Origin of the sequence: Leptolyngbya boryana PCC 6306 (genome assembly GCF_000353285.1) — a bacterium.
GTDB lineage: Bacteria > Cyanobacteriota > Cyanobacteriia > Leptolyngbyales > Leptolyngbyaceae > Leptolyngbya > Leptolyngbya boryana.
Map to the genome: position 1 here is coordinate 6,018,668 of NZ_KB731324.1, position 57,671 is coordinate 6,076,338.

At 46.8% G+C, this 57,671-nt stretch carries 34 protein-coding genes and 1 pseudogene (2 of these 35 running past the window's edge); 14 read left to right on the forward strand and 21 right to left on the reverse strand.

Annotation, left to right across the window (positions count from 1 at the left end; genetic code table 11):
* From LEPBO_RS43075 to LEPBO_RS38715, 5 genes are all read left to right on the forward strand, one after another.
* Nucleotides 1-652, forward strand: partial view of a tetratricopeptide repeat protein gene (locus LEPBO_RS43075; protein ID WP_017291314.1) — the end only. The gene continues 1,520 nt to the left of window position 1, outside the view; 652 of the gene's 2,172 nt are visible here — the last part of the coding sequence; the start codon falls outside the window, past its left edge; it ends in the stop codon at nt 650-652.
* Between the two features lie 174 nt (nt 653-826).
* Nucleotides 827-985, forward strand: a complete 159-nt coding sequence (locus LEPBO_RS0130070) for a PCP reductase family protein (RefSeq protein WP_017291315.1) — start codon at nt 827-829, stop codon at nt 983-985.
* An 89-nt stretch (nt 986-1,074) separates the two neighbouring features.
* Entirely contained in the window at nt 1,075-1,971 is an 897-nt protein-coding gene (locus LEPBO_RS41310) for a hypothetical protein (protein ID WP_017291316.1), read from the forward strand.
* 203 nt (nt 1,972-2,174) lie between these two features.
* A complete protein-coding gene (gene clpB / locus LEPBO_RS0130080) occupies nt 2,175-4,799 on the forward strand; it encodes an ATP-dependent chaperone ClpB (RefSeq protein ID WP_017291317.1) in 2,625 nt (874 codons plus the stop codon).
* A 91-nt stretch (nt 4,800-4,890) separates the two neighbouring features.
* Nucleotides 4,891-5,133 carry a hypothetical protein gene (locus LEPBO_RS38715; RefSeq protein ID WP_017291318.1) on the forward strand — a complete coding sequence of 81 codons (243 nt, stop codon included), beginning with the start codon at nt 4,891-4,893 and terminating at the stop codon, nt 5,131-5,133.
* Nucleotides 5,134-5,170: 37 nt separating this feature from the next.
* On the opposite strand, the gene LEPBO_RS0130090 is transcribed toward LEPBO_RS38715, so the two are convergent.
* Together LEPBO_RS0130090 and LEPBO_RS38720 are read right to left on the reverse strand one after the other, a co-directional pair.
* Complete coding sequence (locus LEPBO_RS0130090; protein WP_017291319.1) at nt 5,171-6,022, reverse strand: cyanophycinase; 852 nt, start codon at nt 6,020-6,022, stop codon at nt 5,171-5,173.
* Between the two features lie 88 nt (nt 6,023-6,110).
* A complete protein-coding gene (locus LEPBO_RS38720; RefSeq protein ID WP_017291320.1) occupies nt 6,111-6,380 on the reverse strand; it encodes a hypothetical protein in 270 nt (89 codons plus the stop codon).
* 144 nt (nt 6,381-6,524) lie between these two features.
* Here LEPBO_RS38720 and LEPBO_RS0130100 point away from each other — a divergent pair, with 144 nt between their 5' ends.
* From LEPBO_RS0130100 to LEPBO_RS0130115, 4 genes are all read left to right on the forward strand, one after another.
* Nucleotides 6,525-8,432 (forward strand): acetate--CoA ligase family protein, encoded by a 1,908-nt coding sequence (locus LEPBO_RS0130100; protein ID WP_017291321.1) that lies wholly within the window; start codon nt 6,525-6,527, stop codon nt 8,430-8,432.
* A gap of 239 nt (nt 8,433-8,671) precedes the next feature.
* Nucleotides 8,672-9,493 (forward strand): peptidylprolyl isomerase, encoded by an 822-nt coding sequence (locus LEPBO_RS38725; protein ID WP_017291322.1) that lies wholly within the window; start codon nt 8,672-8,674, stop codon nt 9,491-9,493.
* A 220-nt stretch (nt 9,494-9,713) separates the two neighbouring features.
* The gene (locus LEPBO_RS0130110) at nt 9,714-27,908 is read left to right on the forward strand and encodes a DUF4347 domain-containing protein (protein ID WP_017291323.1); all 18,195 of its coding nucleotides are present in this window, start codon (nt 9,714-9,716) and stop codon (nt 27,906-27,908) included.
* Nucleotides 27,909-27,987: 79 nt separating this feature from the next.
* On the forward strand, nt 27,988-29,154 hold the full coding sequence (locus LEPBO_RS0130115) for an Lpg1974 family pore-forming outer membrane protein (protein ID WP_017291324.1): 1,167 nt from the start codon (nt 27,988-27,990) through the stop codon (nt 29,152-29,154).
* Here the strand turns inward: LEPBO_RS0130115 and LEPBO_RS40475 are convergent.
* Together LEPBO_RS40475 and pyk are read right to left on the reverse strand one after the other, a co-directional pair.
* On the reverse strand, nt 29,143-30,312 hold the full coding sequence (locus LEPBO_RS40475) for an ATP-binding response regulator (protein WP_017291325.1): 1,170 nt from the start codon (nt 30,310-30,312) through the stop codon (nt 29,143-29,145). The genes LEPBO_RS0130115 and LEPBO_RS40475 overlap by 12 nt on opposite strands.
* Nucleotides 30,313-30,672: 360 nt before the next feature.
* Nucleotides 30,673-32,454: a pyruvate kinase gene (pyk, locus tag LEPBO_RS0130125; RefSeq protein ID WP_017291326.1), complete on the reverse strand. Its 1,782-nt coding sequence runs from the start codon at nt 32,452-32,454 to the stop codon at nt 30,673-30,675.
* 411 nt (nt 32,455-32,865) lie between these two features.
* On the opposite strand from pyk, the gene LEPBO_RS0130130 reads away from it, so the two are divergent.
* Nucleotides 32,866-35,130 carry an amylo-alpha-1,6-glucosidase gene (locus tag LEPBO_RS0130130; protein WP_017291327.1) on the forward strand — a complete coding sequence of 755 codons (2,265 nt, stop codon included), beginning with the start codon at nt 32,866-32,868 and terminating at the stop codon, nt 35,128-35,130.
* Nucleotides 35,131-35,251: 121 nt separating this feature from the next.
* Here the strand turns inward: LEPBO_RS0130130 and LEPBO_RS0130135 are convergent, their stop codons facing one another.
* Together LEPBO_RS0130135 and glyS are read right to left on the reverse strand one after the other, a co-directional pair.
* On the reverse strand, nt 35,252-36,544 hold the full coding sequence (locus tag LEPBO_RS0130135; protein WP_017291328.1) for an FAD-dependent oxidoreductase: 1,293 nt from the start codon (nt 36,542-36,544) through the stop codon (nt 35,252-35,254).
* Between the two features lie 70 nt (nt 36,545-36,614).
* Nucleotides 36,615-38,753, reverse strand: coding sequence for a glycine--tRNA ligase subunit beta (gene glyS, locus LEPBO_RS0130140; RefSeq protein ID WP_017291329.1), 2,139 nt, complete (start codon nt 38,751-38,753; stop codon nt 36,615-36,617).
* 204 nt (nt 38,754-38,957) lie between these two features.
* Here glyS and LEPBO_RS0130145 point away from each other — a divergent pair, with 204 nt between their 5' ends.
* Nucleotides 38,958-40,019 carry an ATP-dependent 6-phosphofructokinase gene (locus LEPBO_RS0130145; RefSeq protein ID WP_017291330.1) on the forward strand — a complete coding sequence of 354 codons (1,062 nt, stop codon included), beginning with the start codon at nt 38,958-38,960 and terminating at the stop codon, nt 40,017-40,019.
* Nucleotides 40,020-40,021: 2 nt separating this feature from the next.
* On the opposite strand, the gene LEPBO_RS0130150 is transcribed toward LEPBO_RS0130145, so the two are convergent.
* The 7 genes from LEPBO_RS0130150 to hppD all read right to left on the reverse strand — a co-directional run bounded on the left by LEPBO_RS0130150 (nt 40,022) and on the right by hppD (nt 47,644).
* Nucleotides 40,022-40,360 carry a DUF4342 domain-containing protein gene (locus tag LEPBO_RS0130150; protein WP_017291331.1) on the reverse strand — a complete coding sequence of 113 codons (339 nt, stop codon included), beginning with the start codon at nt 40,358-40,360 and terminating at the stop codon, nt 40,022-40,024.
* A 101-nt stretch (nt 40,361-40,461) separates the two neighbouring features.
* Nucleotides 40,462-41,292, reverse strand: coding sequence for a DUF6920 family protein (locus LEPBO_RS0130155; RefSeq protein WP_017291332.1), 831 nt, complete (start codon nt 41,290-41,292; stop codon nt 40,462-40,464).
* A gap of 75 nt (nt 41,293-41,367) precedes the next feature.
* Nucleotides 41,368-42,768: an MBOAT family O-acyltransferase gene (locus LEPBO_RS0130160; RefSeq protein ID WP_017291333.1), complete on the reverse strand. Its 1,401-nt coding sequence runs from the start codon at nt 42,766-42,768 to the stop codon at nt 41,368-41,370.
* 29 nt (nt 42,769-42,797) lie between these two features.
* The gene (locus LEPBO_RS0130165) at nt 42,798-43,931 is read right to left on the reverse strand and encodes an SGNH/GDSL hydrolase family protein (protein WP_081614778.1); all 1,134 of its coding nucleotides are present in this window, start codon (nt 43,929-43,931) and stop codon (nt 42,798-42,800) included.
* 281 nt (nt 43,932-44,212) lie between these two features.
* Nucleotides 44,213-45,874 (reverse strand): asparagine synthetase B family protein, encoded by a 1,662-nt coding sequence (locus tag LEPBO_RS0130170; RefSeq protein ID WP_017291335.1) that lies wholly within the window; start codon nt 45,872-45,874, stop codon nt 44,213-44,215.
* A complete protein-coding gene (locus LEPBO_RS0130175) occupies nt 45,874-46,494 on the reverse strand; it encodes a hypothetical protein (RefSeq protein ID WP_017291336.1) in 621 nt (206 codons plus the stop codon). The genes LEPBO_RS0130170 and LEPBO_RS0130175 overlap by 1 nt, the downstream gene beginning before the upstream one ends.
* 61 nt (nt 46,495-46,555) lie before the next feature.
* On the reverse strand, nt 46,556-47,644 hold the full coding sequence (hppD, locus tag LEPBO_RS0130180) for a 4-hydroxyphenylpyruvate dioxygenase (protein WP_017291337.1): 1,089 nt from the start codon (nt 47,642-47,644) through the stop codon (nt 46,556-46,558).
* Nucleotides 47,645-47,959: 315 nt separating this feature from the next.
* On the opposite strand from hppD, the gene LEPBO_RS0130185 reads away from it, so the two are divergent.
* A complete protein-coding gene (locus LEPBO_RS0130185; RefSeq protein ID WP_017291338.1) occupies nt 47,960-48,634 on the forward strand; it encodes a hypothetical protein in 675 nt (224 codons plus the stop codon).
* A 75-nt stretch (nt 48,635-48,709) separates the two neighbouring features.
* Here LEPBO_RS0130185 and LEPBO_RS38735 read toward each other — a convergent pair whose 3' ends face one another.
* The 3 genes from LEPBO_RS38735 to LEPBO_RS0130200 all read right to left on the reverse strand — a co-directional run bounded on the left by LEPBO_RS38735 (nt 48,710) and on the right by LEPBO_RS0130200 (nt 51,247).
* On the reverse strand, nt 48,710-49,165 hold the full coding sequence (locus LEPBO_RS38735) for a hypothetical protein (RefSeq protein WP_017291339.1): 456 nt from the start codon (nt 49,163-49,165) through the stop codon (nt 48,710-48,712).
* An 18-nt stretch (nt 49,166-49,183) separates the two neighbouring features.
* A complete protein-coding gene (locus LEPBO_RS0130195) occupies nt 49,184-49,963 on the reverse strand; it encodes a YoaK family protein (protein WP_017291340.1) in 780 nt (259 codons plus the stop codon).
* Between the two features lie 204 nt (nt 49,964-50,167).
* A complete protein-coding gene (locus tag LEPBO_RS0130200; RefSeq protein WP_144056297.1) occupies nt 50,168-51,247 on the reverse strand; it encodes an MFS transporter in 1,080 nt (359 codons plus the stop codon).
* A 261-nt stretch (nt 51,248-51,508) separates the two neighbouring features.
* On the opposite strand from LEPBO_RS0130200, the gene ndhN reads away from it, so the two are divergent.
* Nucleotides 51,509-51,982, forward strand: coding sequence for an NAD(P)H-quinone oxidoreductase subunit N (gene ndhN / locus LEPBO_RS41315; RefSeq protein WP_071596195.1), 474 nt, complete (start codon nt 51,509-51,511; stop codon nt 51,980-51,982).
* A 124-nt stretch (nt 51,983-52,106) separates the two neighbouring features.
* Here the strand turns inward: ndhN and LEPBO_RS44130 are convergent.
* The 4 genes and pseudogenes from LEPBO_RS44130 to cbiD form a co-directional block, all read right to left on the reverse strand.
* A pseudogene (locus LEPBO_RS44130) lies at nt 52,107-52,559 on the reverse strand (DUF3122 domain-containing protein); the annotation flags it as partial.
* A 108-nt stretch (nt 52,560-52,667) separates the two neighbouring features.
* Entirely contained in the window at nt 52,668-53,564 is an 897-nt protein-coding gene (locus LEPBO_RS0130210; RefSeq protein ID WP_017291343.1) for an aspartoacylase, read from the reverse strand.
* A gap of 104 nt (nt 53,565-53,668) precedes the next feature.
* Complete coding sequence (gene guaA, locus LEPBO_RS0130215) at nt 53,669-55,294, reverse strand: glutamine-hydrolyzing GMP synthase (protein WP_316429013.1); 1,626 nt, start codon at nt 55,292-55,294, stop codon at nt 53,669-53,671.
* A gap of 102 nt (nt 55,295-55,396) precedes the next feature.
* On the reverse strand, nt 55,397-56,476 hold the full coding sequence (gene cbiD / locus LEPBO_RS0130220; RefSeq protein ID WP_017291345.1) for a cobalt-precorrin-5B (C(1))-methyltransferase CbiD: 1,080 nt from the start codon (nt 56,474-56,476) through the stop codon (nt 55,397-55,399).
* 160 nt (nt 56,477-56,636) lie between these two features.
* Here cbiD and LEPBO_RS0130225 point away from each other — a divergent pair, with 160 nt between their 5' ends.
* Complete coding sequence (locus LEPBO_RS0130225) at nt 56,637-57,374, forward strand: hypothetical protein (protein WP_144056298.1); 738 nt, start codon at nt 56,637-56,639, stop codon at nt 57,372-57,374.
* 9 nt (nt 57,375-57,383) lie between these two features.
* On the opposite strand, the gene LEPBO_RS0130230 is transcribed toward LEPBO_RS0130225, so the two are convergent.
* Nucleotides 57,384-57,671 carry the 3' portion of a class I SAM-dependent methyltransferase gene (locus tag LEPBO_RS0130230; protein WP_017291347.1) on the reverse strand. 372 nt of this gene lie beyond the right edge of the window, so 288 of the gene's 660 nt are visible here — the last part of the coding sequence; the start codon falls outside the window, past its right edge; the stop codon is at nt 57,384-57,386.

Consider the following 57,671-nt stretch of genomic DNA (forward strand, 5'->3'; position numbering starts at 1 on the left):
CCTCAACAATCTCGCATTGCTCTACCAAACACAAGGACGATTGAGTGAGGCGGAACCCCTCTATCTCCAAGCTCTCCAAATGACACAACGACTCTTTGAGGGCGACCATCCCGATGTGGCAAGGAGCCTCAACAATCTCGCATTGCTCTACCAAACACAAGGACGATTGAGTGAGGCGGAACCCCTCTATCTCCAAGCTCTCGATATGCGAAAACGCCTCTTTGAGGGCGACCATCCCGATGTGGCAAGGAGCCTCAACAATCTCGCATTGCTCTACAAAGCACAAGGACAATTGAGTGAGGCGGAACCCCTCTATCTCCAAGCTCTCGATATGCGAAAACGCCTCTTTGAGGGCGACCATCCCGATGTGGCAAAGAGCCTCAACAATCTCGCAGGACTCTACAAAGCACAAGGAAAGCTAGAGCAAGCTGAAATCTACTACCAGCAAGCCCTCCAACTCTGCGAGAAATTCTTAGGAGCCAATCACCCCGACACCCAAATCGTCCGCAACAATCTCGCCTACCTTCGCCAGCAACAGCAATCCATCCCCCCGACAACTTCCTCACGCTCTGCCTTCCGTCGCCTCTTGCGTCCCCTGCGCCGATTCATTCGCTTTCTGCTGGGTTGCTTTGGGATTCGATCGACTCGGTAGAGGGAGTGGGGAGTGGGGGAGTGGGGAGATGGGGAGATGGGGGAACGGATTAGGTGGGGGAATGGGTTTGGAGATTTTGGAGGGGTTTGATTGCAAATCGGCTTCCCTACAGATTCAACGGATAAAATAGGAACACACAATTGAGACACAACCCAGGTGTGAGGACTCTGAACGATGGAATGGACAGCCGAAGCAGAAGCAAAACTCAAAGAAATCCCCTTCTTCGTGCGACCCGCAGCCCGCAAGAAAATCGAAAAACTTGCTCAAGAAATGGGAGCAACTCAAATTACCGTCGAAATCTACGATCGAGCTAAACAACAGTTCGGCAACTAAGCTCGATCGTCGAACTACACCGAAGTATAAAGTGATTCTTAGACTCTGCGGGGTATACTCACTCAGCAATCTAATCACAAAGCACATCCATGCCCACAAGAATAGCTGTACTCTCCAAATTGAGCGGACTAATTGCATTCAGTTTCGGTTTACTAGCCTGTGGGCAACCCAACACTGCAAGTTTATCTAGCACTCCTATCCAGCCCGCTTCCGCATCTCCTCAAAAGCCATCCTCGCAACCCCAACAAGCCGAGGCATCCTCAAGCCAAGCAAACCCCTCGCCGACTCAACCCAGTGCAGAGGCGATTTATACAGAGTTTGAACGGCTCACCCAAAAAGCCTGTAAACAGCAGGAGAAAGTGGTCGGGAATATGCGCTACACCCTTTGCAGCATGACTGACACCCAGGGAGTCACCCGCATTGTTTCTGCCTCTTCATCTCTAAAGAACGAAGGCGATGGCGCGGGGTATTGGCTAAATGAGCAGGGCGATATTTACGCAATTCGGTACTTCCATTCTGACGAAATCGTCGTTCTGCTCCCAGAAGACAAAAAGACGATCGTTGAACTTGTCGGAAACCGACAAATCAATGTCATCACCGATGAAGCTCGCTGGAATCAGTTAGAACTCGGTGCGAGAGATCAGTTAATGACAATTTCTGAACAGTTTGATCCAGACGCAAGTCAACCATCAGGCACTTCAAAGCCACAATCTATGGAGCAAACCGCCCTTCAGCACCTCAATACTCCTGGATCTGTCAAAGCAACGATCGAGAAAACCGCGATCGTCGAAAACACTGCTCTCATTCAATGGCAACAAGGCGAAGCAGGCGGCATGATGCTGTTGAGAAAAGAGAACGAAACTTGGAAAGTTCTCACATCGGGCGGCGGTGCAATGAGTCTAAGAGACTTATCAGAGTACGATGTCCCTCGCGCCACAGCAGAATCCCTGCTGACTCAAATCGATCCAAACTGGCGAAAATACTAAAGAATAGGGGGTAGAAAATAGGAAGAGCGACTAAGGAAACACTTCCCTACTCCCCACTCCCCACTTCACCTATCAGGCTCGAAACAAAGTCGAACCAAACACTTCGGCTATTTCTATCGCCAAAGGACGGTACTCCGATCTCTCCAGATTCCATCCCTTCTCTACAATAGCGATAGCACGATCGACATAGAAGGGGGAACACGATGCAGCCGACCAACTCAGAAAAATTTACCGAAAAAGTCTGGGAAGCAATCATCCGAACTCAAGAGATTGTAAAACAGGCGCAACAACAGCAGATCGAGACGGAGCATCTGATGAAAGCTCTGCTCGAACAAGATGGCTTAGCAATCAGCATCTTCAACAAACTCGCTGTCCCCGTCGATCGAGTGCGCGATCGTACCGATGATTTTATTCGTCGTCAGCCCAAAGTTTCTGGAAGTGGAACCTCGGTATACTGGGGACGCAGCGCCGATGCCTTGCTCGATCGGGCTGAAGAATATCGCAAGCAATTCGAGGACAGCTTTATCTCGATCGAACATCTTTTGCTAGGTTACGCCCAAGATAGTCGGTTCGGAAAAGCATTGCTGTCAGAATTTAGAATCGATGAAGCAAAATTAAGAAACGCGATCGAACAAGTTCGGGGAAATCAAAAAGTGACCGACCAGACTCCTGAAAACAAATACGAATCCCTAGAAAAATACGGGCGTGATTTGACCCAGTATGCTCGCGAAGGGAAACTCGATCCGGTCATTGGACGAGACGACGAAATCCGACGCACGATCCAGATCTTGTCCCGTCGCACCAAAAACAATCCGGTTTTGATCGGTGAACCCGGTGTTGGTAAAACCGCGATCGCTGAAGGTCTTGCTCAGCGAATTCTCAGTGGAGATGTCCCGCAATCCCTAAAAGACCGCAAACTGATCGCCCTAGATATGGGCGCACTGATTGCAGGTGCAAAATACCGAGGCGAATTTGAGGAACGCTTGAAAGCCGTTCTCAAAGAAGTCACCGATTCTCGTGGCAACATCATTCTGTTTATCGACGAAATTCATACCGTGGTTGGTGCAGGTGCAACTCAAGGCGCGATGGATGCCGGAAACCTGCTGAAGCCGATGCTGGCACGAGGCGAGTTGCGCTGTATCGGTGCAACGACCTTAGACGAATATCGCAAATACATCGAGAAAGATGCAGCCTTAGAGCGGCGCTTCCAGCAAGTCTTCGTCGATCAGCCGAGTGTTGAAGACACGATCTCGATTCTGCGCGGACTAAAAGAGCGGTACGAAGTTCACCACGGGGTGAAAATCTCCGACTCTGCGTTAGTTGCTGCTGCAACCCTTTCGACTCGATATATCAGCGATCGCTTCCTTCCCGACAAAGCGATCGACCTCGTAGACGAAGCGGCTGCCAAACTCAAAATGGAGATTACGTCGAAGCCAGAAGAACTCGATGAAGTCGATCGTAAAGTTCTCCAGCTTGAGATGGAACGACTTTCGTTGCAGAAAGAGAACGATGCAGGATCTCGCGATCGCTTAGAACGATTAGAGCGTGAACTTGCCGATTTCAAAGAAGATCAGTCCAAGTTAAATGCTCAATGGCAAGCCGAGAAAAGCGTCATCACAGATCTTCAGAAGCTCAAAGAAGAAATCGATCGAGTCAACCTTGAAATCCAGCAAGCCGAACGCGATTACGATCTCAACCGCGCGGCTGAACTGAAGTACGGCAAGCTCAACGAACTCAATCGTAAAGTTGAAGAAACGGAATCCCAACTGTCTCAAACTCAGAAATCGGGAGCGACGCTGCTCCGTGAAGAAGTTCTTGAATCAGACATTGCTGAAATCATTTCCAAATGGACGGGTATCCCCGTTAGTAAACTCGTTGAATCTGAAATGCAAAAGCTCTTGCAGCTTGACGATGTTTTACATCAGCGCGTGATTGGACAAGACGAAGCGGTGACGGCAGTTTCCGATGCAATTCAGCGATCGAGAGCCGGACTTTCTGATCCAAATCGTCCAACGGCTAGCTTCATTTTCTTAGGACCAACAGGAGTTGGTAAAACTGAGCTTGCAAAAGCACTCGCTGCTTTCTTATTCGACACCGAAGAAGCAATGGTTCGGATCGACATGTCCGAATACATGGAGAAGCATTCTGTTTCTCGCTTAATTGGTGCGCCTCCTGGATATGTCGGCTATGAAGAAGGCGGACAACTCACGGAAGCGGTTCGTCGTCGTCCTTACTCGGTGATTCTGTTTGATGAAATCGAGAAAGCCCATCCCGATGTCTTCAATGTGATGCTGCAAATTCTCGATGATGGTCGCGTGACAGACTCCCAAGGTCGCACCGTAGACTTCAAGAACACAATTATCATCATGACCTCGAACATCGGTTCGCAGTACATCTTTGAATACGGTGGTGATGACGATCGCTATGAGGAAATGCGATCGAGAGTGATGGAAGCAATGCGATCGAACTTCCGTCCTGAGTTCTTGAACCGGATTGATGAGATCATCATCTTCCACAGTCTGCAAAAGGCTCAACTCCGCGAGATCGTCAAGATTCAAACGCATCGCTTAGAAAGTCGCTTAGCAGAGCGGAAGATGTCCCTGAAGCTCTCCGATGCAGCACTCGATTTCTTAGCAGAAGTAGGCTTTGATCCAGTTTACGGAGCACGTCCACTGAAGCGGGCAATTCAGCGGGAGTTGGAAACAACGATCGCCAAAGAAATTCTACGCAGCAACTTCACTGAAGGCGATACTATCTTCGTCGATGTCGGTGAAACGGAGCGCTTAGAATTCAAACGCTTGCCTTCTGAAGTGTTGACCACGCAATAGGCAATGAAGGGGTGAGACTTCTCTCACCCCTTCATTGCTTTAGAAGCAAATGAAATTCAAATTGAGGCATCGTTGACCGAAAAAAGCCATCATGCAAGCAGCCGTCCGAATCAGAGCCAAAGTGCTACCTGGAAACAGAATTGAGATTGAAGTTCCTGACGGTTCTGTTGGAGCAGAGGTTGAAGTCATGGTTGTCTTTCCTGAAACGATTCCAATTGGATTTGATCAGCGCGATCGTAGCTATCACCTCTTTTTGATCTTCAGACGTGAGAGACGAACTCACGAGATTTGTGGCTTTTATTCTAAGTGTTTTGGTAAAAACCAATGCTTCTAGAATGCCCGTCTGCCCAAATCAAACCCTGAAGAATCAACTAGAGAATCGGCGATCGCTGTTCCAAATCGAACTTATACCCGTGTGGCAAAATATGCAACTTTGCACCACACAGCGCTAAAGCTTCGTCATGCAACAGTTCAGCCATATTGTTGTGCGTGACCGTTGATTCATCCACGATCGTTACTGCACCTTCACCAATGACTTCTAAGATTTTGCCATTGATTGAGATCGCAGTATTCTCATCAATCCCAAAGCCTAAGCTAGCAGGCTGCTGTGCTAAAGCAGAAAGTAATCGTCCCAGTCGTCCGCGTTGTGCGAAATGCTGATCAATAATCACATTCGGCAAAAAGCCCATGCCCCGATCCATGCGAGCGACCTCGCGTCGAGGATTCGTTTCGCCTTCACCCTCGACAATCATCATATCGGGCATCATCGCTGCACCTGCACTCGTTCCAGCAATTACAATGCCTTCAGAAAAGCGCCTGTGCAAAACAGCTTCTAGCTCTGTATCTTTCAAGCATTCTGTAATTCGAGCTTGGTTTCCCCCCGTGAAGAACACCCCGGTCGATTGAGAGATAGCTTCGATCGCTCTTGGATCACTCGCATCCTCACGCTTGCCCGTATCGACAACCTGAACGTCTTTTGCGCCTAATCGCTCAAAAATGTCAATGTACTGCGCGCCAACTTCACCTGGTAAGCCCGTCGCAACCGTCATCACAACAATATGCGCATCAAGTCCACCTGATCGCCGCACAAATTCCCGCAGAATCTTACACTCTCCCTCTTTATCCTCGGCTCCACCAATAATGACAAGTTCACCATGCGTCTCAGGTAAAGCGACATTCTCTTGAGGGTCATCCTGAGCAGGCGTTTCAATCTGACTTACCATAACCATCTCCAATATAAGAGTTTGATGTTACTGAACCATATTTGGTTATCACTCCATCACAACCGAACGGTAGATTTCGATACAAAAATTAGAGCGCCCGCGAATCTTTCGATCGTCGTCGATAGCTTTCAAGTAGCAACATCCAACCCAGACGAAACTGATTAAAGCTCTTGACTTCAGGCTGAATTAAATCAGTCAAAAACGCCTTTGCTCTTTCTAAAGGAAGATGGCGAGGTTTGCCTTTGTAAACAATCTGGTACTCGTTGTCATATTCACCATCGCCATAGCCGGAAATTAAGTGCAGGTGAAATGCTTCTTCCGCTAAGGTATGAACTTCTTCACGTAAATTAGTATCCATAATGTCAGTCTTTACTTGATTTAGTCTGAGTTGTAATACAGGTCAGAATCTTTTGACACCTAGCTTGAGTTTTACTCTTTGGGATAGACGCAGCTTACGCTTCGATTTCTGTAGAGTCTCAAGGTACAAATATCTTGTGAAATTATGGTTGTCGATCGCATCTCCGAACTCAACCGCGTCAATGCGAGAAAAACTGATGCGTTTGATATTTTTAATATTCGTGCTTACGTTGGTGCAAATCCCTATTTGTCGATGGCTGCCATCGTGTTCGATTTTACGCTGACGAAAAATCAGAATGCGCTGCCCGTCGAGCAGTATGCCAAGATTGTGAGCGATCGCTATCCTGATTTCCGAGAAAAAACGTTTACTTCTCATGCTGATCTGTTTGCCCAGACCGTCGCGAAAGTGAGTGCACTGGAGATGGATCTGCATTTGCAGCACTGGAGTGTCACGGCTTATCCACAGTTCGATCGTATTGCAGTCGAAACGCTACATGCTCGAACCAGTCGAGAACTGATCTTTTCAGTTTGGGATTGGTTTGAAGCGATGACTCAAGGACAAGACTTTGCGATCGCAGATCACATCGAAGTGTTGCAGGCGCAGTTTCGGCGATCGGTGTATGGTGGCCCTACGGTTTATGCTTTACTCAAATCGGCTAGAGAGCTAGGCATTCCCACTTTCTATCTGTGGGATGAAGGGTTGATGCAGTATGGCTACGGGCGAAAGCAAGTCAGAGGCATTGCCACAACTTTCGAGCGGGATAGTCATCTCGATTCAGACTTCACGACACGCAAAGATGACTGCAAAGCGTTCTTGCAAACCTTAGGATTTCCTGTGCCAAAAGGTCGGATTGTTTCGAGCTTCAATGAAGCACTCAACGCAGTTGATCGCATCGGTTATCCAGTCGCGGTAAAGCCTGTGGTCGGACATAAAGGCATCGGCGTGACAGCAAATATCCAATCCGATGAAGATCTAGAAGCCGCATTCGATCGAGCAGTAGAAGCTGTTGAACCAGAACAATCGATTCGGATCATTATTGAACAGAGTATTGAAGGCGATGATTTTCGATTGTTGTGTGTGGATGGAAAGTTCATTGCTGCGACGAAGCGCGAACCTGCTTCGGTAGTCGGAGATGGAATGTCTACGATCGAGGAATTGATCAACCGAGCGAATCGCTCTCCTGAACGCAGCGATACCCCAACTTCGCCGATGGGTAAGATTCATGTCGATGACGCGATGCACCGCTATCTAGCTGAGCAGGATTTATCAATTGAGACAGTACTAGAGCGCGATCGCACAATCTTCTTGCGCAAAGTCGCGAATCTCTCTGCTGGTGGACTGAGCATTGATGCAACACCGAACATTCATCCCGATAACATTGTGCTAGCTCAGGATGTCGCTCAACATTTTCGCTTGACTTGCCTCGGCATTGATATCATGACCCGCGATCTCAGCCGCTCTTGGAAAGAAGGAAACTTTGCCATCATTGAGATCAATGCGGCTCCTGGAATTTTTATGCACTTAAAACCTGCGATCGGCAATCGAGTCGATGTGACTTCTCATATTTTGAAAACCTTCTTTCACTCAAGTGCAGAAGCTCGAATTCCGATCATCACCTTCAATCGCGTTACTCTTTCAGATTTGCAAACTGCGATCGCTTACATTCTTCGACATTATCCACATTGGACAATTGGAGCCGCTTGCCAAGATGGTATTTTGATCAATCACTCTGAAAAGCCACTGCATCCAGACTACAACACCAACATTCAGAATCTACTGAGAAATCCTAAGTTAGATTTACTGATTACTGAATATCCTGAATCCATTCTCGATCGCTCTGGCATGTTTTATGAAAAGAGCAATCTTGTTGTGCTGAATGATCCAACAGAGATCGAAATGATGTTGGCAAAAAATATTTTTGAAGATGCAAAAGTTGTGATTAAGCAAGGCAGTAAAGTTTCAACTCAATATCAAGGATTGATTGAACAATATGCTTTAAGTGAATCGTTCGATCAGGTTTACCTAGAAGCAATCGCGGCAATGATCTTGTAAAACTGATGCCTTTGAAGAGACAGATATCGGTTCTCTAGAGAATTCTTCTGAATTAAGTAATTTTACTGGGTGATTCTTGTGGAATTTATGTGTTAATTGGCACGTAAAAGAAGCAAGCTGGTAAGTTAGTGTGCTTACTAAATTTACTGGTTTGCATGAGCGACGTTGCCCCGTTTAACTAGTGTGTCCCTACTTTTAGAGGGTCACAACTGGTTATATTACTTCTCAGGAATTACCCAATGTCAGACTTTGAGCAAATCTCCCTGTTGACGATCGACAACCAATCCCTTTCTCTTGGCACGGTACTTCAGTACTTTCAACTCTCTGGAAAACTGATGCCTTGGATTAGAGACATTCTTGAACAGCATATTGTTTTTCAAACGATTCAATCTCGCAACGACTTGAATATTCTTGAATCTGAGGTAGATCAAGCAGTCATTAATTTCCGAATCAACAATCAATTGTCTGATGCAGATGTCTTTGAGCAATGGTTGATCAATCAAGGCATCGACTTCGCAGTATTGAGAAGTCGGTTTGTGATTGGGCTGAAAGTGGACAAGCTGAAAGCATTGATCGCAGAGCCAAATTTGCAGGCATTGTTTGATCAGCAGAAGCTCGCATTGGATCAGGTCGAACTTTATTACATGATCGCTTCGAGCCAAGAGATTGCTGAAGAAATTCAGCGCAAAATCGAACAAGAAGGTGGTTTTGAGAAAGTTGCGAGAGAGTATGCTTTAGCAGAAGAGCCGCAAGTGAGCTTGGTTAGACGGGCTTTTTCGCTGGCTCAGTTGCCTGAAGACCTCAGAACCGCGATCGCACAAAAGCAAGCTGGCGATACCGTGGGCGCAATCGAAGTTGAGCAGCGCTGGTGTGTGTTCCGCATCGAAGCAGTCGTTCCTGCTGTCTTGGAAGGTGAATTAAAGCTTGCGCTACAAAATCAGCTGTTTGAACAATGGGTTGCTGATCAGATCCAGCAGTTATCTGTTCGATTGGGAGGATCTCAACTGGCTGAGGCTTCTGCCGTTGAGACAGAAGAACGGGAACTGGTAGCGACAATGTAGTTGATCAGGTGTGTAGGGGTGAATAGCTCTGCCAATGCCTCAGACTTTTGCCCCTCAATCTCGCATACTGAGAAACTTTGAAAAGCACAGAATACCTTCATAACATAGGCATTCTGGTTGAGAACAGCCCAATCCAATTCATGTTAATTTCCTGAGCGCGATCGCTTCTAGATATCGCGCGGTTTTGCTTTTCATCCAAACTTAATCCCGGTAACGACTTATGCAATCTGATGCTCTACTTCGTAATGCTTTACTAGGTTCTACAACGGCAATTGCCCCTGCGCCGCTTGAGATTAACTTAAGTCCAGCACTAAACGATATCTCTCGATCGAGTTCGATTGCATTTGTCGATCGTGGAATTCAAGGATATGAAAAGCTCCTCGCAAACGCTGCTTCAGGAACAGAAATCTATGTTCTAGATCCCATCAAAGATGCAGTTTCGCAAATCACCGACATTCTACTAGAGCGCACGAGCATCTCGGCAGTTCACATTCTTTCGCATGGAAGCAGCGGCGGACTGACATTAGGACAGAACTGGCTCGACAGCAACGCTTTGGAACAGTATGCGGATCAGTTCCGAAGTTGGTCAAAGGCACTCACTCAAGACGCAGATATCTTGCTCTACGGATGTGAGGTTGCACAGGGCGAAATTGGACAGGCATTTGTCAATATTTTGAGCGAATTGACGCAGGCAGATGTTGCAGCTTCAACGAATCTGACTGGAAGCGCAGCGCTAGGTGGAGACTGGACTTTAGAATATCAACACGGCAAGATCGAAGCCGGATTAGTGTTTCAATCTGCTGCACTCGCTGACTATCAATCTGTTCTAGGCATTAACTTTACGGGCAGTGCTATCACGAATACTGGCATCAATACGGTAGGTGCGATCGCGCGGATCACAGGCAACGCGATTTTAGACGTGATTGGGGATATCACGATCGATGCAAGCGGGATTACTGGAGATGGAGTAGGCGGGCTTGATAACCTCACGCTAAAAGCAACAGGGAACGTTGAGATTCGCGGTTTAGTAGGAACAGGTGGGCTAAATAATCTCAACATCGAAGCGAGGACTATTACTGTATCGAATAGCGTTCGGATTGAGGCGCTGGCAGACATTGCATTTGCGGCTAAAGATTTGCGGATCAGTCTAGAGAGCTTGTTGCCTGGAGTACTGCCTGTCTCTGCTGACATTAAGTCGTCTGGAATTACACTAGGCAGCAATGTTATTGTACAAGGTCAAAATATTAGCTTCAGTGCAGAAGCGAAAGATATCAATCCAACCGAGGGACTGAATGAATTTATAGACGGTATCATTGTTCAGCCGTTAATCGATTTTTATGCCGGACAGGTTCCGTCCTTGCCGGTTAGTGTGATGGTTCGAGAGTCTAGAGCAAATATTACGATCGGCAATGGCTCTCAAATCCTTGCGACAGAAGATACTAGCATTGTTGCGACTGCGGCAGCAGATGCCAGTGCAGAAGCAAAAGGCGAATTTGTTAGCGTCGGTTGGAGTAATGCGACTGCTTCTGCCACAATCGACATTGGACAATCCGTCGTGATCACAGCTGGAGCAGATGTTACTCTTGCCTCAGATGCCTCGACAACGGCAAGTATGACGACTGAGACGAAGCCTCCTGAACAAGGACAATCTTCAGTTCCTGGCGTTGCTGTATCGCTCGCAATTGCGAACGCAAATTTGACAGCAAAGACAACGATTTCACAAGGAGCAACCATTACCGCAGGGAGAAATGCAAACATTCTTGCAACTGGGAAGGTTGAACGAGAAGCAGGTTCTGAAGCCGAAGCTAGCCAGGGTGGAAAAGCGGGCGTATCGGTTGGACTAGGGTTCACAAAATCAGATGTTCAAGCGATCGTCAATGGAACCGTGACCTCGGGTGCAACGGCTGAAAAGATCTTTAATCCATCTGTTGCGGTGAACAACAATGCGGACACTATTACCGTCGCAAATCATGGCTTCAAGCAGGGGCAAGCTGTTGTCTATAGTAAGGGCAGTGGTTCGGACATTGATGGATTAGAAGATGGCAATACTTATTTTGTGATTGTTGTGAATAACAACACCATTAAGCTTGCCGAGTCTGCTGCTGCTGCTGAAGAAAACACCGCGATCGATGTCTCTAATTCGGGTGTTCAGGGTACCGATCATGTCCTCAAAGATCCAGGCATTCGGATTGTCGCTCAACTGGAAAGTGAAGATAAAGCTTCCGCAACCTCAGGTGTGAGTGACGAAGAAGAAGAAGACACGGCGAATGGGCAAAGCGGCGATGGAGCACAAACCCAAGTGAATCCCGCAAGTCTTATCCAGGGAATGACTGCAAATAATGTCTCTCAAAACGCGGGCGCAGGCGGAAGTGGGTCTAAAACGAACTTTAGTGCAGCAGGTGCATTTGCGTTCTCTAGCGTTCGTAACACTGTAGCTGCGACCGTGGGACTTACAGGCGTACTCAAATCTGAAGCAGACATTGCGGTGCAAGCCACGATCGAGAATAAAAATCAAACGCAAGCAGAGGCGAGTGTCGAACCGAATGAAGGCGCACAAGCTTCAACAGCAAGTGCGGCAGTCATTGTTGGCTTGTATTCTAATAGCGCGATCGCAAAAGTTGAGGGAACAACTGATGCTCGAAAAGCAACGACGATCAGTTCTGAAGTCATTTATCCATTCCTCTCTACGGTTGAAGAGAATTTTGATATCCTCGGAAAGCTTAAAGAAGATGGAATTGATGGTCTAGTTGAACACTTTGATGATGGAACTCTGGGCTTCAAGAGTTCATTGTTCAACTCTTGGGCGAAGAGTACTGCAAAAGCCGAGAAATTGGGAATTGCGGGTTCGGTGAACTTCCAGCAGTTTACGAGTAATGCACAAGCGATCGTCGGCTCCAATGCCAAGATAAATCAAACTGCTGCATTCCAGACGAATGAACAGACGGTTTCGGTTGAAGCCAAAACAGAACTGCATCAAATTAACATTACGGGTGTCTTCGATTTTGAGTTGACGACCGAAAAGCTTCAAGAATTGAAAGATTCCAAAGATCGTCTAGCAGACCTGAATCCGGCTGGCTCACAGTCTGGTAAGGGTGGCATGGGTGGATCATTGTTCCTCTTGTTTAACAATAGCAATACGATCGCGAAAGTTGAATCTGGAGCGCTGATTCGGACGGGAGCAGATGGAGATCTCACGGTCAAGGCAGAGTCTAAAAACATTGATATTAACGTTGCACAATCGGGTGCAAGCGGTGGACAGTTTGGAGTCGGTGGGACTTTTGTTTACACCAATCAGACAAGCAATACGATCGCGCAAGTTGATAGCGGTGTGAAGTTCCGAGGTGGAGCACTCAACATTACAGCCGCAGACGAAACGACGCGCGTGAATGCGGTCGGGGGTGTTGCGAAAGGCGGCAACGTTGGGATTGGTCTATCTGTGTCGCTCAATAACATGGATCGAACCGTTTCTGCCTTTATTGGTCAAGTCGCAACGGCGGCACCCATTACTGGCACAGACATTGATGCAGGCGATATTACGATTGGGGCGAAGGGAACAGGTGGCTTGTGGTCATTCTCCCTAGCAGCTGCGATCGCATCTAAAAATCCCCAAGACCAAGCGTCTCAAGATCCTCCCGAACAACCGACTGATGTTGCTGATTCTCCAGGCAGTTCGGATGATCCCTTAGACGGGGTTACGTTGCCGACACTCTTTGGAGAAATGACTCCACAAGCAGATGCAGCCAATCCAGACAACAGTGCTGCAAATACGTCGAATGACAAGGGCAATCAAGGAAAATCTGGAATTGGAATTTCTGGGGACGTTTCGATCAATACAGCCACCGATCGAGTGTCTGCCTTTATCAATGATGCAGGCGTAATCAACGGTGGAAAAGTTGCTCTAGAAGCAACGAATGATACTGTGATGCGAGTTGCTTCTGGTTCAGCCGCGTTTGCTAAATCTGCTGACGCCAATGCAACATCGGTAGGAATTGCAGGATCTGTTAGCATTAACACGTTAACAGGCACGACAAATGCTTTTATTACGGGCACTGCTTCAGGGGGGCAGAAACTCGCGCTCACAGCGGATCAACTCTCCTTAAAAGCGATTCGCAGCGGAGATCTGTTTGCACTGTCGGCGAGTGGTTCTGGTGCGCCTGGTAAGAATGGCATTGCGATCGCTGGCTCTGTTTCCGTCAACCGCATTACAAATACAACTGAAGCTTATTTAAATGGTGTACAAGCGACCATTGCTGGCAGCGTTTCGTTGGATGCGAAAGATAACTCTCGAATTTTTGCGCTCGGGGGTGCAGTAGCAGGTCTGGTTGGACGGGCTGGATTTGGCGCAGGCGTGGGTGTGAATATTATTAAGAATACGGTTAAAGCGAATAGCAGTAACACCACGCTCGATCTTGGTACAAGTCTAACTTTGTCTGCTCTGAATAGCTCTGAGATTCAAGCAATTGCAGCATCACTTGGGATTTCTCCACAACAAAATGGAATCGGTGCAGCGGGAACCGTTTCTGTAAATAACATTACCCTAACCACAGAAGCTTCTGTTACTAAAACGAACCGAACTATCAACGCGACTTTACCCACAGGCGTGATCTCACTATCTGCGAAAAACACTGCAACGATTGAATCTTTAGCAGGCGCGGTTGGAGGCGGTCAAACTGTCGGCTTTGGCGCAGCCGTTGCCTACAATGGCATCACAAACAACACTCAAGTTTTTGTCAGCGAGTCTACACTAGCGACGACAGCAGGAGCAGAGATCACAGCAGAATCTTCAGGCACAATCAAATCGCTAACGCTAGGCGTTGGAGGTGGAAAAGAACTCGGTCTAGGTGGCTCTGTTGCGATCAATATGATCCGGGGTGGAACTCGTGCTTTCATTGACCAAAACACAGTTCTACTTGCAGGCGGTCAAATTAACCTGGGGGCGAAAGATACGAGTACGATCGAAGGCTTGTCAGGCGGAATTGCAGGCTCTCAAACAGCCGCGATCGGAGCAGCAATCTCAGTTAATGATATTTCAACGACGACGACAAGCTACATTGAGAAATCTACGGTTACGTCACAAAATGCAGGGGTTCGTTCTGTTGCTGAAGCAAGCGCAACGATTAAAACGATTACAGTCGGAGGCGCGGGTGCTCAAAGCGTTGCGATTGGGGGATCTGTTTCTGTTAACTTGATTCGTAAAACAGTAGAGAGCCATATTGCAGATAGTGCGACAGTGACTGCGGCTCAAGATGTGAAAGTCGAAGCGATCGCATCTTCAACTTTAGAGGCGAATGGGGGCGCTTTAGCAGGTGCAGGTAAAGTGAGTGTTGCAGGCTCACTGGCCGTGAATGATCTAGAAAATAGAACGATCGCACGGATTTCAGGCTCTACAGTTACAAGTTCTCAAGGCAATGTGATTGTCAGTGCAGATTCTCGTGACACAGTGCGAACGATTTCTGTCGGAGGCTCTGGTGCAGGTAAGGTTGGTGTTGCGGGTTCTGCCTCCGTCAGCATGATGGGGAATACCACAACAGCAGAGATCGTCGGTGGAACCGTCAGCGCAGATGACAACGTACTCGTACTGGCAAACAGCAAAAATGCGATCGATTTTTATGGAGGGACAATTTCGGTTGGAGGCGTAGCAGGGGTTGGCGGTCTTGCGAATGTTAATACGATCGCAAATACAACCCAAGCTGCAATTCGCCAAGGTGCAAGTGTTACCGCAAAGGGCAACGCGACAAGTTCGATTTCAAAAGCGGATGGTACTGGAACCAGTGAACTCACACGCGGCGTTGCAGTCATCGCGACCAGCGAAGAGCAAGTTGATGTCGTATCCGTCAATCTTGCAGGAGGTGGCAAAGCAGGTGTAGCAGCAACAGCATCTGTCACCGTTTTAGAAAGTCAGACGACAGCATCGATTGATGGTGCGTCCGTTAACGCAAATAACACTGGGGCAAATGCGGGTCAAACCGTCAAGGTTAAGGCATTCAATCATTCTGATGTTGACATTAAAGCAGGTTCGATCGCAGGGAGTGGCGCAGTCGGTGTTGGTGCAACCGTTGATGTAACTGTGATTGGAAATACGACTCGTGCCTTGATTAACAATGCTCCGATTGTGAATGCTCAAGCTGGCATTGATGTCACGTCCTTCACTCGCGAAAAATTTGGGTCTGTTGTTGCAAGTGGTGCAGGTGGATTTTTTGCAGGGGTAGCAGGTTCACTTCTAGTCAGTGATATTCGCAGTCAGAATGAAGCATTCATTGCAGGTTCGACCATTAATACCTTTGGTAATCTGCGAGTGATTGCTGATGATCGGGTCGAAGCAACTGGAGCCTCAGGAGCAGCAGGACTTGCGGGTAAGGGAGTTGGGTTTGGTGCGACGATTTCCGTCATTACGATCGCCAATTCTACAACTGCGAAAATCACAAGCTCTACGACGAATGCAAGTGGACTGACTGAAGTTAAGGCAAATTCGGTAGAAAGCGTGACAACAGGCGGCGCATCTTTAGGGGCAGCACTGTTTGGAGGAGTGGCTGGAACAGTATTGGTTTCCTCGCTCACAACTGATACGATCGCGACGATCGATGGAACGAGCCGAGTCAACCAAGATTTGGCGTACCGCACTGGAACACAAGATGTCCAAGTGAAAGCTGAAAATAATTCAACATTGACCGGGGGTGTTGCAGCGCTGGGGGTAGGAGCAGTAGGGGCTGGAATTTCGGTCATGGTATCGGGGATCTGGAATACAACTTCAGCATCGATTGGAGACGGCGCGACGGTCAGTGCAGGACGCAATATTGTTGTAGATGCCGACTCTAGCAAAACAGTAACAACTGGTGTAATGGCATTTGCAGGAGGGTTGGCTGGTGTCGCGGGTGCTGTCTCTGTCGTCAATATCGGCAGCGGCATGTCTGGCGATGGCACGAGTTCTGTCGCCTCGACTCAATCTGAAACGGATGAACAATTGGATAAGAGCCAAATCGATAGCGGTTTGGGTAATTCCAGCTTTGCGACTCGTGCGAAGACCAAGGCTGATAGCAAGACTGTCGGGATGAGAACGACAGGATTTGGGGCGACTGCTCCAGTGCTGAACGGAACCAGTGCTTTTGTGGGCGTGAATGCGATCCTCAACGCTGGTGCAGATGTCAATGTGACTGCGACTGAGACGATTACGCTAAATCAGGGCATCGGTAACATTACAGTCGGCGCAGTCGGTGTTGGAGGATCGGTTGCGATCGCAAATATCAACGGCAATACTCAAGCATTCTTGGCAGAAGGCTCGATCGTCAATGCAGGTAACAATATCAATGTGACTGCGAACTTTACGAATACCCTAAATAGCATTGCAGGTGCAGGGCAGGGTGGACTGGTGGGCTTAGGTGCTCAAGTTGTAATTGTCAACGATGATAGTCGTCAACTTGCAGCAATTCGCAACGGAGCCAGAATTAATCAAGCCAATAATGTCTTGGTCACTGCTCTTGCGAATCGAACAAATACAAGCACAATGGTTAACCTGCAAGTTGGAGGCTATGTTGCTGGAGCCGCGATCGCTCGATTAACAGGAAAGGGTTCAACTCAAGCTCTCGTTGACAATGATGCTCAAATTGGTCAGGTTGCTGGCAGCACTGTCGGCAGTCTGTCTGTCTCAGCCGATGCGAATCTCACTGCAACTGCAACCACTCGATCGCTCTCAGTTGGAATTGGTTCTGGGAGTGCGAACGTTGCGATCGCTGACTTTTCTCCGACCATTTCTGCAAGCATTGGTGCAGGAGCAGACATTAAGACCTTACGCAATATTGATGTTGTGAGCAGTGGTACTGCAAATCTCGCAACCGATGTTGCTGGAGCAAATGCCGGAGTTGTTGCAGTCGGACTATCGAATGCAAGATCTCAAGTGAATGCGACCTTAGCAACAAGCGTTGGAAGTGGGGCTAGGCTTGATGCCGGAACAAATATTCTCCTTGCAAGCCGATTTAACCGAGATGCAAGTGGTCAACTCATCTCTGGAAAGCAAGTAAAAGCTTCTGCTTCTGCTTCTGCAGGTGCATTAGGTGTCGTAGTTGGCGCGAAGGCTGAAGCTAAGATGTCAACGAATATTGCTGCTTCTGTCGATAACGACGCTAGATTAGACGCTGTTAATCATGTATTGATTCAGTCTCAGTCGAGTAATGTCGTCGATGCTTATGCAAGTGGTAAGCAGCTTGGGGTTGCAGCAGGTGGAGCAGTGATTACTGAGGCGGAAATCACGAACACAAATCGGGCTTCAATCGGCGACCGTGTAAAAATTACTGCAGGTCAGGATGTCACAATTTCCGCACAGTCTGATAATCATGTTGTGCGATCGGAAGCAGAAGGTGCATCTCTAGGTGTTGCGACTGGTGCAAGTACTTCTGCTAATGCAACTGTTACAGATAATACCACTGCATCGATTGGGAGCAGTAGCGAAATCATTGCGGGAGAAACAATCAAAGTCGAATCTTTGATGAGTAATCAAGTTCAAAGCAAGGGCACGTTTGAGACGGGTGCTGCTGTTTCTGCGAATCTCACACAAGCTCGAAGCAGGCTAACTTCCCGCACACTGACTGAAATTGGTACAAATGCGTTGTTGAGAGGCAAGACCGTTCAACTTCATGCAAAAGGAACAAAACTCAATGTTGATGCAGATGCTACTTCACAAACGGCTGCGTTGAATTCTACGACAAATGCACAATCCTTTGTCGATGTTGATACGAATACAAAGGTTGTCAACAAAACAAGCGCAACGTTAGACGGGGAGAATCGTGTAGAAATTCTGTCTCGCTTAGATGGAGTTGAACTCAATACTAGTAAATCGAAGTCAAAAATTGCGGGTTTTACTGGATCGATCAAGGCGAATTCGCACAATGACTTTAAACTGACGGCAGATATTGATGTTCAATCTCAGTCTGTCATCATTGGAACTGATGTCCTGATTGAAGCGTATTCTCCCCAAGACAAAGCAAGTATCTATGCTCAAGAGCTAGATGCAGTAGCCAATACTGTCGTCAAATTCATTACAGAGACGATTAGAACTGTTTCTAAAGTCTTTAGCTGGATTCCTTTCTTTGGCAGACTTGTCAAAGAAGTTGTGAGGTGGGTCACAAGAACGATCGAAGAAATTACAAACAGTACTGTCGATGCGACTCGTAGTGGAAACTTCAGTAGTACCAACTTCATCAACCTCAATGGAGATATTTACCAGGGAACTCCTGCCAAGGCTGAACTAACTGTGAATGCTGATTTGAGTATGCTAGCAAAAGGCGGCATCGTAGGTCGAGTAGTTAATGACGAAGTCGTTGTTGATGACTTAGTAGCAAGACCGCCCGGCAAGATCATAATCAATTCTGATTCTGGTAAACTGGCGGGCAATTTCACTGTCCACAAGAACAGTGTTATAGAGTCAGTAAACATTGTTAATAATTCAACTAAAAATGTTCGGATCAATCGAATTCGCATGATTAATCCAGCAATGGCAGAGCCAGATTTGAAGATTTCGGCTGAAGACAATACTGCTACAATTCGCACAGTCACTGATATCAATGGCGTTCCAAATATTGATATTCGCAACAATACAAACTCGAATGTCATTTTTGCAGGTCAGATTGAAAATTCAGTTGGTTCAATGACTGTGTTCAACCAGGGCGGCAATATTATTGCCGGAAATCCGATTCAGCTAGAAGTGGCAAGCCTTAATCTGAATGCGGTGCAAGGACAAATTGGGACACTGAGTAATCGACTTGACTTGCGATTGTTTGATACTCAGACTGAGACGATTGAGTCGATCAATGGTGCGCTTTCCGTCAATGCGGGGCAAGGTGTCTACCTCAACACGAAGCTAATTCGCGAAGTTGCATCTACAACTGCTTTGACAGCTTTGGATGGATTGGATTTCAATACTGTAACTGCAGGTAATGATATCGATATCACCATTCAAACGGCTGAAACGAACCAGTTGATTACAACGACAGAGATAATCACAACGGAAACGACAAATGAAGTGATTCCGATAGAGACAACGATATTAGAGCGTAAAGTAGTTGCAGGTGTTTACAACCTGAAAGATATCGCTTCAACTCAAGGAAATGTCAAGATTACTTCAGTCCAAGGCGACTTGAGTATTGGAAAAATTCGTGCTGCCACTGGAACAGTTAATCTGGTTACATCTGGTTCTATTACTGACGCGAATGCAGTAGGTGCAGACATTACTGCTCAAAATGCAATTCTTCAAGCAACTTCTGGAATTGGTTCTGCCAGCAATGCGATCGATACAGCCGTTTCTCGACTCGAAGCGAATGGTTCAGGGGGAATGTGGATTAACAACACTGGGAATTTATCGATCGGCGGAATTAGCCCGATGATTGGTTTAACCATCACCGGTGATCTGTCTCTAACTAATGCAGGATCGGTAACGGTCAGTGAGAATGTGACGGCTTCTGGGAATGTTCAAGTCACGACAACAGATACACAAAATCAAGGCGAAGACATTGAAGTTGTCGCCAATACGAAAGTCGAAAGTACAGGTGCTAGTATTTCTCTACTTGCAGGCGACAACTTCACATTGAATCCAACGGGTACGATCGCGGCTGCAACTCAAATTCTAATTAAAGGCGACCAGGGCAACGCTGATAGTGTGGGAAGCACGATCGACATTCGCGGAACCCTCCAAGCTCCAGTTGTCGAAATTACTGGAGATAGCAACAACGATCGCGTCAATCTCACCAATGTTTCGACGGGTTCACCTGTAACCATTAGAACCTTAGATGGTGATGATACGATCAATATCGGCAGTAATTCCACGCCTACATCAAATACGAATGGCACTCTAAATCGGATCAGTGCGAATTTGGCGATCGACGGAGGAACCGGAAACGATCAGTTCAAAGCAGACGACTCAGGTGATACAACCGCAAACACTGGAACTCTCACGAATACTCAATTGCTCGGATTGGGTATGACAGGCACGATCAACTACGCAGGAGTCGAAGCGATCGAGGTCGCACTCGGTTCTGGGGCTGATACGTTTACTGTTGCTAGCACGATCGCAGGAACAACTACGGTCAATGCGAATGCAGGCGCGGATACTGTCAATGTTCAATCGATCTCAGGCGCGACTACAGTCAATGCAGGTGCAGACAACGACACAATTAATGTCGGAAACGCGAGCAATACTGTTAACGATATTGGCGCGACTCTAACGGTTCAAGGGGATGCGGGTACTGATACTCTCAACGTGATTGACTCGGGTGATACTACTGCAAACACAGGCAATTTAACCAGCACTCGCGTCTCGGGCTTAGGAATGGCAGGTGCAATCGACTACGACACTGTTGAAGCTTTAGACATTACTCTCGGTTCAGGTGGAGACACCTTTACGGTTCAGAGTACACACACAGGTTCTACGACTCTAAATAGTGCTGCGGGTGCTGATACGATCGCAGTTCAATCCAATACAGGCGCAACGACCGTTAATGCAGGCGCAAACGATGATAACGTAACAGTTTCGGTGATCACTCCAGGTGGAACATTAGTTGTAAATGGTGAAGCAGGCAATGATGTGGTCAATGCAACTGCATCCACACGCGGTATTGTTCTCAATGGTGGAGATGGCGACGATACGCTACAAGGCGGATCAGGCAACGATTTGATCGGCGGCGGATCAGGGAACGATCGTATTGATGGCAATGCCGGAAATGATGAAATCTATGGCGATTCGACTTTCCCGGTTCAAGCAACAGATGCGGCTTATAACAGCTTTACCTTTGATGCGAATGTGATGACGGCTCCTGCTGGATCGCGTCCAAGTGCTACACAGCAAACTTCTCAAGGGAATGACACAATTTCCGGTGGAATTGGAAGCGATACCGTTTATGGGGAAGGTGGCGATGACAACATCGTTGGAGGTAGTTTTACTGCGAATGTCGCAGATGGAACGGACTATCTGTTTGGTGGAGCCGGAAATGATGTGATTGCTGGCGATAATGCCACGATTGATGTCAATCGCTCGATCGCGGTTTTCAATGACAATAACGGCGCGGCGGATTACATCTTTGGGGATACTGGAACGCTCACATTTGCTCCGACAGGAGAAGTGACTCGCGCCGCGAATGCTTCGGTTGCAGGAGATGGCAACGATACGATCTCCGGTGGAATTGGTAATGATGCTCTCTTTGGTGGAGCCGGCAATGATGTGATTTCTGGAAACTTGGGAGACGATCGCTTAATCGGTGATCAAGGTGTGATTGACTTTGTGAATAGTGCAGTCACCAAGATTGAAACGACAGAAGCAAATGTTGGCGGAACCGACACGCTAAATGGTGATGAAGGCAACGACATTGCGATCGGGGGATTTGGAAATGACACGATTTCTGGAAATGCTGGAGATGATTTCTTAATTGGAGACAACGGACGCGCGCAATTTTCGGCAGGCATCTTAACGAGAATTGAATCGATTGATCCAGGACTCGGAGGAAATGATGCGATCGCTGGAAATGAAGGCAACGACATCGCGATCGGCGGATTTGGAGACGATACGATTTTTGGAGAAGTCGGGCGGGATGTCTTACTCGGTGACAATGGCGTTGTAGTTCGAGCCGATGGCACGATTGAAGCCAATGATATTTACTCGACTGATCCCACTTTCGGTGGTAAGGACACCATCACTGGAGGATTGGACAATGATGTGATCATCGGGGGGTCGGGTGGCAATGATGCACTGGGGCTAGGCGGTGACATCCTGGCAGGAAACGAAGGCGATGACTGGATCATCGGCGACAATGCTTATATCACTCGCGATAGTAACGATCAAGTCGAGCAAGTCGTAACCTCTTTCTCATCGAATGGCGGCGACGACAATATTACCGGAAATGATGGCAATGACTTGATTTTGGGTGGGTTCGCGAATGACACTATTCAGGGCAATGTGGGTAGCGACATCATTCTCGGAGATAACGGCAAGATGACGCTGCTGAACGGAGTTGTAGCCCGGATTGAGACAACGGAAGCACTCAACGGTGGCAATGACACGATTCAAGGGAATGACGGTGCAGACATTATTCTGGGGGGTTCTGGAGACGATACGATCGTGGGAGGAGCAGACAATGACACTATCCTTGGAGACAATGGTGTAGTTGTTCGTGCCGATGGTTCAGCCCAAGCAAATGATGTCTTCTCAACCGATGAATTAAGTGGCGGAAAAGATAGTATCTCTGGCGGTCTAGGAGATGATTTGATTCTGGGCGGATTTGAGAGCGATCAAATTACGGGCAATGAAGGGAATGACATCGTGTATGGCGATCATGCTTACATCACTCGCAATGCATCGGATGTTGTAGAAGAAATCACAGCACGCTTCGCAGTTCAAGGCGGAGATGATGTGATTGAAGGCAATGCAGGCGATGACATTCTCATCGGTGGAGCCGCGAACGATACCCTCAAAGGCGGTACTGGAATTGATTTCATCGCTGGAGACAATGCGAAAGTGACGATGCCGAATGGAGTTGTAGCTCGCATTGAAACCACTGATCCAACCCTCGGTGGCAATGAGGCGATCGATGGCGATGACCAAGGCGACTTTATTCTCGGTGGCGCTGGCGATGACACGATTACTGGAGGCGCTGATCTTGCAGATGATGTGATTCTGGGGGATCACGGGGTCATTGTTCGAGCCGATGGAACTGCTCAAGCAAATGATATCTACTCAACTGATCCAGCAAATGGTGGAAAAGACATCATCACAGGTGGATTGGGCAACGATATCATCTTGGGAGGTGCAGACAACGATCGCATGACCGGCAATGAAGGCAACGATGTGATCTTGGGCGATCATGGTTACATCACTCGCAATGCTGCTGATGTCATTGAGAAGATTGAATCTGCTTTTGCAAACCAAGGTGGAGATGACACGATCGCTGGAAATACAGGCGACGATCTCTTATTCGGTGGAGCCGCAAACGACACGATCACAGGGAATGAAGGCAATGATGTCATCTTCGGCGATAATGGCAGCCTAGATTACACCCTAGATAGTAACCTCACAACCTTAGATTTGATCACCACAACCTCGCCAGCAATTGGTGGAAACGATAATATTCAAGGCAATGAGGGTGACGATCGCATTCTTGGTGGAAATGGTGCGGATGCCATTCAAGGTAATGCAGGACAAGACATCATTCTCGGTGACAATGGACTCCTTAACTATGGAGTCGATAGCGACTTTACAACCCTCGATCTGATTACGACCACTGATCCAACCTTGGGTGGCAACGATCAAATCGCAGGGAATGACGGCAATGATATTGCGATCGCTGGAGCCGCAAACGATACTGTCACCGGAGATGCGGGAGACGACATTCTAATTGGAGATCAGGCTGAAATTACGTTAACAGGCGGACGGGTAAAACTCGTAGATAGCATCGACCCAGGCATTGGGGGAGATGATGTCGTCTCCGGGGGCGATGGGACTGATCTGATTCTGGGTGGATTTGCCGATGATATTCTCTACGGCGATGCTGGCAATGACAGAATCTTGGGTGATAACGGTCGATTCGATTTTGCTTTTGCAGGGGATGCGGTCGTTGGAGCCGATTCTGACCTATCAACTTTAGATATCATCACAACTACTGATCCAACTTTGGGCGGTGACGATAGTATCTTTGGCGGTGCAGGCGAAGATCAAGTAATCGGTGGCTCAGGTTCTGACTTTGTTGCAGGCGATAACGGAGCTGATCCAAACGTTGTCTTGACCCGAGAGTGGACAGTTGTTGATGAAGGTGACTTTAACGGAGATGGTCGAACCGATCTCGTTTGGCGCAATCAAGTTCGGGGGGATGTTGCCGTTTGGTTGATGAATGGCAAAGAAATACTCGATTTCGCAGTGGTCTTACCCGGTGTGCCTTTGAGTTGGACGATCGAAGGAATTGACGACTTCAACAAAGACGGCAAGGATGATTTTATCTGGCGCAATCGTGCTAATGGCGATGTTGCCCTTTGGTTAATGAACGGCAGAAAGATTGACACTGCTGCGATTGTGCTTCCAGGTGTGCCACTGAGTTGGGAAATTGAAGGGATCTCTGACCTGAATAACGACAATCAAGCGGATCTGATTTGGCGCGATCGCAGTAATGGCGATGTTGCGGTTTGGCTAATGAATGGTTCGCAAATTGCGGGAGCCGCAGTCGTCGTTCCAGGCGTACCGTTGACCTGGACCATTGAAGGCGTTGATGATCTCAATGGCGATGGTAATGCGGATCTCATTTGGCGCGATCGCAGTAATGGTGATGTTGCCGTTTGGTTAATGAATGGTCTGCAAATTGCTGGATCTGCAATTGTTCTCCCCGGTGTGCCGTTGAACTGGAACATTCAGGGAATTGGCGATTTTAACAACGATGGCAAAGCCGATCTGCTCTGGCGAGGGCAAACGAACGGTGAGATTGCTGTTTGGTTGATGAATGGGTTGCAAATTGCTGGATCTGGAATTGTTCTAGCTGGAATTCCGAGCAATTGGACGATTGAAGGAATTGGCGACTTTAACAATGATGGCAAGAGCGATATCGCCTGGCGCGATCGCGGTAATGGCGATGCTGCGGTTTGGTTGATCAATGGCACTCAACTAGCAGGAGCCGCCGTGATCATTTCGGGTGTGCCCTTTAACTGGGAAGTCAAAGCGATTAGTGACTTGAACAACGATGGTAAGGCTGAGTTTGTCTGGCGGGATGCTGCGACCGGAGATGCTGCGGTGTGGATGATCAATGCCGTGCAGATTGATGATACAGCGCTCTACCGTCAAGGAGATTCAAAACCTGTGTCCACTGGTGCATCAGATGATTTGGTCATGGGTGATCATGCCATCGTCTATCAGGCATTGCAGCGCGATCGCAATTTCGTCTCGATCGACACACAAGCAACCGATGGCGGTGGAGACGACGTGCTGTATGGCAATCAAGGCGATGATATTCTGCTCGGTCAGCAAGGCAACGACATCATGTACGGTGGTGCAGGTGAAGATGACATGACTGGCGGTCACAATGTGCTAGGTGGTGCCGATGGCAGTGATTCGATGGATGGAGAAGCAGACTCAGATGTGATGCTCGGTGATAACGGCACGATTACTCGGCGTTGGGTGAACAATGCGTGGCAGCGATTTGTGGCACCGTTTGCGACGGTTATTCGAGATATTGTGCGCTTTGATGATGTCGATCGCATCGCTGGCAATGACACGATGATCGGAGGAACGGGTGATGACATCATTCAAGGTCAGCGCGGCGACGATTTCATTGATGGTGGTGCTGGAGATGATGAACTCTATGGACAACTGGGCAATGACGTCATTCAAGGTGGAGACGGACAAGACACGATTTTAGGAGATGTCGGTATCATTACTCGCGATGTCAATCCAGATGGTTCAGCTCGTCGGAATCTCAATGGTTCGTGGCATCGAGATGTGATTCTAACTGATGTTGGTCGTGTGACTGGAACCGTCAGCGGAACACCGACTGCGGCACAATTCCAAAATCCAGATCTCTTGTTACTGACCGAATCGGCTGGATATGAGGTCGAACTCCTAGCAGATGGGAATGACGCAATTGATGGGGGATCTGGAGATGATGCAATCTTCGGTCAGCGCGGTAACGACGTGATTCAAGGTGGAACAGGCAATGATTACATTGAAGGCAATGCAGGCAATGATTTCATTGATGATCTTGCAGGCGATGACTTCATTGTTGGAGATGACACCTCGAATCTGCCACCGTTTAACACGGAACTCCCGATCGTCACGCGTGCGATTCACCTGATTGAGCAGAATGCAAACCTAGCTCTCGATTTCTTCGGGACGATCGTTACGCCAAACTTGACCTTAACGCCTGACCCAATTTCGGGCTTGCTGCCAGCCTTGACGCTCTCACCAACTTTAACGCGCGATCATTCTCCGACTCCGATCACGGGTGCGCTTCGTACAACCTCGGGTGTAACGTTCCAAACGCTAGCTGCTGTCATTCCTGATGTGATCAATCATCTTGATTTACTAGCAGGAAATGACCAAATTTCGGCGGGTGCTGGCTTAGACACGGTTGTGGGAGATAACTATACGAATACTATTCCGCTGAGAACAGGAGTAGCTGGAATTGATCAATCGTTGGATCTAATGATGCGATCGCTGTATCAGTTGAACTATGACCTTCACGGCTTAGAACTTGCGCTGACTGGAACGAGTGGCGCGACTGCACGAGAAATTACACTCGGTGGAGATGTGATTGATGCAGGGGGAGATCGCGATTTAGTCATGGGTGACAATGCCTTCTTGATCGGGGGCTTAACGATTAAATCACCGAGTAATGCTGCGGCGATTAGCACAATGGTCGGAAATCTTCAGCAATTAATTGCGAACTTCAATCGCACCGTTGATACGGTATTAGATCCGCTCACCACTCGACCCATGAATCAGCCGTTTACTTTAGCGATCGGCAATGATCAAATCACTGGAAATAGTGGCGATGACAAGCTTCTCGCTGATGACACTTTTGTTCTTGCTCCTAACTTCAGCAATCCCAACTATGTGAAAGGCAGCTTCTGGAACTATGCACTTATCGGCGGTGATCAGCCTGCTCGTTCTACGCTGCGCGAGTTTAACCTGAAGCTCGGCAACGATTTGGTGAATGGTGGTTCTGGAAATGACTTAATGATTGCAGGCTATAGCAATGTGATTCTGCCGCTCGCAAATCAAGCGCCTGTCACTCAAAGCGATCGCCTACAATTCCAACGCGATCTCGAACTGTTTGCTGAAGATGTCAGAACCTTCATTCGCGACCTGCACAATACCAATCACGGCATTGAGTATGTCAATAACAATCAGTCTCATACCCTGATTGCTCAAAACGATGTGATGAATGGTGAAGCAGGCGACGACGTGATGTTAGGAGATAATGCAACGCTGCTGCTCCCGATCGTCGATCGACAAATCAATCTCAGCTTTGAAATCGTCAGAGGCTATCTCGATTCCAGCGACGAATCTTACAACTTCAGTCAAGGTCTACCTCATCAGTACGATTTGATCTACCGCAATTCAAATCTAGGAGCAACGCGATTTGCTGAAGATACGATGACAGGCGGCGATGGAAATGACATCCTGTTTGGACTTCGAGGCGTTGATACGATGCAAGGAGATGCTGGAGATGATTACTTGTTTGGAGGTGCAGAGACGGATGTGCTGAATGACACATTAGGAACAAATGTGATCCGAGCAACAAATCCCAGTGCAGGGGACAGCACAATCATCAATCCTCGCATCAACGCCTATCTTGTGAACTTCCTCAGTCCTGCTCTCCAGCGCTATATCTCAGAGCTAGATCAAGAGAAAAATAAACTCACTCTCGAAGGACGGTTCCAGCTTTCCTTCCCGGATTAATTTTTTCAGTAAGCCGAGCGTATTGAGTTATAAGTAATACGCTTCCTTTGCCAGCTCACTTACCTGTTAGGACTTTCCCGTGAAAAAGATTCATGCCCCTTGGATTGCAGCTTCCGCAATTTTTCTCGCTCCTTTCAGTGCTTTTGCAACTGAAGTTTCTCCTGCTCCTTCGACGATCGCTCAAGCTTCTCCTAATGCAGAGCTAATTAGAAAGCTCCAATTACTAGAGCAAAAGCAACAAGAGCTAGAGCAAGAAATTGAAAGCTTACGTCAGCAGATTTCGCCACAATCCGGCACTGCTAAAAAGCCTACTTCTGATCAAGTCGGGGTGACTGCTCCTGAAAAACGTCCTCAACAGTTTGAAGTCTCGGCAGAAGCATTATTCTTAAAGGCTCGAACGAGTAACGCGATGGATTTCGCGATCGTAGACTCAGGACAAGCACTAGCAGTTAGTGGGGATCTGGCAAGAGTTCGATATGAAGATCCAACGGCGCTGCGCGTGGGTTTAACCTATCGTCCTGAAAAGACAGCTTGGGAAGTGGCTGCAACTCATATGTTTTTCAATACTGGCGGACAGCAAAGTGCCGTTCGACCGACTCAAGGGTTCTTGTACTCTACGTTGACGCATCCGGTTCAGAATGATTCTGCCAATACGGCGGACGCCAGTGCGCGGATGAATTATGCAGCGACTGATGCCGAACTTGCTTATCGGTTCAAAATTGGACAAAGCTTGGGTGTGCGAGTGTTTGGAGGCTTGCGCTTTGCGACTGTGAATCAAGTGATGAATGTTGCCTATGATGGACGAGATTTTAACCAGGCAACGGCTCGGATTGAGAATCGATTAAGTGGGTTTGGACCTCGCATGGGTGCTCAAGCAGATCTCAGGTTGGGCAAAGATTTTAGTCTGTTTGGTCGCGGTGCAGGAATGATTCTAGTGGGCAATCGGACAACGAGCTACGAAGAAACCGATAACAATCGTGCTGATCTGGTTGCTCGGATTTCGCAGGATAAATATCAAACGTTTGTGCCAGGTTTGGAGTTTGCTTTAGGAGTGAGTTGGCAACCCAAAATCAGTCAGCAAGCGACTTTGAATCTGAGTGCGGGTTATGAATATCAACATCTCTTTAATGTGTCGAATTCGATTCGATTTGTCGATGGAGCGAGTCCAGGCGTATTTTCTGAAAGCCAGAATGATTTCAGTTTTCAAGGCTTCTTTATGAAACTTGGGATCAGTTCAGAGTTTTAGCGAAGCAAGTGGAAACTGGACGGTGAATGTCGCACCGAGATCGCTGCCTTCACTTTCAACGGTGATTGAACCCCGATGCAGTTCGACCAATTGATGCACGATCGTCAGACCTAACCCTAACCCGTCTGCGGAAGCAGCATTGGTTTCATCCTGACGAAACCGATCGAAAATATGCGGTAAAAATTCAGGCTGAATCCCAATCCCGGTATCGATCACTTTGACGTATGCCATTCCATCTAGTTCAGTGAGTTGAACTGTAACTTTTCCGCCTGCTGGAGTGAACTTAATTGCATTGGTGAGCAAGTTTAATAAAATCTGCTGCAATCGTTTCGGATCGCCTGAAATGACCAGATCTAAATCCATCGAGCTAAATTCAAGCTGAATGTTCTTTTCTGCTGCTGTTGGTCGAACGCCCTCGATCGCAGCAGAAATGACTGCGTATAAATTGACCATCATGACTTTGATCGGCAATTGACCTCGAATAATGCGTGAAATGTCTAAGAGGTCTTCAATTAATTGAGATTGAGATTGGGCATTGCGCTCGATCGTTTCTAAGGCTCGATCGATACTTTCAGAATCGAGATTGCGCGATCGCAGTAATTTCGCCCAGCCTAAAATGGCATTGAGTGGTGTGCGCAGTTCGTGCGTAACGACAGCGAGAAATTCGTCTTTATTTTGATTTGCGGTTTCTGCTTCTTCGCGTTGCGCGATCGCTCTTCTCAGCGCAATTTGACTTTGTTTAAGCTGTTGATTTAATCGATCCTTTTGGTTTCCCTCGATCATTTGCCGCAGTACTACGCTCTGCAGTGTATGTTGTAATACTTCTGGCGTTACTTTGTGCGAGAGGATGTAATCTTTTGCACCTGCTTTTAGAAGTTGCGATGCAATTTCTAATGTGTGCGCGATCACAACGATCGGAACTGTGTCTTCAAATTGCTTGAGTTTGCTAATAAATTGTTCGCCTTCCATATCATGCAGATCGGAGTGCATCAAGATCGCATCTGGAGCAGCATGGCAACAAATATTCAGCGCCGCATTGCCTGAACGTGCTACAACGATATTCCAGTCAACGTCAGGGGACTGACTGAGCGATCGCTGAAAGAGAGCATTGTCAAACTGCGATCGGCGAATCAAAAGAAGGGTGCAGAACTGCTTCATATCATTCTGCCAGGGGAACACCTATGAGGAGGATGCAGAAAGAGCCAGACTTCAACAGTGCCAAGAGTCATGAATTTAATGATCTACAACTCTGAACGGCTTTGCCTCCATCTTAAACGACCTTTGCTCCCAAACCGGAAGACGGATCGAAAATGAGAGCAAGTTCGAGACATTGCAGAGAATCAATTCTTATTCCTAAGTATGCGAACCTTTGCCTTACTAGATTCTGACGTTTGGGAATCAATGTCAATCCGTACCAGTTGCTATCATTGCTACATAGCAATCGAAGCATAAGACACGAGAATTTCCTATCTCTCTGTGCCTTATGCTTCTCATTTCAACGCAAGTCGAGACTAAACTCTAGACTGACAGAGCCGCATCTGTCTGCGTTGCACCACTCGAACCGGAATAAACCAATCCTCGTTGCATATCCAACGTCACAATTTCACCATCGCGGATGACCCCGGTTGCATTTTTCACACCCACTAACACAGGAATGCCTAACCGCAAGCCAATCACCGCTGCATGGCTCGTGAGGCTACTATCTTCTGTGACAATCCCTGCCGCTTTGCGAATCGCATCAATATGCTCTGCCGTTGTACTCGGTGCAACTAAAATCTCACCCGAATGAAATTGGTGGATTTCCCGAATGGTGGAAGCTAACCGGGCGCGACCACTGACTGATCCCTGTCCGATTCCTACACCTTTGCCACGGACTGCTGTGACGACTTCAACTTTGATTAAATCAGTCGAACCCGCGACCCCCTGAAGTGTTCCAGCCGTGAGAACGACTAGATCTCCTTCAGACACCATGCCTTTTTCTTGTGCCACGTTCAATGCCGCTTGGAAGGTCTGACCTGTAGAAGGCAAATCTAGAACGAGTAAAGGTTTTACGCCCCAAACAAGTTGCATCTGCCGTGCTACATCTACGTGCGGCGTAATTGCCAAAATCGGAGTTCTCGGACGGAATTTTGACACGTTCCGCGCTGTCGCTCCGGTCTTCGTCAGGGACATAATTGCGGCTGCATCTAGCTGCATCGCAATATTACCGACCGCTTGACTGATCGCATTCGGAATCGATCGACCTGTATTTTCCAACAGTTTTTGAGAATGCTCTTGCTCGATCCGAATTGCGATCGTTGCCATTTGCGAAACTGCTTCGATCGGGTATTTCCCAACAGCGGTTTCATTCGACAACATCACTGCATCTGTGCCGTCTAAAATCGCATTCGCCACGTCCGAAATTTCTGCACGAGTCGGGCGAGGACTGCTCACCATACTGTCAAGCATTTGAGTCGCAGTAATCACCGGAATCCCTAAACGATTCGCCGTTTTGATCAACCGCTTTTGCAAAATCGGCACATCTTCAGCCGGAAGTTCAACGCCCAAATCGCCCCGCGCGACCATGACTCCATCTGAGATCGAGAGAATCGCTTCCATTTGCTCGATCGCTTCGTGCTTTTCGATCTTCACAATTACTGGAACAGACTTACCTGCACTGGCGATCAGTTCTTTGATCTCCAAAACATCTTGAGGATTGCGCACAAAGCTCAATGCCACCCAATCCACACCTTGATCCAAGCCAAAGACCAAATCTTTGCGGTCTTTATCGGTTAAAGCTTTGATCGAGAGGTAAACGCCAGGGAAATTCACCCCTTTGTTGTTAGAAAGCGGACCACCGACAACGACTCGACAATGCAGCGATCGATCAGCTTGATCGACTTTTTCTACCTTCATTTCGACTCTGCCATCATCAAGCAGAATCGTTGCGCCTTCAGGAACTTCTTCGGAGAGCTGATCATAAGTGACTGAGCTAATCTCTTGAGTTCCGGGAACGGTGCGACTGGTGAGGATGAAGGGATCGCCTTTTTTCAGCGTAATTGGACCATTCTCGAAGCGCCCAAGTCGAATCTTTGGTCCTTGTAAGTCCTGTAAAATCCCGACGGGCTGATTCAATTCAAAGGAAATCTGCCGAATTAAGCGAATGCTTCGGAGATGGTCATCGTGCGTTCCGTGGGAAAAGTTGAGGCGGAGTGTTGTTGCACCCGCTTCAATGAGGTCGCGCAAGACTTCGGGACTACTGGTTGCAGGACCGATCGTAGCGACAATTTTAGTTCGACGGTGGGAAGATGGCAGCGGCATGTACGGTGAACAACTCTATAGACGATCAAATAAACCAAACCTGCTTTCTCCGTTCGTCGAAAAGCAGTAAGACCCAGGACGTTCAAAATGCTGATCTAGGGCACTTGGGATACTACCACGTTTAGGTCGATCTCAAAATGGCATCCAGACAGAGATTGACGAAGACTTTAAGCAAAATGTTACACAAGGCACAGACAATTGCTTACAAAACATATTGTTGGTCGCGTTCAGCCTGACAACTCATGAATAAACTAAAACAATTGCAATCAAAGAAAAAGAGAAGCAAAAGATCGAAACCTCAAATCTACGGATCACTTCATCGTTAAAATGGTTACGATTTATAACTCGTCTTAATCCTTAAACGAACTTCGAAAAGTTTTATTCTGTCCCCTTGCCCATTTTTCTTGACCAATGTCAGAAATCATTGAAATCGACGGTAAAAAGTTTGTTCCGGCTGAAGAGTTGCCCATTCCAGAGTGGGCTTCTGTGTTGAATGAGCGCCCCCAACCCATTTTGACGCTCAAAGATGATGATCTGTTTCTACTCACGGATACGTTTGGCAACATTGGCGGCTCCTCAGATGAGGGACGCAGTAGCGGTTTAGGATTGTTTTGTCATGATACGCGCTTTCTGAATCGGTTAGAGTTTCAGATCGATGGTCGCCCTCCCATTTTGCTGAGCAGCACGGCAGAAAAAGGATTTGTACTATCTGTGCTGTGTACGAATCCTCGCATTGACGATCGCATTCCTGCTGAAACGATCGGGATCAAACGCGAATTGGTGCTAAATGGAGGACTCTTTGAGGAGATCGAGATCGCGAACTATAGTACCGAACCGATTGAGTTTGAATTAAGTCTTAGCTTTGATGCAGACTTTATTGATTTGTTTGAGGTACGGGGCTTTGATCGATCTCAACGCGGCACTCTGCTTCGACATTTACCCGTCGAGATGACCAAACCTGTTGAAGAAGTTGAGTCAGATCCGGATTCGTTTGAAGCGCCAGAAACGGCTCAGGTTGAACTGACTCTGGCATATCAAGGGTTAGATGGCTCGGTTTTAGAATCCCGAATCGACTTCGTGCATCATCAGCCGCACTTTCTCAAAGGCTATACCGCCCTATGGCAACTCAAATTGCAGCCGCATGAGACTCAGAAATTTGGCTACCGCTTGCAGCCTTTGAGTAACGGTCGTCCGGTTTCGAGAGTCAGCACGCCGATGACGCTTTCCCAAGCCAAAGCGGCAGAACTTTCCGAGGAGCAACATTGGCGGCAGCAGGTGACGCAGATTCGATCGGACAAAAACACCTTCAACCGCGTGATCGAACGAGCCGAGCAAGATGTGTACTTGCTCAGACAAACATTTGGCAGAAATAAAGCGTTATCGGCTGGCGTTCCGTGGTTTTCGACTTTGTTTGGACGTGATTCAATCATTGCTGCTTCTCAGACGTTACTCCTTGATCCCCAAATTGCGAAAGAAACGCTAGCAATTTTGGCGCACTATCAAGGCAAAGCGGATGATGAATGGCGCGAGGAGCAACCCGGAAAAATTCTGCATGAGATTCGATTTGGTGAAATGGCGCGCTGTCAGGAGATTCCGCATACTCCTTACTATGGAACGGTGGATGCCACACCGTTATGGTTAATGTTGTACGCAGAGTATTTCTCCTGGACAGCAGACTATGAGACGCTCGATCGCTTATGGAATTCTGCACTAGCTGCGATGGATTGGATCGATCGCAATATGCGAGAAACGGGCTATCTTGCTTATCACCGCACGTCAAAGCGAGGGCTGGACAATCAAGGCTGGAAAGATTCGGGGAATTGTATTGTCGATCGTAAAGGTAGACTCGCTCAAGGTGCGATTACGCTTTGCGAGGTTCAAGGCTATGTGTATTCTGCGAAAGTTCGGCTGAGCCACATTGCCCGGATGAAGAAGCGGATTGATCTTGCCGATCGCTGGGATGAGGAAGCAAGAGATCTGAAAGTTCGATTCAATCGCGATTTCTGGATGGAAGATCAAGATTTCTGTGCTTTGGCATTAGATGGCGATGGCAATCCAGTCGATAGTATTACCTCAAATCCAGGGCACTGTTTGAGCTTAGGCATTTTCACGCCGGAGAAAGCTTACAGTGTGGCGGAACGGTTACGTGCGCCGGATATGTTCAATGGTTGGGGCATTCGGACATTGAGTAGTTTGTCGCCTGCTTATAATCCGATGGGCTATCACGTTGGCTCAGTGTGGCCTCATGACAATGCTTTAATTGCGATCGGGCTACGTTCGCTTGGGTTAATTGACCAAGCGTTAGAACTGTGTAAAGGCTTGCTCGATATGACGCGCTATCAGCCGTATCAACGTCCGCCGGAATTGTTCTGCGGCTACGATCGCACAGATGATAATGAGCCAGTTCAATATCCAGTGGCTTGTACACCGCAAGCGTGGGCGACAGGAAGCATTTTTCAATTGGTGCATATGATTGTGAACTTGGTTCCAGACGCGCCTGGGAACTGTTTGCGAGTGATTGATCCGGCTTTGCCAGAGTCGATTAATTCGCTGTCGTTGCAGAACTTAAGGGTGGGTCCAACATTGTTGGATCTCGAATTTGAGCGATCGGGGTCTTCTACGTCTTGTCGGGTGTCGAAGAAACGAGGGAATTTGCGCGTGGTAATTGAGGCTTAACGTCAATTCGATGAGGGGTGCTATCTCAAGAGATTCGCGCCCCTCAATTCCCAAATTTGCGGAATTTAGATCTCAGCGATAGTAGATGCCTTCGGCATCATTTTGTCGAATTTCCATCAAATTAGAACAATGTTTTCAGCACTAATTTGGGATGAAACACAATACTCGGAGGCTTCAGCATATGTGCCATTTGTAAAAAAGCCAAATGTACCTCAACATCTTTTTGTGCAGTAGCCATCAATCGATCGAGATAAACCTGGAATAATTTTGCTCCCGATTTCGGTGCGATCGCTCCTTTCGTAGTTGGAAATTTAGAATCAGATCCGGTTGCTAGTGACCAAGCAAAAGCATTACTGCGAGCCAGTTGCTTTTGAAAATTTGGTTTCTGCGATTTTGCTAACCATTGTTGTAAAACCAGCGAGGCTAATGCACTTACGGTCATGCCTTGTCCATAGATGGGACAAAGCGCGCAGACCGCATCTCCGATCGCAATTAACCCTTCTGGCATCGCAATTTTTTCGTAGTGATACAGTCGATTCATTGTGGCACGATGGGCTTGAATATCAGACACGGGTTCTGCTTGCGCGATCGCTTCATAGAAAGCAGGATGATCTAAACTTTGAGCAAATTGTAAAAAGCCTTGTTCCTCGATCGGCGGATAATCATGTGCATATCCTCCCAAGGTAGCAATCCATTGATCATTTTCCACTTGAGCTAAATATCCCAAACGAGTTTGATCAGGGGGGACTTGGCTAATCAGCAAAACCCTACCATCCGGCTGAAACTGAGAGGGAATGCGATATCGACGAGTTGTATAGCCTAATCCTGGATCAATCACAGTTATAGGAGGTGGAGTGATTCCAAGAGTTTCTAACCATTGAGGAACGTGGGTACTTCGACCACTAGCATCCACAACAAGTTGGGCAGTAAGCTCGCCGTTTGGAAGTTTGACACCTTGAATTACAGTCTGATTGAGCAACAATCCAATCACTCGTTGCCCTGGTAAAAAATCAATATTGGCAATTTTACTCACTTGTTGTCGAATTATGCTTTCGAGCAATGGGCGGGTACAAGTGTAAGATTCTAGCCCAACGGGTGTTTCGGTTGTTGGTGACCAGCGACCCGCTTGAAAGTACAAGAAGTCTTTTCCCCAATCAAACGGAATGGCTCCAGCCGTTGCAAGTGCATCGTCAATGCCAGGAAAGAGTGCTTCTAAGATTCGGTAGCCTTTGGTAAATAGAACATGCGGTTGAACAGATTGCGGTACGCCTCGTCGCGGTTCAGCCGTCAGGGGGAGCTGATCGCGATCGACGATCGTCACTTGATGAAAATATTCGGATAGCACACGCGCCGCAAGCAATCCAGCAATACTGCCACCAATGACGATCGCATGTTGATTCTGTTGGATAGGCATAGATTTGATGGGAGCAACTCAATCCCGACGATAACGATTCGAGGGTTGAATTGCAAGGTTAACCGGATCGCTAGGATTTGACGATCGCGCCAAAATCCGCCAGCGATCGCGCATGATTTCGCAAAATCCCCAACAAATTCAAACGATTTTGCTTGATGTCTGGATTAGAATCCATCACCAACACGCTATCTTCTCCATCAAAAAAGGCACTCACGGTTGGAGCAATCTGACTTAAAGCCTCTACGAGCTTCGTGTAATCCGTCTTGCCTTGCAGGGTTTGATTCAACTGTTGCAGGGCAGTAAAGAAAGCTTTCTCAGAATTCTTTTCAAACAGTTCAGAACGAATGACGGGAACGGGATCAAGCTGTTGTCGATCTAATGTGCCTTGAACGGCGAGTCGAGACGCACGATTCACGGTTTCGTAAATGGTTGCTAGACGCTGATCATTGCGAATCGTCTGTAAGAAATTCGCGCGATCGCGGACATCTAATAAGTTCTGCAATGCCCGCGCTGCGTAGTCTGGGTCATTCTCACCCAACACAGCATTTACTAAGTCATAGTCAATTTTTTCGTCTTTCAGCAATGTTTCAACGCGCTGTAAGAAAAAGTCTTTCAACTGCTTGAGCAAATCAGCCGTCGCTAATTTCTGGACTTGCGCGTAGTTTTCACTAAAACCCTTAACTAACTGTTCTAAAAGTAAATTGAGATCCAGCTTTAAGTTTGCTGCCCAAGTAATGTTGACGATCGCGGTTGCTGCTCGTCTCAGAGCAAATGGATCAGACGATCCAGACGGGATTAATCCCAATCCAAAAATGCTGACTAAGGTATCTAAGCGATCGCTAATTCCGACAATCTGACCTGCTAAAGATTGCGGCAAATCATCGCCTGCACCTCTGGGCAAATAATGTTCATAAATCGCATTCGCAACCGTTTCGGACTGACCTCCTGCGATCGCGTATTTCTGTCCCATCACCCCTTGAAGCTCTGGGAATTCGCCTACCATTTGAGTCACGAGATCAGCTTTGCATAAGAGTGCTGCTTGTTCAATTTCAGTGCGATCCCCAACTTGTAACTGAGTGCAAATCTGACCTGCGATCGCCACAATGCGATCGACTTTTGCACGGACTGATCCCAAATCCGCTTGGAATGTCACTGTTTCGAGCTTGGGTAAATAGGCTTCCAGAGGAATTTTACGATCGGCATCAAAGAAGAACTTCCCATCGGACAACCGCGCCCGAATCACTCGCTCATTTCCGGATGCAATGATTGCTGCTTTTTGAGGATCGCCATTGGATGCCGTAATAAAGTTCGGCAATAGTTCAGAACTGCCTGCTTTCTGCACCGGGAAATACCGCTGATGGCTTTCCATTTCGGTTGTGATTACTTCCGCCGGAAGTTCTAAAAATTCTGCATCAAACTTGCCCACAACCGCTGAAGGATACTCGACTAAGTTCGTCACCTCGAGCAGCAAATCAGCATCGATAATGGCAACTCCATTCAACTGTTTTGCTGCTGCTTCGACTTGCTGTTTAATTACAATCTGACGCTGTTCGGGATCAACTTCAACGAATGCAGATTTCAAGGTTGAAACATAAGATTCTGGATTCGGAATTGAAACCGGATCAGGATGTAAAACGCGATGACCCCAAGAAATGCGATCGCTCTTGTATGCAATCGAATTACTCGTAATCTCGATCGGTAAAACATCGCCATCAAGCAACGTGACCAACCAGCGAATCGGTCGAGAAAAGCGCAAATCGCCATCTCCCCAACGCATAAAGCGTTTTCCTTCCAATTGTGTGATCCATTGCGGAATTAATTCCGTTAGGATTTGCGCGATCGCTCTGCCTTTGATTGTTTTTTTGACAAAAATGAATTCGCCTTTCTCGGTTGGACGAATTTCAAAATCCGCGATCGAGACTCCTTGTTTTTGGGCAAATCCTTCGGCTGCCTTGGTGGGCTGTCCATCCTTGAAAGCTGCTTGTGCAGGCGGTCCTTTGACTTCTTCTTCTTGATCCGGCTGTTGAGCAGGCAACCCTTGAATGACGATCGCTAATCGTCGCGGCGTTCCATAAAACTGAATCGCGTCAGTCGTCAAATTTAACTCCGCTAATTGTTTCGGAATCCGCGATCGCCATTGTGACAACGCTTCATCGACAAAACTTGCGGGTAGTTCTTCAGTTCCAACTTCTAGTAAAAATGACGGCATGACTGGGGACGATCGAAATGAGCGAATTAATCAATCTCATCAGTTTACCGTGCCACTGCAATCTTCACGCAATTTTCAGTCTGTAACCCGCATCCGAAGCACATCATGATAAGAACACAGCGATTTTGTTAGGGGAGAAGTTAATCTTCACGAGATCCTCAGATTCTTGATTTAGTCTTCGAGCATCGTGAATTACTGTCAGATATGAAGACATTGGAACGACTCGGAATTTTAACCAGTGGAGGAGATTGCCCAGGGTTGAATGCAGTCATCCGGGCGGTCGTCAGCCATGCCGTGCTCACTTACGGTTGGCATGTTGTGGGGATTCCTTATGCAACCCGAGGCTTGCTCGATCGAGCAATGATGCCACTGAGCTTACACGGCTTAGATTTAAAGGGAATTGATCCATTGCTGACAATGGGCGGAACGATTCTTGGCAGCATTAACAAAGGAGATACCCTGAGTAGAATCCAGGAAGTTTTAGATGGATATGCTGCCTTAGAGCTTGATGCGTTGATTGGAATTGGTGGAGATGGGAGTTTAGCGATTCTCAATCAACTCGCAACTCAGGGAAATTGGCAGTTTATTGGCATTCCAAAAACGATCGATAATGATGTTGCTTGCACTGAACGAGCCATTGGATTCGATACCGCAGTCAATACGATTACAGAAGCACTGACTCGATTAACCTTTACTGCTGCGAGTCACGATCGCGTCATGATCGTCGAAGTGATGGGACGAGAAGCGGGGCATCTCGCTTTGCATTCTGGAATTGCAGGCGGAGCGGATGTGATTTTGATTCCTGAAATTTCTTACTCGATCGCACAAGTCTGCCAACATCTTGCCGAATTGCGCGATCGCTGGGGACGAAGATTTGCGATCGTGGTCGTTGCGGAAGGCGCACATCGGAGTTTAGAAAGCGCAAATCAATCTTGCGAAGCCATAAAATGTGGGATGGGACAATATGTTGCGAATGAAATCGCAACATGTAGCCCTTACCCTGTCGATTGCCGAGTCTCGGTGCTAGGGCACATTCAGCGAGGTGGCATTCCTTCAGCACTCGATCGCCTGATCGCAGCTAGCTTGGGCAAAACTGCCGTCGATTTAATTGCGAATGGAGAGTCGCAAAAAATGGTTGCCTGGCAGAATGGTCATGCTGAAACCGTTCCGCTTGATGCAGTTTTAGCAAAGAGTCCGTGTTCTGTTGATCCGGCAAGTGATCTGGTACAGACTGCAAGGGCTTTAGGCATCTATACAGGCAAGTAAAGCTATTCTTTTTTCTCAATCACGATCGTGAGATGTGCCACCATTGCCCCAATCACACCGACAGCCGCAATCACCGGAAACAAAGCTGCACTGACAACACCACCGACAACCCCAACCGTGAGTGGAATTTCGATGAGTGTTCGCTCTTCGTTTTTGAGAATAATCCGGCGAATATTGCCTTGATGAATCAGTTCTCTGACTTTCGCGACTAAAGCATCGCCGCTAATTGTAAATTCCTCGATCGTTCCTTTCTCTTCAAAGTGAGGTTCAGTTTCTGGAGAAACAACTTCGGTTGGCACTGTTTCGATGACTTCTTTAGGTTCGTCGAGAGGAGTATTCATAGATATAGATCTCCATCATGATTGATATCTAAAGCGTAGAGATAAAAGTTGAGGAAGTTGTGAGGGAGGACAGTTTTTCAACGATTCAAAGCTCTGTAACCTCATTGAAATACTGCTTGCTCAAGGGTGACGCGAAAGAATTCAAAGTAGCGATCGCTGCCAATCCACCAGCCTGCACCCATCTGCGAGGGAATTGTGTAACCGCCAAAGGTCTGTTCTGCTTGGTATTCCCCACCAAAAGGAATCTTGGCATACTGTTTATCTTCGGTTTGATCCCCCCAACGAAGAAAAGAACTCTTGAGTAATCTGCCCTGGCTATCAATCACAAAAGTCAGAGTAATCGGCTCATTGTCGAGCGTCAGGCTCGCTTGAATTGTGTTGTCATTAATGACTTGCCAACTCACACCTCGCTGAGGCAGTAAAGCAGACGGCAACCAGAACAACTCTCCTACAGAGCGCCCAATTGCCGAGCGCATCAGATCAGGACTTTGAGCATTGACAACAGGAATCACCCCCCAGAGCGAAAACCGCATTCGTCCAGTACTAGCCGTGTAGTAGTCTGCTCCTTGCATCTGGATAATTCCTTGTCTTGCGTTCGCTTGCCAGACAAATCCTGTAGTAGAAAGCTGTTCTTCTGCTTGGAGAGGCATCCAGTCTTGATTGGGTGCAAGTCGAATTGTACCTTTCATTGTTAGGTAGACAGCGTTTGCTAGGGGCGTTCCAGGCGCGATCGCATGTAAAAAATATCGCTGTACAGGTTCCGGTTGATCTGCAATTAGGTCTTGGCTAAATGGTTCGACTGCGGGTATTTTAGGTTCTAAGGTTTGCCAAATTTGTGCAATCTCTGCATTATTTTTTGCTTGTATGATGAGTAGCGCAATCAATGCGATCGCAACTAACGATCCGACAAGGAATAAAATCTTTGCCAGCATAGCCTCACCTTGAAATTTTTGGTGTACTCATTCTCTACTATAGTCGTGCTTCGGATGTAGAGAACTCAGATCATCCTAGAACTGAAAATAGATAAATGGCGCAGGCTGAGCTGGAGCGAGAAAAACTACACCAAACATGACAAAAAAGAAGGCACATAGACCCGGAAGTGAACTTAATCTCAAGCGCATTCCTTGAGCTAGCTGGTGACCTGCATAGTCCGTCAGAATGAACATTGGAACTGCGATCGCCAGTGCAGTTGCAAACCAATTGATGCCCGTTGGATCAATCACACCCCATAGCTTCTGCAAAATGAACAAAGAGGTCGAGAAATCTGACGATCGAAAAAAGATCCAAGTTAGACACACAAAGAGTAGAGTGACAAAATTTGCACAAAGCTGATAGTCCCATGCTTGTGTAACGCTGCTTTTTGGGATTCTGTCTGCATACAGTTTATGCACCACAAGCGCTCCACCATGTAGCCCACCCCAAACCACAAAGTTCCAGCTTGCTCCATGCCATAATCCACCTAACAGCATCACAATCATCAGATTGCCATATTGCTGAACTTTCCCACGTCGATCGCCGCCCAGAGGAATATAGAGGTAATCGCGTAGCCAATTCGAGAGCGAAATATGCCAGCGTCGCCAAAACTCGGTAATACTGCGTGAGAGATAAGGTGTCGCAAAGTTTTTGGGAATATCAAAGCCGAGAATTTTTGCAGTCCCGATCGCCATATCACTGTAGCCGCAAAAATCACAATAAAGCTGAATCGCGTATCCCATCACCGCAAGCCAAAGCGTCATTGCACTGTAATCAGCAGGCTGCTTAAACACTTCATTCACAAACAGAGCTAAGCGATCGGCAACAATCACTTTTCTGACTAAGCCCAGTAAGAAAAGTTGAGCACCCTGACTGAAATTCTCCCGGTTTAAGTGAATGCCTTTCTCAATTTCGCCAAGGAACTGACTCGATCTCAGGATTGGTCCCGAAATCAAATGTGGAAAAAACGCAACCAAAAGCGCAAAATCCCAAAACGTTTTTGCGGGTCTGCTCGTTCCACGATAGATATCTGCTAGGTAGCTAATGACTTCAAAAGTGATGAACGAAATGCCGATCGGCAAAATGATCCGGAGGTTGGACAAATTCAGGTTCAGAACATTCAGACCCAGATTGAGCGAATCGATGAAAAAGTTGAAATATTTGAAGAACCCTAGCACGATCAGATTGAAAGTAATCCCTGCAATCAGCCATCGCTTCTTCTCTGGATTCTGGGTCGATTCAATCTGGAAACCAATCGCGTAATTCACGATCGTCAGTGCAGCAAGCAGAAAAACAAAGCGTTCGTCCCAATAGCCGTAGAAGAAGTAGCTAGCACCGAGTAAAATGATTTTTTTGAATCCCTGCGATCTCGCAAGCAATAAAATTCCAATCAGAACGCTAAAAAAGACAAAAAATTCTAAGCTTGAGAAAATCATGGTTCAGCAGCCTCAGACATCATGAGTGACTAATTTGTCTTTTTGCGCATTGCTTCGAGCAGGGGAACGAGCCGTTGTGCAATCAGTTCATGCCCAATTTCATTGATATGACCTGTGCCAGGGATAGAATTGTTAAACCCGCTGGTCGGTTGATGGAACGTTTGATGATAGTTCACAAAATCGCGCCGCATTGCCACGATCGGAACCTTGTGCTTTTCTGCGATTTCGATCAAAGCTGCTTCAGCCGGATTAGGTGGCTCATTTGGATTGTTGAAAGTGACATAGGGAATATGCAGAATCACCAAGTTCGGGTACTTCGCTTTCAAATTCACAACTGTCCATTCAATCAAGCGATCGTAATTGCCCTGCGATTTTGTCGGTGCTGCTTCAGTCGGTTTCGCCTGTTTTTTCAGCATCGCTTGAAGGTTCTTTCCGCCGACTCGTAGTGTCGAAATTTGCAACATAAAGCTCAGCTGCGGAAACTTTTGCTGAAAGAGTTGAGATAAGCGATCATCACTAGCAAAATCCTGATTGTGAATAGCTTGAAATGTGTTGCCTTGAGCACGAATGTAGAACTCTTTTGTGGGATCTAAGCCTTCTTCAGTAAAATCAGAATCGTTAATTTGAACTATCACAGCGTCAGGCTGCAATTGAGTCTTGTAGAAATCTGCTAAGTGCAAATAGTAGGCAGGTGTCGCCCCGGTTCTACCTCCATTGATAACCGTGACAGGCGAATTCTGCTGCTTGAAAGTCGATCCAATTCGCGCACTGTAGGTTTTGGCATCTTCGACTTGTTCTGCACTCGTAAACGAATCCCCGATCGACAAAACTCTAAATTCGCCTTGAGCTTTGGGCAGAATCTCGTCGTTGCGCATTCCTAAGCTGTTCATTCTGGTGCGGCTGAAGCCTTCACCCGATTCGATTCTGTCACCAGGGTTATAAATTCTTCCTAGAATTGGATGTTTTGTGGTTCCTGGGGACTGCTCGATTGTATTTCGGACAATGATTTCCCAAGCAAAAAGTGATAACACGATCGCGATCGTGGATTTTAACAGGACGTAAAGAATCGCTCTCTGAGAGGAGTAACGATCTTCTTGTATGGGGTTAGTTGTCTCTAGAAGCGGTCGTGGGGCGCTCGACCGTCCTGACGTAAAATTTCTCATGATGCATGATTAAACCAAGTTTTAAAACAACCACTGCGCCCGGATGAGACACAGCCAGGAATCGTGTTAATTGCGACTTAGGAGCGAGATCGGCATCTAACAGCGCTTGTTATATCCCTAATTTCACTTAAGAATACAGAGAGCTTACATTACTAATTTCAGTGTAATTACTGTATCTAACTAACTTTATCGTCTCTTTAAAGACGAGTCGCCAGTTTTGAAGTGATGTTCACAAAAGAATGAGCGATTTCTAGCGGAGCTACTGCTAAGTCTCCGCAACGCTAGAACGACCTCTCAAAAACTTGCCGAACTTTTCTGACTCTCTGCCAGACTTGCGGTGGCAGCCAAAATGGATGATCCCAAGAAGATGCCCCAACTGATTCTCCCAAGACTTCAATTCGCCAAGCTTGCCACATGATCAGAAGCCATAAATTATTGCCTAAATAGCGATCGCGTAAATTCGCTCCCATCTGTCCTGACATCATCTGTTCTGCAATCTGGGGCTGCCATCGCCCTTCAGCCCGCAGCACGCCCGGATTCAACCATTTACCAATCTCACGCCAAAACTCGCCATAGTACCAAGGACGCAACGGCACTCGCATGCCTCGTTTCTCTCGCCAAACGACCTCTGAGGGCAACCAAGATTCAACCGCACGTTTGAGAATGTACTTTTCGCAAGCTCCTTGTAACATCAGTTCGCCAGAAATTTTGAATGTCCAGCGAGTTAGGTCGGGATCACAAAATAGCGATCGTACTTGCAATCCTTGTGAAAGTGCCAAGGCAGTCGCACGTGGTTGAATATTCTGTGCGCCTTTTAACATCAGCGATGCACGCCTTAATTGAGCCAGAAGAGAACCACATTTTTCAGGATTCAAAGCATCACCGAGATAAGGTTGGAGATCAAGTTCGCGAATACTTTGGTAAACAGAATTAGAAAAGATTTGAGATTCACAACCGTGCAATCTGCCAAATGTATTGAGATACTGTTTTGATAACGTGAAATTTTCTGAGTCGTATACTTGATTCGCAATTAAAGGCTTATTCGTCCAGCCTGCAAATAACTGATCGCCGTGTTCCCCGTTGAATACAACGCGAACATCTTGAGATGCAGCTTGATTGAGCAACAATAGTGGAGCCGTTACACCATCTCCATACGGTGCATCTAAAGCTCTAGCCGTTTCAGGAATAGCTTGAATAATCTGTTTCGCTTGGGCTGGAACTAGAGTCAATGGAATGTTGAGATAGTCTGCAACTTGCTGCGCGTAAGGTAGCTCTGAATCTTCTACGCCAAAATCAAGAGCATAAGCTCGAACTTTAACCCCAGATTGAACTAGTAAAGCAGCCACGATCGAGGAATCAATCCCACCAGATAGAAATACACCAACAGGCTCATCGGGTAAATCTTCAATTTGATGTGCGATCGCTGTTTTCAACAGTGCTTGAAGCTGTCTTACGGCTTCAGTTTCATCGTGAATCATTGTGCTGGATTCGCGCCAGTCTTCAGTCTCAGAAATGGTGCAAGTAAAATCTTTTGTCCAAGTCAGCGTCGTGCCAGCAGAGATAGAAGCGATTTCTGCGATCGGGCTTAGCGGTGTTGGAACATAAGAAAAGCAAGTATAAGCATACAGTGCAGCATGGCTTACTGTCGGTTGAGTGAGTTTGAGCAGAGGCTTCAACTGGGTTGAGAACCAGATAACCGATTCAATTTTGATCCAGTAAAGTGGAACTCGACCAAATGCGTCTCGACCTAGTTCTAAAGACGCTTCAGTTGCATTGACCCACACATCATTGATAGTGCTTCTTCCGCAAGCACTGAGCCGAGTTTGAGTCGTTGCAAATCCCCACTGATCAGTGCAGAATTGAGTTGCTATCTTTGCATCACTGAGTTCAGAGAGTCTCTGTATCAGTTTGGGCTGATCACCATAGCCCCAATATCCCAACATTACTTCACCACAAACGTTTCTTCACTAATGGGACGTTCTGCGATCGACATTTTCACCGTCCAATTTCCAGGCTTGGACTGCGGCGATAAAGGAGCAAAGCAAAACGTTGTCCAGGGCGATCGTGTAATTTCTTGAGTCTGGAAACGACTCTGATGAATTCTCTCACCTGTTGAATCTAACCAATCACAACTGACAGCTAAGCGATCGTTGATCGGAGGATTTTTCAATGTGACTCGGTAAAACACTTGTGCGTCTTTTGTGCGATCGAACTGGGTGACTGAATTAGTTGAATCTTTTAACGTCACAATGTCTTGAATCGCAGCAATGCGAGCAATCTTATTGTGCTGTTTCTGCTGAACGACAGCAACGGTTGCAATCAGGCCAACAATCATAATTGCAACGGTTGAAATGACAATTTTATGGCGCTGGTTTTGCTGAGCTAGAGCTTCTCGTCGGCGCAATTGCACGATCGCGTCATCGAGTAAATCGTCGGGCAAATTTAACTCTTGTAAAATCTGTTTGACTTGCTCACGATCGAGTTCGTTGTCGCGAAGTTGAGATAAGCGATCGATTTCAGCTATGACTTGAGAAAGTTGAGCTTGCGTAAGGCGGGTATCCATATTCAAAACAGTCTCGCAATGAATCTGTCATAGCATAAGCGATCCTGTGATCTGCTTAGACTTAAAGATTTCCTCTGATTAGCTGCTCTCGCTCGATCGCTTCAAACAAAGATTTAAAGTTTCCTTCTCCAAATCCCTGTGATCCGTGTCGTTCAATGATTTCAAAAAATAAAGTCGGACGATCTTGAACAGGTTGCGTAAAGATTTGCAGCAAATATCCTTCGCGATCGCGATCGACTAAAATTCCGAGTTGAGCCAGTTGCTCGATCGATTGATCAATTTTGCCAACCCGAGCTTCTAAATTTGCATAGTAAGAACTCGGGACACTGAGAAATTCAATTCCTGAATTTTTCAATTCGGTGACGGTTTCAACAATGTTATGAGTCAGACAAGCAACATGCTGTACACCCGCACCGTAGTTGTATTCCAGGAATTCTTGAATCTGAGATTTGCCTTTGCCGATCGCGGGTTCATTAATCGGAAGTTTGACCCTTCCTGTTGAACTTTGCATCACCGATGACGTAAGCGCAGAATATTCGGTCGAGATTGCTCGATCGTCAAATTTAACGAGTAATTCCAATCCCAACGTCTTCTGAAAAAACTCCACCCAGTGGTTCATTTGTCCTTTTTCAACATTGCCAACGACGTGATCGATTTGAATCAATCCGGCATTGGCGCGAGACGGAATCGAGCGGGGGACAAATCCTGGCGCGAAAACACCTTGATAGCGATCGCGTTGCACAAACTTGATTAAAGTATTGCCATAGCCATAAATCATTGCGTAACGATACTTTCCCGCTTCGTCTTGCTCCTCATTCGGTGCAACCGCTTCTAATGCGCCTCGGGAGGTACTGACTTGAAATGCACGATCGACATCTCTAACACCCAAAGCAATCACTGCTACATGATCTCCATGCTTCGCCGCTCTTGAAGCGATTGGGTGATCTGGGTTGAGTGCAGAAGTTAAGACTAAGCGAATTTCGCCCTGCTGCATGACATAAGACGCAACATGGCGTTCTCCGGTATCAAGTCCTCGATATGCGATCGTCGAGAAGCCAAAACCGCGATCGTAGAACATCGCTGCTTGCTTTGCGTTCCCGACATAAAGTTCTAAATGATCAAAGGTCAGAATCGAAAAAGCGTCGCTCATGCAAAGCCTAAAGTATAGAAATTGAACTCAGAAAATTCATATCACTGTGAAATGATTCACTCTGGTTTTTCTAGGAAGAAATATAGATTTGTTCTTAAATTAGCGCTTTACTAGGCTATGCGTAAAATCTTGGCAATAAATATACCTTGAGGGGGATTGTGTCCCAGGCAGAAGTTTCGTGCAAAAAGATTATTTGAATTCCTGCTCAATTCCACATTCTGTAACCTAAGTGACAGGAGTGATATGTCTCTTGATGTTGATTTAATGAATCACAGAAATGTGTTATCGATGAAGTTCTAGTTAAAACTTTTAGTAATGTTGAATCCTGAAATTAACGATCGCGTCTTTTACTCCACCGTTGTTCTAGAGTATATCGTTCCAAATCAAAATCGCGCCATGTTTCGCAAGTGGCATAATACTCTGATGTGCTCTGCAAAGCGATTTCCAGGCTATATCAGAACAGATTCTTGTCTACCATTGCAGTGCGTAGATGGTGTGATGAAGTGGTACTCGATCGTGCATTTTGATACACCTGATCATTTGAATGATTGGCTGAATTCTCGCGATCGCGCCACACTCGTTGAGTCTGGACACAATATCTTTGATAACTACAAGTTCAAATCTTTCACGACAGGGTTAGAAGGATGGTTTTCATCTGCGGCAGGACAAGAGCGATCCAGTTTAGGGACTCCTCCCTGGAAACAAGTCATGTCAGTAGTTTTGGGACTCTATCCACTGGTCATGATCCAAACCAAAATTCTTCCGACACTTGGTTTTTTGCAGTCTTGGTCGCCCGCTTTCGTGACTCTAATCAGTAATTTCGTAGTGTCATCCTTACTCACCTGGATTGTGATGCCTCAAATTAGTAACGCATTACGATTTTGGTTACAGCCTGCATTTCGATTGAGCAATCCCAAGACAGATTGGCTTGGAAGCGCGATCGTGCTTCTGACTCTTGGCTTGATGGTGATGATTTTCAATCATGTTTGAAACCACCACTTGCTCTAAAGCATGAAGCATTTTGCGATTTAGTTGAGTTCGGCTTGTCCGACGTTTAGAATCTTGCTAGTTTGCTACAGCATCCTTAACTTTCTCTATCACGTCCTTGGCGATTTCGATTGCTTCTGCTGCCTTCTCCTTGCCTTTTTCCATATAGAAGTCTTTTTTTTGCATAAAAAGCTCCCGTTTCTGAGCCGGAGACAGCGATGCAAAATAATCTTTAGGAACCGATTTCAGCATCGCTCCAACTTTGCTTTTCTGTGCAGGAGTCAGCGTAATCGACTTAAACGCTTTCTTCAAAGTCACGCCATTCGCGATCGCATCTTCAAACTGAGTCTTCTGATCCGGAGTCAAAATCTTCTCAAGCTCTGGAACAATCTTTGCCTTCAACGCAGTAAATGGATCGCTTGCCGAAGTCACATCAGCAACAAGCATCGGAGCCGCCTGCACTAAATTCGCAAAACTCAGACCTGCCAATAAGCACATCACACAAGCAAAAATTGTAATCAATGTCCGTTGCATGGTTGATTTCCTAATCTCTTAAACAGTCTTTGTTACTCCTGCCTGAATGTAAGCAGCAACTGCTAGCAGGCTGACTGCAAACAATGGCATTGATAAACACCAAAATTCAGCCGAAGGCACAAAGTAAGCGGCTCCTGTCCCACCCAAAAAGAAGCCAGTCAGCAAGGGCAAAGTCAGTTTTAACTTTCTCATTGCTTCTGCTGCTTCTGACTTTGTTTCCTCGGTCTGTTTGACAAACTTCGCACTGATGTAGTGAACTAAATCGATCGTGAACTGTGTAAAGTTTCCGGTCATCACCGTGGTCGGAAAATAGCCCGTAAATGAAGCAGCCGCTTCCTTCATCAGCGCATTCTGAATTCCCATTGCCATAACGCCCGTAACTGCGATCGGGAAAATCAACTCATCTTGCACATCGACAAGCAAGGTCGCTGAGAACTGCAATCCGACGACCATAAAGATCCCCAGTGCGATCGCTTCTGCACTCAACAACACAGGCAACACTGCCCATCCGATCTTTCGAGCAAAATTTGCTAACAGTGACGTAAAAGCCACCGATAGCATAAAAACGGGAAGCATGGAGAGCCGGAGTAAGGTCGTCTGAGGATCAGAACTGGCAAAGGCTGAACCGGCGAGTGCAATATTTCCTGTCACATGAGCTGTGAAAATACCGAACAGCACAATAAAAGCCGCCGTATCGACAAATCCTGCAACCCAACTGAGCAAAAATCGAGCAGGAGCATCACGAATTAGAAACGCACTTAGGCTAAATCGCTCTTTCTCAGGTGCAGTAATTGTCATGGTTTTTCGGGTTTTTCAGGGCGTTGAGCTTACGGTTCACCCATCTGCACATACAGTAATTTGCTCCGTATTGAATCCTTGTACTGTCCAAACGGATGAATCGCGTATACCGTATATCAAAGCTAGGGCAGATTCTAGGTTTATCAATCTAGCCGGATCAAAATTGTATGTTGAACTACAAAATTGCTCTAAACCCCAATTAAATTAATAATCCGAAAACTTCCATCCATAGGCACACAACCACGAGCCGATCGCACCACCTGTAAAGAAGATCACCATATAAACTGTCGTGAGACGGTTATGAACTTCAATCGGTAAGCTATAAATTTTTGCCTTGTTAGAAATCTGACCTGTTTGTGTTCCGAGATCCAGTAGGATTGCGCCGACAATCAATCCCCAAAGCGTACTGTGAAACTGAAATAAAACGAGAAGTGCGCCGAGAAATAGCCCGATCGCAATTCTCAGCATCACTCTTGGATTGGTGCGATCGGTCATCTTTCCTAACAGGGGAGAAGCTCCTGCGCTCATGATCCCAACTAATCCAAACAGCCCAATCATCTCACTTTGAAATTCAAACGGCGGACGTTCCAATAAGAAGGGCAGGATTGCCCAAAAGCCACTATAGGCTGCAAAGAACATTGCTCCCGCAATCGATCGCTTTCTCAAGGTTGAATGTTCTGCGAATAAAACAGGCAGCGATCGCAATAATTCCAAATAAGAAATCTCAGTTTTAGCAGGCAACGTGCTCGGCAATTGCTTGACCAAGACGATGCCTAATCCCACCATCAATCCTGCCGCAATCAAAAATGTGGACTGCCAGCCGAATTCTCCTCCGAAAAACCCACCTGCAACTCGTCCTAATACAATCCCAACGAGCAAGCCGCTCATCACAGTTCCCACAATTCGTCCTCTCTGCTCCGAATCTGCCAACTGAGCAGCAAAAGGAATCAATAATTGAGGCACGACCGCTGTGAGTCCAATCATGAAGCTTGCAGCAATTAACCAATAAAATCCAGGAGACAGCGCGGCACACAGCAGCGCGATCGCATTGCATCCACTCAGCCAAACAATCAATTTCCGCCGATCCAGCCGATCCCCTAAGGGGACAAAGAACAGCATCCCGATCGCATATCCAATCTGAGTGAGGGTTGGGACAGCACTCACATCCGTAATTGACACCTGGAAATGCGTGCTAATTAATCCCAGCATTGGCTGGTTATAGTAAAGACTGCCAATCGAGATCGTACAGGCGATCGTCATTAACCATAGGGCAGAGTGTTTCATAAGGTTAGGATAAATTGCACCACTGAAGTATGAAGTATACTAAGGCACTCAGTTTGTAAAATCGCATACTGTATACAAATAATCTTTTTCATATTAGTTTTCACCCATCTTGAGAAAGACCCATTGAGTTCAATCGATGGAGAAAATTATGAATGGAATAGAGATTCTTGAAGGTTTAGAAGAAGATAACCCTTTAGAATAAGTAGGGATGCTGAGCATCTCTGAAATGTTTACCGTTAAATTTAGGAAGGTTCGAGCGGCATGGCACTTCTCACCACAGGCGGACAGCTAATTAAAGATCTTGAAACCCACGGCGCGATCGCTGCCTATGTTCCCCTCGAAGGCGGATTTGAAGGACGCTATCGCCGTCGAATCCGGTCGGCAGGTTACAAGTCGCTCAGCATTACGGCAAGAGGTTTAGGGGATGTGGCGGCTTATCTGACGGGAGTCCATGGCGTTCGTCCTCCGCATTTGGGCAAAAAGAGCACCGGATCGGGTGCGGCGGTTGGATATACCTATTTCGTTCCGCCGATCGTGACGAGTCAAATTGCTCACTTGCCACCGAAGTCGAAGGGATTATTGCTTTGGATTATTGAGGGACATATTCTGTCGAATCAAGAGCTTGAGTATTTAGCGAACTTGCCGAAGATTGAGCCGCGAGTGAAGGTTGTGATTGAAGTCGGTGGAGAGCGATATTTCCGCTGGTCACCGCTGACTCAAGTGATTGCGGCGTAAGTCTGAGAATTTTTCTTTGAGTTTGAAGGAGCGATCGACAAAAACTCGATCGCTCCTTTACTGATCTATAGGAGTCGTTAATCTCCTCCTCCGGCTGCCAACTTGCCACTCGCCACCATTCCAATGCCGTGTCTTGGGGAACCTTTAACCGCGCTTCTCCAGATTTCAGGGGCAGAATTAAAGTGAGTTTTGTGTCAGTATCTAACTGGTTCAAGATAGGTTTGAAATCATATTCGCCCACATGAGCGATCGGGAAATCTTTCGAGGTCACATCCTCAATGCTCAAGAGCGATCGATTGGCTTCAAGTTCTAACGATCGCGGATGATCGATCGTCACCGCTCCAGGAAATCCCACTAATCTTAAATGAACTGAATTGGGCTGTCCGAGCGGAAATCGTTTATAAAAAACCACTTGCCAGGCTCGATTTGAGTCATCTTGTAATCTTGATAGCGATCGATACAATACGCTATTTTGATCCGAATAAGTATGAACCGAAGCAAATGCAGAAGTCGAGACAAAAAGCCAAATTACTCCGACTAAAACGCAAGTTTTCCACAAGCGAAACAGATTTTCCACAGCTTATTCACCGGTTTTCCACAATTTGAATTTTATAATTTAAGACTTTAGTCTGTCATTAAAATTACGCTCGAAAAAACACTGAGAAACACATCAATTAAGCGTTTTTTAATATTCTTTATCTAGCTCAATCTCGCGCTTTTCAGTCAAAATCATCGCAATCTGTTTTTCGTAGTAAGCAGCTTCGTTAATAAAAATTGGAAAAACTGTAGAGTTGCCTTGATAACGAATCGATTCTCCCGCAAAAGTCAGAAAGATCGGCTCATCAGGCTGTAACGGTTCATAGTCTTTGAACTGGCGATCAGGATGAATGAAAGCTTGTAGATTCCCGATCGCGTCTCTGGGATAATCGATAGCCTCGATCGCTTGATACAACGTCAAACGAGACGGCACATCCAGTGGTTTTCCTTGATTCAAAGCTTCGATGTAATCCAAAACGGCGTAAATGAGTTGCTCGGTTTTGAGGAATAGATCAGCGTTGAGAACACTCTGAGCCACTGCTCCAACTTCAATCGTGAAGCCCAAGGGCGAGAGCGATCGCAATAACGGCGCATCTTGCGTACAATTCATTCCTAAAGCCACTCGCACATCCGGATAAATCTGGCTCAAATAAGCAGAGAGTCGCAGATTAAAGGGATCAGGAGTCGAAGGAAGAATCGTCAGCCCCATATTCGACGTGGTGCTATGCAGATCGATAATCACATCTACTTGAGGCTGATCTCTAGAACCAAGTTGAGCGACAATATCCCGCGCACGTTGATTCTCATAGTTGATCAATTTGGGATTCAATAAATCCTCGCTGGCAAAGCTTCGATTCAAGTCTTGATCGATATAGCGGCGATTTAGTTCGATCGCTTTTGGATTTGCCAAGAGTGTGATGGTTTCAAAGCTCGATCGAGTCGTCAATGCTGGAAATTGCTGAAACTTTTTGACGAGATAAACGCCTGTCCATTCATTTCCATGCGTTCCGCCGACAATTGCGACTCGTCGAATCAACTTAGACATAACAATTCCCCCTCTGTGTGACTGCAATAATTGGGGGTCTGAACCAATGGGAAAACCCCCAGTGAAACCGGGGGCTTTCGGAGCGAATCAGGCAAGTCTCTAAACTATTCCCACTCGATAGTTCCAGGCGGCTTCGAGGTGATGTCATACACGACTCGATTCACACCCTTCACTTCATTCACAATTCGGTTAGAAATCGTTTCTAACAAATCGTAAGGAATGCGTGCCCAATCCGCTGTCATGCCATCTTCACTCTTCACACAGCGCAGCACGATCGGATAAGCATAAGTGCGCTGATCTCCCATTACACCGACACTGCGGACAGGAAGCAGCACAGCAAAGGCTTGCCAAACATCGTGATAGATGCCAGCCCGATTGATCTCTTGCCGCACAATCAAATCTGCATCGCGCAAGATATTTAACTTCTCATTCGTCACTTCTCCCAAAATCCGGATCGCTAGACCTGGACCAGGGAAGGGTTGACGATTGACGATTTCTTCAGGCAGACCAATCGATCGCCCAACTTTCCGCACTTCATCCTTAAACAGCTTCCGCAACGGTTCAACCAGCTTGAATTGCAGATCTTTCGGCAGCCCGCCTACGTTGTGATGGCTCTTGATCTTAACAGCGACTCGTTCTCCGGTCTGAGGATCAACATTGGTATCCGCAGATTCGATCACATCGGGGTACAACGTTCCTTGAGCCAGATAGTCAAACGGCCCCAATCGCTTCGATTCTTCTTCAAACACTCGGATAAATTCATGTCCGATGCGTTTGCGTTTTTCCTCTGGATCGGTGATGCCTGCGATCGCGTCAACAAATCGCTCCCGCGCATTCACATACGCAACATCAATGTGGAACTGCTCATGGAAAAGTTTCACCAGACGCTCTGGCTCTAACTTCCGCATGAAGCCTTGATCGATGAACATACAAGTCAGTTGATCCCCGATCGCGCGATGCAGCAAAAATGCCAGCGTCGAAGAATCAACGCCACCCGATAAAGCCAGCAGCACCCGCTTATCGCCAATTTTGGCGCGAATTTCTCGAATCGATTCTTCAACAAATGCTTCCGTTGTCCAAGTCGGCTCACACTTACAGATGTGATAGACAAAGTTGCGAATCAGCGCTTGTCCAAATTGCGAATGCACGACTTCGGGATGGAACTGCACGCCGTACAGATTGCGATCGTGTTCTGCGATCGCCGCGCAAGGTGTATTCGTCGTATGGGCGAGTAAGCCAAATCCTTCTGGCAACTTGGTCACAGAATCTCCGTGACTCATCCACATGATCGAGTTATCTTCGACATTCGTCAGCAAATCGGTGGGGTCGTCGATCTCAATCTTTGCCTTTCCATATTCACCGCGATCGGTGCGCTCAACGCTACCGCCAAGCTGTTGCACCATCAACTGCATCCCGTAACAAACCCCTAAAACAGGAATGCCAAGCTCCCAAATCCCTGGATCGCACTGAGGTGCGCCTTGGTCGTAAACCGAGTTAGGGCCACCCGACAAAATAATGCCTTTCGGATTGAGTTGGCGGAGTTGTTCAACCGTTGTGCGATAAGACAACACTTCAGAATAAACTTGCGTTTCGCGGATGCGACGGGCAATCAGTTCTGAGTATTGCGATCCAAAATCGAGAATTACAATCATCTGGCGTTCGAGTGCATCAAATCCTTGCGAAGTAGATGCGGGTGCATCCAAAACAGACGGTTCAATAGGTGGAGTCACGAGAGTGTGTCCTGATGAGAGAGAACGAAAATCAAACGAGGTTAAACGAACTTTTGAAGCGGAATAAAAAAGCAAGGGTTTTGAATATTCTGGCTATTTTAATCACAATTCTCGAACCGACTCAAGCAGTTTCTCTGCTTTTCTACTTTGTCTTAAAACTTGACGCGATCGATCAAACAAAATTACGCCGATTTCAACGCTTGCTTCGCTGTGTGTATAAATATATTCTTCAGCGCGAGTTTCGATTGCAGCCGCGATCGAATCGTAAACCGCAATCTCTTTGCCCAAGGTTCTCAAGTATGTCAATCCGTCCTCAGCCGTAGAACTGGTAAAGATTGATTGTAGATCAGAAGTTGAGACACCGACTTTTGCCGCATGTGCTGTTAGGATTTCTTGCCGAGCATCTGCCACATGATGATGCGTGTGGAAAATGCCACCTGCAAGCTTGATCAGTTTCCCGTGATAGCCAAACAGCAGAATCGATTTGACTCGCTGCATTCCCGCTTCGACGAGGAGAGAGCCGATCCAATTGGCAGTTTTGAGCGTGCGATCTCGCTCAATTCCCATCTTAGCTGCCAAATCTAATCCATTTTCACCAATGCAGAAAACGAGGGTGTCGAATCGCCGCGCTTTTTCTTGTAGCTCGGCTCGAAACAGTTCTAACTGATCCGGTGCGCTGAGAGGGTGAGCAATGCCAGATGTACCGAGCAGCGATAAGCCTTCGACAACACCAAATGCTTCGTTGGATGTGCGTTTTGCAAGTTGACGACCTTCGGGCAAAATCAAGGTGATACGTAACGCTTCATGCGGTTCTAAAAGGCGTTCGAGATTCGTTTGGATTAATTGCTGAGCGTAAGCGTAAATTGCGGCTTGCTGGTCGGCTTTTTGTCCGATGCCTTCTCCGCCGATGATTTCAATCCCTTGTCCTTGAGTCAGTTCGACCATTGCCCAAATTGGGGTGTTGCGAGTCAAGTCGAGATTATCGCCGGGATCGCTGCGAGTAATTGCTAGTGCTGAATGGGGTGTTAATTTGGCGACTTGTTCGATCGGGATTTTCACCTGTGCAACTGGATTAATCAGATCCACTTCCACTTCAGAAATTGCAGATTGATGTTTTAAGTGTTGCACGGCAGCGATCGCGGAAGCACAAGCGAAGACAGGTAACGTATAACCAGATTTCATAGAAAATCCTTTAAAAATTGGCTTCTATCCCTTCAGATTTACGCCTTAGGTTATATGCGCTGATTAGGTTAAGCCATTATTAATTTTGGAATAAAAAGAGATTAAATTGTATCTTTTTACTTTGTCTCTCTAAAAAATCAGAGTGTGTATTTTATCACGTATGACAGACCGTTCAATTCCAAGTTCTAAACATGGCATGAGATTAAAACTACAACCCTTGGCTGAGATTCTCCTGCTGCTACTGCTGACGGATTTTTTGGCTATCTTGGCTCATTTTGCATTCCGTCTTGTGCCTCAGTTTAATTCTCTGTATTGGGCGATCAGCAGCGATCGCGGATTTGGAGAAACGTTTCAATACATCAAGGAGTTTTGGCTTGTCTGTAGCTTTGCAATGTTGGCAAGAATCCGGGCGGAATGGGCGTATCTGTCTTTTTCTTTGTTATTTGGCTATCTGCTGATCGACGATGCGTTTTTTGTTCATGAGCAAGTTGGGGAGTGGATTGCAACGACTCAAAATTTTCAGCCAGTTTTGGGATTAAGAGCAGTTGATTTGGGCGAGTTAGTCGTTGTCGCTAGTACAGGTCTATTTTTTCTGGTGCTCATTGGTGTTTCCTACTGGCTAGGTACGCAGAAGTTTCGTTGGGTCTGCAAACGTATCTTCGTATTACTCGGTTGTCTTGCTTTCGTCGGTGTCGTACTCGACGCGCTGCACATCATGATGGAGGTCATTAATCGACCTGGAATTCCCCTGGGATTTGCATTTGAATTAGCAGAGGATGGGGGTGAAATGATTGTCATGAGCCTGTTGTGTTGGTATGGTATCTCACTGCTCAAACAGCCCGATCTTTCCCCAGTCAGAACCAATGAAGTTATCGTTTCTAGCACTAGCCTGAAATAAAAAGATAAATCATTTTTTCAACGCTAACGTTAATCCATCTGCGATCGGTAAAATTGTGATCAAAACACGTTCATCTTGAGCAAGTTTTGTATTGAAAGCGCGAATCGTATTGACAATCTTATCGGAATCGCTGGCATCTGCCACTCGACCTGACCACAACACGTTATCAATCAAAATTAATCCACCTGAGCGAACCAATTGAATCACACGATCGTAGTAATTTGCATAGTTTGCTTTATCTGCATCAATAAATGCAAAATCGAAGGTTCCAGCTTGGTCTTGAAGTAATTGATCGAG

What these genes read in the sequence shown, in the direction of transcription:
- LEPBO_RS0130110 (WP_017291323.1), top strand. Translation starts at nt 9,714, where the DNA reads ATGCAATCTGATGCTCTACTTCGTAATGCTTTACTAGGTTCTACAACG.
- LEPBO_RS0130210 (WP_017291343.1), bottom strand. Translation starts at nt 53,564, where the DNA reads ATGTCTAAGTTGATTCGACGAGTCGCAATTGTCGGCGGAACGCATGGA.
- LEPBO_RS0130175 (WP_017291336.1), bottom strand. Translation starts at nt 46,494, where the DNA reads ATGGATACCCGCCTTACGCAAGCTCAACTTTCTCAAGTCATAGCTGAA.
- LEPBO_RS0130200 (WP_144056297.1), bottom strand. Translation starts at nt 51,247, where the DNA reads ATGAAACACTCTGCCCTATGGTTAATGACGATCGCCTGTACGATCTCG.
- cbiD (WP_017291345.1), bottom strand. Translation starts at nt 56,476, where the DNA reads ATGAAATCTGGTTATACGTTACCTGTCTTCGCTTGTGCTTCCGCGATC.
- LEPBO_RS0130070 (WP_017291315.1), top strand. Translation starts at nt 827, where the DNA reads ATGGAATGGACAGCCGAAGCAGAAGCAAAACTCAAAGAAATCCCCTTC.
- LEPBO_RS0130145 (WP_017291330.1), top strand. Translation starts at nt 38,958, where the DNA reads ATGAAGACATTGGAACGACTCGGAATTTTAACCAGTGGAGGAGATTGC.
- LEPBO_RS0130135 (WP_017291328.1), bottom strand. Translation starts at nt 36,544, where the DNA reads ATGCCTATCCAACAGAATCAACATGCGATCGTCATTGGTGGCAGTATT.
- hppD (WP_017291337.1), bottom strand. Translation starts at nt 47,644, where the DNA reads ATGAGCGACGCTTTTTCGATTCTGACCTTTGATCATTTAGAACTTTAT.
- ndhN (WP_071596195.1), top strand. Translation starts at nt 51,509, where the DNA reads ATGGCACTTCTCACCACAGGCGGACAGCTAATTAAAGATCTTGAAACC.
- LEPBO_RS38720 (WP_017291320.1), bottom strand. Translation starts at nt 6,380, where the DNA reads ATGGATACTAATTTACGTGAAGAAGTTCATACCTTAGCGGAAGAAGCA.
- clpB (WP_017291317.1), top strand. Translation starts at nt 2,175, where the DNA reads ATGCAGCCGACCAACTCAGAAAAATTTACCGAAAAAGTCTGGGAAGCA.
- LEPBO_RS0130130 (WP_017291327.1), top strand. Translation starts at nt 32,866, where the DNA reads ATGTCAGAAATCATTGAAATCGACGGTAAAAAGTTTGTTCCGGCTGAA.
- LEPBO_RS0130225 (WP_144056298.1), top strand. Translation starts at nt 56,637, where the DNA reads ATGACAGACCGTTCAATTCCAAGTTCTAAACATGGCATGAGATTAAAA.
- LEPBO_RS0130165 (WP_081614778.1), bottom strand. Translation starts at nt 43,931, where the DNA reads ATGAGAAATTTTACGTCAGGACGGTCGAGCGCCCCACGACCGCTTCTA.
- LEPBO_RS0130195 (WP_017291340.1), bottom strand. Translation starts at nt 49,963, where the DNA reads ATGACAATTACTGCACCTGAGAAAGAGCGATTTAGCCTAAGTGCGTTT.
- LEPBO_RS41310 (WP_017291316.1), top strand. Translation starts at nt 1,075, where the DNA reads ATGCCCACAAGAATAGCTGTACTCTCCAAATTGAGCGGACTAATTGCA.
- LEPBO_RS0130155 (WP_017291332.1), bottom strand. Translation starts at nt 41,292, where the DNA reads ATGCTGGCAAAGATTTTATTCCTTGTCGGATCGTTAGTTGCGATCGCA.
- glyS (WP_017291329.1), bottom strand. Translation starts at nt 38,753, where the DNA reads ATGCCGTCATTTTTACTAGAAGTTGGAACTGAAGAACTACCCGCAAGT.
- LEPBO_RS38735 (WP_017291339.1), bottom strand. Translation starts at nt 49,165, where the DNA reads ATGCAACGGACATTGATTACAATTTTTGCTTGTGTGATGTGCTTATTG.
- LEPBO_RS0130170 (WP_017291335.1), bottom strand. Translation starts at nt 45,874, where the DNA reads ATGTTGGGATATTGGGGCTATGGTGATCAGCCCAAACTGATACAGAGA.
- LEPBO_RS0130160 (WP_017291333.1), bottom strand. Translation starts at nt 42,768, where the DNA reads ATGATTTTCTCAAGCTTAGAATTTTTTGTCTTTTTTAGCGTTCTGATT.
- LEPBO_RS0130090 (WP_017291319.1), bottom strand. Translation starts at nt 6,022, where the DNA reads ATGGTAAGTCAGATTGAAACGCCTGCTCAGGATGACCCTCAAGAGAAT.
- LEPBO_RS0130150 (WP_017291331.1), bottom strand. Translation starts at nt 40,360, where the DNA reads ATGAATACTCCTCTCGACGAACCTAAAGAAGTCATCGAAACAGTGCCA.
- LEPBO_RS38715 (WP_017291318.1), top strand. Translation starts at nt 4,891, where the DNA reads ATGCAAGCAGCCGTCCGAATCAGAGCCAAAGTGCTACCTGGAAACAGA.
- LEPBO_RS0130185 (WP_017291338.1), top strand. Translation starts at nt 47,960, where the DNA reads ATGTTGAATCCTGAAATTAACGATCGCGTCTTTTACTCCACCGTTGTT.
- pyk (WP_017291326.1), bottom strand. Translation starts at nt 32,454, where the DNA reads ATGCCGCTGCCATCTTCCCACCGTCGAACTAAAATTGTCGCTACGATC.
- LEPBO_RS38725 (WP_017291322.1), top strand. Translation starts at nt 8,672, where the DNA reads ATGTCAGACTTTGAGCAAATCTCCCTGTTGACGATCGACAACCAATCC.
- LEPBO_RS40475 (WP_017291325.1), bottom strand. Translation starts at nt 30,312, where the DNA reads ATGAAGCAGTTCTGCACCCTTCTTTTGATTCGCCGATCGCAGTTTGAC.
- LEPBO_RS0130100 (WP_017291321.1), top strand. Translation starts at nt 6,525, where the DNA reads ATGGTTGTCGATCGCATCTCCGAACTCAACCGCGTCAATGCGAGAAAA.